This window comes from bacterium (genome assembly GCA_004299235.1).
In the GTDB taxonomy this organism is placed as follows: Bacteria; Chloroflexota; Dormibacteria; order Dormibacterales; family Dormibacteraceae; genus SCQL01.
Genome location: SCQL01000031.1, coordinates 1 through 57,671, shown reverse-complemented (window position 1 = coordinate 57,671; position 57,671 = coordinate 1). Strand labels below are relative to the sequence as shown.

Sequence of the window (57,671 nt, the reverse complement as noted above, 5' to 3'; positions counted from 1 at the left end):
TCGGACCACGGGACGAGAGCCCGGCCGCATCCACCATCTCGCTGGGCACCCGATCAGGTGACGGTCGCAGACCGACCACTCCGCAGCACGAGGCGGGGATGCGGATGGAGCCGCCCATGTCCTCACCGAGCGCGACGGTGGCGAGCCCCGCGGCCACCGCCGCGGCGCTGCCGCCGCTGGAGCCTCCCGGCGTCATGCCTTCACGCCACGGGTTGTTGGTCGCGGGGAAGAGGACGTTCACCGTCCCGACCGCGGCCGCGAGCTCGGGCAGGTTGGTCTTGCCGAGGATGGCGGCGCCCGCCGCACGCGCCCGGGCGACCGGGATGGCGTCCTCGAGCGCGACCCGGTCGCGCCACGCGGGCGTGCCGTAGGTCCAGGGCATACCCGCGACTGGCTGGCTGTCCTTGACCGCCAGGGTCACTCCGGCGAGAGGGCCCGCCGAGGCCCGGGCCTCGCGGTCGACGTACACGTACGCGTGGATGCGCGAATCGAGGCGCTCGATCGCCGCCAGATGAGCCTGGACGACGGCCTGGGGCTCGAGCTCGCCGGCGGCGGCGCGTCGGGCGATCTCGACCGCCGGCAGCCAGGAGAGGGAATCCACTTTCATCGGCGCCACCGTGCACAGGGTAAGTCCAGGCCGCGGTGATGGAGGAGGAGATGGCCGCGCGGTTGACCTGCGGGCCTCCGTGCGCGCACCCTTGGACGGTGGCGACTTCGCGTTCCAGGATTCCGCGGAGCGCGAGGGCGCAGGCGGGTCTGCACCTGATCGAAACCGTCCGGTCGGCGGTGATCGGCGAGGACGAGGCGGTGATGGGCCCGTTCGGGCCGCGCCGCGTCACCTACGCCGACTACACGGCCTCAGGTCGCGCCCTCTCCTTCATCGAGGATTTCATCCGCGAGGTGGTGCTTCCCCTCTACGCCAACACCCACACGGAGTCCTCCGGCACCGGGCTGCAGACCACCCGCTTCCGCGAGGAGGCGCGCGAGGTCATTCGCGACGCCCTGGGCGCGACCGAGGAGCACGCCGTCATCTTCTGTGGCTCCGGCTCCACCGCCGCCATCAACCGGATGATCGACGTCCTCAACCTCCGGCTGCCGGCCGACCTCGACGACCGCTACCAGCTCTCCGCCCTGATCCCGCCGGCGGACCGGCCGGTCGTCTTCATCGGGCCCTACGAGCACCACTCGAACGAGCTGCCCTGGCGGGAGTCGATCGCCGAGGTGGTCGTCATCCACGAGGACCACGACGGCCACGTCGACCAGGAACAGCTGGAGGCCGAGCTGATCCGCCATCGGGATCGCCGGCTCAAGATCGGCAGCTTCTCGGCCGCGTCCAACGTGACCGGGATCATCACGGACTGGCGAGCCCTTTCAAGCCTCCTGCACCGGCACGGCGCGCTCTCTTTCTGGGACTTCGCCGCGGCGGCGCCCTACGTGGAGATCCGGATGGGATCCGCCAGGACGGGGACGGATCAGGCTTACCTGGACGCGGTGTTCATCTCGCCGCACAAGTTCATCGGCGGCCCGGGCACCCCTGGCGTGCTGGCTGCCCGCCGGGACCTGTTTCGAAACCGCGTGCCGAGCGTCCCCGGCGGCGGGACCGTCGCCTACGTGAACCCCACCGAGCACGTTTACCTGAGCGACGTCGAGCATCGGGAAGAGGGCGGCACGCCGGCGATCGTGGATTCCATCCGTGCCGGCCTGGTCTTCCAGCTCAAAGAAGAGGTCGGAGCGGATGCGATCCGCCGTCACGAGCGATCGTTCATCCGCAGGGCGATCGATCGATGGCGCCGCCAACCCAACATCGAGATCCTGGGCAACCCCGACCTCGACCGCCTCTCGATCGTGTCGTTCGTGGTCAAGCACGCGGGCCGCTACCTCCACCACAACTACGTGGTGGCGCTGCTCAACGACCTGTTCGGGATCCAGTCGCGCGGTGGCTGCTCCTGCGCCGGACCCTATGGCCACCGCCTGCTCGGCATCGACCTGGACCGGTCGAACGAGTTCAAGCGCGAGATCAACCGCGGGTGTGAGGGGATCAAGCCCGGCTGGGTCCGGGTCAACTTCAACTACTTCATCTCCGAGGCGGTGTTCGAATTCATCCTCGATGCGGTGGACATGGTCGCGAAGGACGGCTGGAGGCTGCTTCCCGAGTACCGCTTCGACGCCGTCACCGGCCTGTGGAGGCATGCGGCGGGAGCGCCGGAGGCTCCGCTCAGCCTTCGCGACATCAGCTATGCCCGCCACGCCCAGACCTCGGCGCACCGGCACCTGGAACCCGAAGCGGCCCTGGCGCGCTACCTTACCCAGGCGCGCTCGATCCTTGCGGCTCCACGCCCCGCGGCCGACGCCATCGATCTGGGCGCGGACTTCGAGCAGCTGCGCTGGTTCTGGCTGCCGCACGACGTCCCGGAACTGGCGGCGGGCGGCGGGGCGACCCGGTGAAGGGCGCCATGTTCGAAGCCGGCCGGCCGGCTCTCCCGCAGACCTGATGCGCCCTCGCCCGGACTTTCGAACTAACATTCTCTCGATCCTGAAGGTGCGGCAAGGGATATATCTCATTCCAGACACCAAGCCGTTCCGGACTCGCGGCCTGGTTCGCAGGGTCACGCCTTTCATCGGCGCCGGGCTCGTCGCGCTGGTGGCCCTCTCCGATCCCGACTTTGCCCGATCGCCATGGACCGACGCGCTCGCCGTCGCGGTCGGCGCCGCGATCATCGGCGCGGTGCTGGCCCCGATCGATTGGGACCGGCTGCCCCGGCTCACGATGACCGTGCCCGTGCTGGCCGGACTGCTGCTCGGCCTGGGGTCGGATTTCAGCCGAGACCCAGCCGCGGCCTTCGTCGCCGCGGCCGCGGGTGGAGTGGTGGTGGTGGCGATCTACGGTCTGCCCTGGGATCGCCTCCCACGGCCGCTTCACAACCTTCCTGTTTTCGGAGGCCTCGTCGCCATCTTCATCCTCCAGGCCACCGTCGGCGCATCGAGTCCATCGACTCGCTCCGCCCTGTTCGTCTTCCCGCTCCTGCTCACCACCGTGCTGTTCGCCGCGCTGCACCACACGCGTCTGGAGCTGCGGGCGGCGGCTGGGCTGGCCGCGGTCGGGCTGCTCGTGCCTGCACTCGCCGCGGGCAGCCGGCCTGGGGACCTGGCCACCGCGATCCTGGTCGTCGCGGTGCTCTGGGTGCTGGTCGCGACGGTCCACGAGGTCGTCCAGAGGAGTCGAAGCGCCGCCGCCACGGCGGAGAGGATGGCGGCTGAGGTCAAAAACCTCATCAACCAGCTCCAGGCGACGAACGGTCTGTTGCAGGAGGCGAGCCGCAACAAGAGCGAGTTCGTGGCCAACATGAGCCACGAGCTCCGGACGCCGCTCAACGCCATCCTGGGCTTCTCCGAGCTCCTCATCGACGACACCGAGGGAAAGTTCGAGCTCGCGGCACGGCGCAAGTTCCTCGAGCAGATCAACTCGAGCGGCGGCCACCTGCTCAGCCTCATCAACGACATCCTCGACATCTCCAAGATCGAGTCCGGCCGGATGGCGCTGCACCTGGAGGCGGTGGCCGTGGCCGAGACCATCGACCAGGTGCGAGAGACCATCGAGCCCCTGGCCGCGAAAAAAGAGATCAGCATCGAGGCTGACGCCTCCGATGCAGGCGTGCTGCTGGCCGATGCCGGCAAGCTGCGGCAGATGCTGCTCAACCTGGCCTCCAACGCCATCAAGTTCACATCCCAAGGTGGGTCGGTGGCCCTTCGTGCCCGGCGGCGGGGGGATGCGGTCGAGATCTCCGTCTCGGACACGGGGATCGGTATCGCCGATTCAGAGCGAGGCCGTCTCTTCGAGGAGTTTCACCAGCGGGATTCCGGGATCGCGCGGCAGCAGCGGGGCACGGGCCTGGGGCTCGCGCTGACCAAGCGACTGGTCGAGCTCCACGGCGGGCAGATCCGCCTGGACAGCAAGTTGGGCGAGGGCAGCGTGTTCACGCTCACGTTGCCACTGCGGGCGCCGATGGCTGAGCCCGACTCCGTGCCGGTTGAGCCGTCGCCGCGGGTTGTGTCGACGGCCGCGACCGTGGCCCGGCCGACCTGAAGCGCGGTTCTGCCGCAGGGGCCGGTTGCGGGCGATGTCGCGGCCCCCAGGGCCTTAAGCTTGACCGTCATCGACGCTCAGTGGATGGCGGTCGCCCGAGGTGATGAGCCGGCCGACCTTGTGCTGGCGGGCGGCCGGGTGCTCTCCGTCTTCACCAAGGAGTGGCTGGAGGTCGATGTCGCCGTCAAGGACGGCCATGTGGTCGGCCTCGGAAGTTACGAGGGCCGCGAGCGGCTCGATGTCGGCGGCGCTTACCTCGTCCCGGGATTCATTGACGCACACATGCACATCGAGTCGTCCAAGCTCACCGTCGACGAGTTCGCTCGTGCGGTCCTGGCCCACGGCACCACGGCGGTCGTGGCCGATCCCCACGAAATCGCCAACGTCCTCGGCACTGACGGCATCCACTGGCTCCTCGACTGCTGCGCCGACCTGCCCCTCGACGTCTTCGTCATGGCTCCGTCGTGCGTTCCGGCCTCGAGCTTCGAGTCGCCACGGCGCGCCTTCACCACGGGTGACATTGAGAGCCTCCTCCGCCGCCACCGCACGATCGGCGTGGCGGAGATGATGAACTTCCCCGGTGTCATCGCCGGCCAGGCGTCGGAGATGGCGAAGCTGAACACCGGGCTCACGGACCACGTCGACGGGCACGCGCCGGGCGTGCGCGGGTCGGCACTCAACGCATACATCGCGGCCGGCATCCGCTCGGACCACGAGGCGACCACGTATGAGGAGGCGTTGGAGAAGCGCCGCCTGGGCATGTGGGTGATGCTGCGTGAGGCGTCGATCGCTCGCAACCTGCGCGATCTGCTCCCTCTCGTCAAGCGCCACGGCAGCGAGCGCTGCATGTTCTGCACCGACGACCGCGAGCCCAGCTTCATCGTCGAGGAAGGACACATCAACCAGATGGTTCGCGTGGCGGTCGCGGATGGCATCAGCCCAGAGGACGCGGTGATCATGGCCACGATCAACCCCGCGACGTACCACCGGCTGTGGCATCTGGGGGCGATCGCCCCGGGCTACCAGGCCGACATCCTGGTCCTCGACGACCTGCGTTCGTTCGTCCCGCGGCGGGTGCTGAAGCGCGGCGCGGCGCCGCGCTTCGTCGACCTCGAAGTCCCGGAGTGGGTGCGGCAGACGGTGCACCTGGCCCCGTTGGCCGCCGCCTCGTTCGGCATCCCCTCGGGCGCCAGGAAGATCCGCGTCATCCGGGTGATCCCGGGCCAGCTCCTCACCGGCGTCGATCTGGCCGAACCCACCACGCGCGGCGGCTGGATCGTCGCCGACCCGGCACGGGACCTGGTCAAGATCGCGGTCCTCGAGCGCCACCACGCGAGCGGCCGCGTCGGGCTCGGCTTTGCCACCAACGTCGGCCTCCAGCGAGGCGCGTTCGCATCGACCGTCGCGCATGACGCGCACAACGTGGTCGTGCTGGGCGTGGACGACGCCGACATGGCGGCCTGCGCGATGCGCCTGGCGGGGATCGGCGGCGGGATCGTGATCGCCGAAGCCGGCCGGGTCACGGAGGAGCTCCCCCTGCCGGTGGCGGGGTTGATGAGCGACCAGCCGCTGGCCGCGGTCCACGAGCGGCTGCGCTCGATGGAGCGCCGGCTGGCCACCATGGGAGTGACGATGACCGCGCCGTTCATGACCCTGAGCTTCCTGGCCCTGTCCGTCATCCCCGAACTGAAGATCACCGACCGCGGGCTGGTCGACGTGGCCAGGTTCGAGCTGGTGCCGTTGGGGATTGAGTGATGGCATCGCCCGGTTCAACGCGCTGCCTCCCGAGGAGGCGGAGCCCCGCCTGTTCGAATGTTTCGCCAATCGCGTGTGGGCTTCGCGGGTCGCGGCCGGCCGGCCTTACCAGGACCTGGCGGCCCTTTGGGCCGCCGCCGAGGCGGCATGGTCGGAGCTCGCTCCATCGGACTGGCTCGAGGCGTTCGCCGCGCACCCCCGGATCGGGGAGCGCGGCGGCCATTCGCCCGCCTCGTCTGAGCGCGAGCAGAGCGAGGTCATGCGGGCGTCGAGCCGGACGCTGGCCGAGCTGGCGACCGAGAATCGCCGCTACGAGGCCCGGTTCGGGCACGTGTTCCTCATCTCGGCCGGCGGGCGCGGTGCCGAAGAGATCCTGGCGGCGCTCCGGCAGCGCCTGGACAACGACCCGATGACGGAGATCGGCGTGGCGGCGCAGGAGCACCGCAAGATCACCCGCCTCCGCCTGGAGCGGCTCCTGAAAGGGTGAGCATCTCGACCCACGTCCTGGACACGATGCGCGGCTTGCCGGCAGCCGGCCTGGAGGTGAGTCTCAGCCGGCGCGAGGCGGATGGCGGCTGGACGGTCGTCGGCCGGGCGGTCACCGACGCCGAGGGCCGCATACGTGAGCTGGCGCATGACGAGATCGACGCGGGCGAGTACCGCCTGGAGTTCGCCACCCGGCCGTATTTCGAGCGGTCGGGCCTTGACGCCTTCTACCCGGAGGTGGCAGTGGTGTTCAACTTGGAGGACCCGGGCGCTCACCTCCACGTCCCGCTGCTGCTGAGCCCATACGGCTACACCACATATAAAGGAACGTAGAGGGAACTAGGTTGACGATCGTGCTCGGGGAAAACCAGTACGGCAAGGCCGAGACGCACCTGGTGCGGGTCACCAGGACCGGTCCCGACGGCGAGACCCATGAGATCAAGGACATCAGCGTCAGCATCGCTTTGGCGGGCGACTTCGCCGCCAGCCACGTGGCGGGCGACAACAGCAACATCGTGCCCACCGATACGCAGAAGAACACCGTCTTCGCCTTCGCCAAGGAGGCGCCGGTCGGCGAGATCGAGGATTTCGGCCTGCGTCTCGGGCGTCATTTTGTCGAACACGTCGACGCGGTTCGCCGGGCCCGAGTGTCGATCGAGGAATACGGGTGGGCGCGCATCAGCGTCGCCGGCCGCCCGCATCCGTACGCCTTTGTACATTCGGGATCGGAAAAGCGGCTGGCGACGGTGACCTGCACCAAAGACGCCGCCTGGGTGGTCGCGGGGCTGAGCGACATGGTCGTCCTCAAGTCCACCGGCTCCGAGTTCTGGGGCTATCCTCGGGATCGCTACACCACGCTGGCGGAAACGCAGGACCGCATCCTGGCGACGGCGGTGGTGGCGCGCTGGCGCTACGCCGGTCTGCAGGTGGAGTGGGCCGAGTCGTTCGAAAAGACGCGCCTCCTCCTCCTCGAAACCTTCGCCGTCAAGCACAGCCTCGCCCTGCAGCAGACGCTGTACGCAATGGGCGAGGCGGTCCTGACGGCGCGGCCGGAGGTCGCGGAGATCCGGTTTTCGCTGCCGAACAAGCACCATTTCGCCGTCGATCTCTCGCCCTTTGGGCTGGCGAATGACAACGAGGTTTTCCATGCCGCCGATCGTCCGTACGGGCTGATCGAGGGAACGGTCACCCGCGACGACGCCCCCGAGGCCGGCCTGGCCTGGTAGGACGGATGGAGTTCCTGCAACCGACGAGCTGGCCGGAGGCCCTCACGATGAAGGCGGCCCACCCGGAGGCGATGCCGATCGCGGGCGGGACCGACGTCATGGTGGAGGTCAACCTGGACCGTCACCGGCCGGCGGCGATCATCGACCTCACGCGGGTCGCCGAGCTGACGGAGTGGGGTGGCGAGGGCGATCTCCTGCGCATCGGATCAGGCGTCACCTACGCCCGGATCATCGATGAGCTGGGCGACCGGCTGCCTGGACTGGCGATGGCCTCGCGCACCGTGGGCTCGCCGCAGATCCGCAACCGCGGCACGGTGGGCGGCAATCTCGGTTCGGCCTCGCCGGCGGGCGATGCCCACCCGCCGCTCCTGGCGATGGACGCCCTGGTCGAGCTGGCGTCGGTGCACGGCAGCCGCCGGCTGCCGGTGAGTGAGTTCTTCATCGGGCCGAAGCGCAACGCAGCGAGGCCGGAGGAGCTCATCGCCGCGTTCCTGATCCACCCGGCGAGCGGACCGCAGCAGTTCTCCAAGGTCGGCACCCGCAACGCCATGGTGATCGCGGTCTGCTCGTTCGCCCTGGCTCTCGACCCGAAGCGAAGGCGCATCGGCACCGGCATCGGGTCCGCCGCCCCCACGCCAGTCACGGCCGCCGACGCCGAGCGATTCATGGCGGGGGTGCTCGAGGAGGCGGGCTTGTGGGAGCGGCCTTCCGAGGTCGATGCGTCTGCCATCGCCCGCTTCGGCGAACTGGTCGCCGCCGCCGCGCGCCCGATCGACGACGTGCGAGGCACGGCCGCCTACCGCCGGCACGCCCTTTCGGTGCTGGCTCGCCGCAGCTTCACCTGGGCGTGGCTGGAATACCAGAGGAGCGCATGAGGATCACCTGCACGGTCAACGGCCGGCCCCAGGTCGCCGACAGCGTGTGGGCAGGCGAAAGCCTGCTGTACGTCCTCCGGGAGCGGCTGGGCCTGCCCGGCTCGAAGAACGCGTGCGAGCAGGGTGAGTGCGGCTCCTGCTCGGTGTACCTGGACGGCACGCTGGTCTGCGCCTGCCTGGTGCTCGGCGGGCAGGCAGACGGACGCGAGATCGTCACCGTCGAGGGGCTCTCCAACGGTGACTCGCTCCACCCGGTGCAGCAAGCCTTCGTCGAGGCGGGCGCGGTGCAGTGCGGCTTCTGCACGCCCGGGCTGGTCGTCGCCACGCACGACCTCCTGCGCCGCGTGCCGCGGCCGAGCGACGCTCAGATCCGGGAGGCCTTGGCCGGCAACATCTGCCGCTGCACGGGGTACGCCAAGATCATCGACGCCGTTCACCTCGCCGCCGGCCGGATGGGCGCGGCATGACCGCGGGCGCCGTCCTCCCGACCCGGCAGCCGCAGGCGGCCGCCGCCAGCGTGACCGGCAGGGTCGGCGAGAGCGTCCGCCGGCCCGACGGCGTGCTCAAGGTCCGGGGCGACTTTCCATATTCGTCCGACCTGTGGGTCGAGGGCATGCTCTGGGGCGCCACCAGCAGGAGCCCGCACCCTTACGCGCGCATCGTCTCCATCGACACCAGCGAGGCACTGGCGTCACCCGGCGTCCGGGCCGTCCTGACGCACGAGGATGTGCCGGGTCGCAAGCTCTACGGCCTCGAGATCCCCGACCAGCCGGTGCTGGCATTCGACGTCGTGCGCTACTGGGGCGAGGCGGTGGCGCTGGTTGCGGCCGACCATCCCGAGCAGGCACGTCGCGCCGCGCGGAAGGTGCGAGTCGAGTACGAGGTTCGAAAGCCCTTGACGGACCCTGAGGAGGCGCTCACGCCGGAGGCTACCCGCCTGCATCCCGGCGGCAACGTGACCCGCCACGTCACGATCCGGCACGGCGACCAGGACGCTCGCGCCGATGTCGTGGTGCGCGGCGAGTACGAGATCGGCATGCAGGACCAGGCGCCGCTCGGGCCGGAGTCGGGCCTGGCGATCCCGGACGGCGAGGGCGGCGTCGACCTGTACGTCGCGACGCAGTGGCTGCACGTGGACCAGGACCAGCTGGCCGGCTGCCTGGGGTTGGCGCCTGACCAGGTGCGGCTCACTCTGGCCGGCGTGGGCGGGGCGTTTGGCTCGCGCGAGGACCTGTCGATGCAGGCGCACGCCTGCATGCTCGCCCTGCGCACCGGACGGCCGGTGAAGATCGTCTACTCGCGGCCGGAATCGTTCGTCGGCCACGTCCACCGGCATCCCGGCCGGTTGCGGTACGAGCATGGCGCCACGCGCGACGGCAAGCTGGTCTACGTCAAGGCCCGCATCCTGCTCGACGGCGGGGCGTACGCCTCCAGCTCCACCGCGGTCATCGCCAACGCGAGCTGCTTCGCCGTCGGACCGTACCAGTGCCCAAACGCGACCATCGACGGGTGGGTCGTCTACACCAACAACCCTCCATGCGGCGCGATGCGCGGCTTCGGCTCCGTCCAGAACTGCTACGCCCACGAGGCGCAGATGGACAAGCTGGCCGCGGCTCTCGGGATGGACCCGGTGGCGATTCGCATGCGCAACGCGATGGACGGCAGCAGCCGCCTGATCACCGGCCAGGCGATGGAGGGGCCGATACCGGTGGCCGAGCTGCTGCGCCGCGTCCAGGAGATGCCGCTGCCACCGGTCGCCGGCGCCGACCACCTGGACCTGACCGCGCTGCCCGGGGGCGTGTCCAACACCACCCACGGCGAGTCGGTGCGACGCGGTGTGGGCTACGCGGTGGGCTTCAAGAACGTCGGCTACTCCGAGGGCTTCGACGACTACTCGACCGCCCGGGTCACCCTGGCCGCGGCCGGCGGCCGGCCGCGAGCGGAGGTGCACACCGCCGGCGCGGAGGTGGGGCAGGGGTTGGTCACGGTGCAGGCCCAGATCGCGGGCACCGAGCTGGGCGTGCGCGACGTCACCGTCCTCAACGCCGACACCCGCGTCGGCTCGGCGGGGTCGTCGTCGGCGTCGCGGCAGACCTACATCACCGGTGGCGCGGTGAAGGCGGCCTGCGAAGCGGTGCGGGAGCGCATCTTCGCGCTGGCGCAGTCGGAGCTGGGGTCCAGGAGCGGGGCGGGCTGGCGGCTGGAGCGGGAGGCGATCGTCTCCGCGGACGGGGAGGTGATCGTCACGCTGGCCACCCTTTTGGGCGAGGAGGTGATCGAGGAGACCCGCGAGTTCCGACCGCGCCGGACCAACCGGCTGGACCCCAAGACCGGCCAGGCCGACGCGCACATGCAGTACGCCTTCGCGGCTCACCGCGCGGTCGTGGACGTCGACACCGAGCTGGGCCTGGTCAAGGTCGTCGAGCTCGCCACTGCGCAGGACGTGGGCAAGGCGATCAACCCGCTGGCGGTGGAGGGCCAGCTGGAAGGCGGCGCCGCCCAGGGACTGGGCCTGGCGGTGATGGAGGAGGTCCAGGTCAAGGACGGGGTGATTCGCAATCCCTCCTTTACCGACTACCTGCTGCCCACCATCCTGGACATGCCGCCCGTGCGGATGGACGTGCTGGAGCTGGGCGACCCTCGCTCGCCGTACGGCGTCAAGGGAGTCGGCGAGCCGCCCACCATCTCGTCCGGCCCCGCGATCGTCGCCGCCATCCGCGCCGCGACCGGCCGCCCGCTGGCACGCGTGCCGGTCCGGCCCCACGACATCGTCACCTAGCCATGGCCGGCTCGCTGTTGCTGCGCGCCGGGCTCATGGTCACCGGCACGGGACAGGAGCTGGAGAGCGGCTGGCTGCTGGCCCGCGACGGCGAGATCGCCGAAGTGGGTTCCGGCCCGCCGCCGGCGGCCGACACCACGGTTGACGAGCCCAACTGTGTCGCCGTGCCGGGCCTGGTCAACGCCCACGACCACATGTACCAGTGGGCGACTCGCGGCTACGCCCCGGACGGCACGCTGTTCGAGTGGCTGCGTGCCCTGTACCCGGTGTGGGCCCGCATCGACGCCGAGGTGGTTCGTGCCGCGGCCCGCGCCGCGATGGCACGGCTCCTGCTGTGCGGCTGCACCCTGTCGACCGATCACCACTACGTCTTCCCGCGAGGCCGGAGCGGCATTTTCGAGACCCTGGTGGATACCGCGCGGGAGCTCGGCCTGCGCTTTCACCCCTGTCGAGGCTCGATGTCCCTGGGTGAGTCGAAAGGCGGGCTTCCGCCCGACAGCGTGGTGGAGGACGAGGACGCCATCCTGGCCGACACCGAGGACAAGATCAGGCGGTTCCACGACCCCACGCCGGGTTCGATGTGCCGGGTTGTGGTCGCGCCCTGCTCGCCCTTCTCGGTGACGCCGCGGCTGATGCGCGATTCGGCGGCGCTGGCCCGCCGCCATGGCGTCCGCCTGCACACCCATCTCGCCGAGACGCTGGACGAGGAGCGATTCTGCCTCGAGCGATTCGGCCGGAGGCCGCTGGAGCTGATGGAGGACCTGGAGTGGACCGGGGACGATGTCTGGTACGCCCACGGCATCCATCTCAGCGACGCCGAGGTGGACCGCGTCGCCGGGGCCGGGACCGGCATCGCCCACTGCCCGTCGAGCAACATGCGCCTGGGCGCCGGCGCCTGCCGGGTCGAGGACCTGGTGCGAGCGGGAGCGCGAGTCGGGCTTGGCGTCGACGGCTCGGCGAGCAACGAGGACTCCAACCTGGCCGGGGAGATCCACCAGGCGTTGCTGCTGGCCCGCGCCCGGGCCGGCATTGCGGGCCGCATTGACGCCCCGGCGGCGCTGGGCGCCCGAACCGCCTGGCGGCTCGCCACCAAGGGCGGCGCCGAGTGCCTGGGGCGGGACGAATGCGGCACCCTCGAGGCCGGCAAGCGCGCCGACGTCGCCTGCTTTCGCATCGACGATCTGGCTCACCGCGGCATCGCCGACGTGCTCGCCGCCCTCGCCCTCGCCCCGCCGGCCCGGGCGGAGGCGGTGGTCGTGAACGGCAAGGTGGTGGTCCGGGAGGGTCGCCTCCTCACCGCCGACGAGGACGAGGTGGCGCGGGAAATCGCCGCCGCCGGCCGCCGCCTTCGCGATTAGGCTGAGGCTGGCGGGGCCGGCCGGATGAGACGGCCGGCCGGTCCTTTCGAAGGGCGTCCCGCCGCGAACACCGTCCGGCCGCGCACCATCGTCCGCACCGTCCGGCCGCGGATCGGCCGGCCCTCGTGCGCGCTGAACGCGTTGCGGTAGAGCAGGTCGCGCCCGCGTACGACGTCCTCGTGCGAGAGGTCGACCAGCCAGAGGTCGGCGTCGAATCCAGGCGCCACCTCGCCCTTGCTCGCCAGCCCGAAGCGCCGGGCCACATTGGTCGCGGTCACGGCGGCGATGGTGGGGAGGGCCAACGATCGCGATCCGTCGCCCGAAAGCAGCAGCTGCCTGGTCGACTGGCAGCCCGAGATGCCGCCCCAGAGCTTGAAGAAATCGCCGCCCCGCTTGAGGTCGGGCGAGCTTGGGGAATGGTCGGACACCACCATGGGCAGGGCACCGTCCGCGATCAGCCGCCAGAGCCCATCGCGGTCGGCGGCCGAGCGGAACGGCGGCGCGCATTTGCCCGCTCCGCCCAGGCGCTCCATGTCCTCCTCCACATATAGAAGGTAGTGAGGGCAGGTCTCACCACTCACGTCCACGCCGCTCCGCCGCGCCTCGCGGATCAACTCGACTCCGCCCGCCGTGCTCACGTGCACGACGTGGAGCCTGCAGCCGGTCTCGCCGGCCATGCCGATGGCCCGGGATATCGCCTCCAGCTCCGCCGCCGCCGGCCGGGAGCGGATGAAATCCAGCGCGCCATTCTGGCCCCCGGCCGTCGCCCGGTGGATAAGCGCATCGACGATGGCCGGGTCTTCCGCGTGCACCAGCAGGATCGAACCGAGCCGGGCGATGCGCCGCATGCCCTCCCGGAGCGTGCGGTCGTCGCACCCCGGGAAGGCATCGATGCCGCTGGGGCACATGAAGGCTTTGAATCCGATCACGCCGCGTTGAACCAGCTCCTCCAGGCGGTCGAGGTTGCCGGGCACGAGCCCGCCCCACAGCCCGAAATCGACCAGCGATGAGCCGGCCGCCGCCCCGAGCTTGAGGTCGAACGCGGCCCCGTCGATGGTCACGGGATCGCTGTTGAGCGGCATGTCGACGAACGCCGTGTAACCGCCGGCCGCCAGCGCCGCGGACCCGCACGCGATGGTTTCCCAGCCGGTCCGTCCGGGCTCGTTGAAGTGCACGTGCGAATCCACGCCACCGGGAAAGACGTGGAGGCCGGTGGCCTCCAGGTCCTCGCTCGCGGTCCAGCCGGAGAGATCCGGTTCGACGGCGACGATCCGGCCTTCCGCAATCGCGACATCGGCGACGGCGACGCCCGACGCCGTGACCACGCGGCCGCCGCGAAGGATCAGCTCGGCGGCGCTCACGCCGGGTGAGCCAGCAGCTCCAGGAACCGGCCCAGCGCGTCGATCGCGACGGCGACGTCAGCGGTCGTCACCGACTCCGCGGGGTTGTGGCTGACCCCGCCCCGGCACCGGACGAAGAGCATTCCGATGTCGGTCAGGGCCGCCATCGCCACCCCGTCGTGGCCCGCGCCGCTCGGCAGGCTGACGGCCGAGATGCCGATGTCCTCGACGGCTTGCGACAGCAGGGAGACCAAGCGCGACGAGCAGGGCACCGAGGGGTTTGCCTCCGTCGGCTCGGTGTCGACGGCGATCTGCCGCGTTTGCGCGATGTCGCGGGCGCGGCCCAGGATCCGCCGGGATGCCTCCACCCGGACGGTGTCGTCCGCGTGCCGCACGTCCAGGGTGAGGTTCACGCGGCCGGGCACCACGTTGGCGGCGCCCGGATGTGCGGCCAGTTGCCCGACCGTGGCGACCAGGCCTTCGTGGCCACGTGCGTCCGCTTCGACCGCCAGCACGAACTCCGCGGCGGCGGTCAGGGCGTCGCGCCGGCGGCCCATCGGCACGGTGCCGGCGTGGCCGGCCTCCCCGGTGAACGCGAGGGCGTAGCGCTCCTGCCCGGCGATGGCCGACACGACCCCGACCGGCAGGCCGCGCGCCTCGAGCACCGGGCCCTGCTCGATGTGGACTTCGCAGTAGCCGAGCAGCGCGCCGTCGCGCCACCGGTCCTCGTCGATGCGGGCCGGGTCGCCGCCAAAGGCGCGGATGGCCTCGGCCAGGCCGACGCCCTCCGCGTCACGGCGGTCGAGCTCCCCGGCATCGAAGGTGCCGGCCACGGCGCGGCTGCCGAGGTACGTCGAGCCGAAGCGCAGGCCTTCCTCGTCGGCAAAGCCGATGACCTCGATCGCAAACGGCAGCCGCGTCCGGCCGTCGTGCAGGCGCCGCACCGCCGCGATGGCGATCACGACGCCGAGCGGTCCGTCGTACCTACCCGCGTCGCGGACGGAATCCAGGTGTGACCCCAGCAGCAGCGTCGGCCTGCCCGGCACCGCGGCCTCGTACCGGCCGCGGAGGTTGCCGGTTTGGTCGCGCCGCACCTCCATCCCCGCTTCGCGCATCCATTCGGACACCCGCTCGTGGGCTCGATGCATCGCCTCCGACGCAAACGGTCGGGTCAGGCGGTCGGGCTCCTCGCTGCAGGCGCCCAGGATGTCGCAGCGCTCCATCGCCGTGGCGGCATCGGAGTGGCCCACGGCGCGATCAGCGACCGTCGAGCTCTTCGAAGGTGATCTCCTGCGCGCCCTCCCACAGGACGAGCCGGCCCAACTCGGCGAGGCGATCGGCGCCGTCGTAGACGGTGGCGAAATGATTGCCGGCAAGCTGCCCGACCTTGCTTGCGAACAACGCCGACCCGTAGGGAAATAGGATCTCGGTCTCGCTGATGCCGCCGGGATAGAGGAGCAGGTGTCCGGGCGCCGGATGGCTGGTGTGGTTCTCGTAGCCGAGGTCCAGGTTGAGCTCGCCGAAGGGTATCCAGCACGCTTCACCGCTCCAGCGCGCATGGATGATCCGGGTCTGCAGCGGCAGCATGGCTTGAAACCTGGCGCATGTCTTCGGCGCCGACTCGTTTTCGAGCCGAGCGAGAAACCGCATGCCGGCGACCTCGATTCGCATGGTCCTCACATTGACAGCTCCTCAGCCGCAGAATATAAGCACGTTGGATCCAGTGGTCCCGCCTCTGGTATGGAAGTGCGCCCCTGGGCGCTGTTGAACCGACAGGAGGGTCGACTCGTGATAAAACGTTTGACGGTGTTCGCGCTGGCGGCCGTGGGCCTGGCCGCCTGTGGCGGCGGCACCACGACCACGACGACGTCCAACCCCCCGTTCAAAGCCGCCTGGATCTACGTCGGGAGCGCGAGCGACGCGGGTTGGACCAAGGCCCACGACGACGCCCGCCTGTACGTCCAGCAGCAGCTCGGATCCCAGTTGGTCACCACCTTCAAAGAGAACGTCCCCGAAGGTCCTCAGGCCGCCCAGGTGATCGACAGCCTCGTCGCGGACGGGAACAAGATCATCTTCGGCACCTCGTTCGGTTTCCAGGACCAGATGGACGCCGCCGCCAAGAAGTATCCGAACGTGTACTTCGAGCAGGCGACCGGGTTCAAGACTGAGACCAACCTCGCTGAATTCTTCGGCGCCGCGGAGGACGCTGACTATCTGACCGGAATGGCGGCGGGCGCTGTCACCAAGTCGGGCAAGATCGGCTTCGTCGCCCCCTTCCCGATCCCTGAAGTGATCCGGGAGATCAACGCCTTCACCCTGGGCGCGCAGGCGACTCACCCAGGGGCCACCGTCCAGGTCATCTGGACGACCACGTGGTTCGACCCGGCCAAGGAGAAGAAGGCGGCCGAGAGCCTGATCTCCGCGGGCGTCGACGTCCTCGGTCAGGGCCAGGACAGCCCGGCCACCGGGGAGGCGGCCAAGGCGGCCGGTCTGAAGTGGTCGGGTTACGACTCGGACCAGCAGTCGTTCGCGCCCGACGCATGGCTCACGGGCACCGTCTACCACTGGGGCCCGTACGAGCTCACGCGCATCAGAGCGGCCATGAACGGGACGTGGAAGACCGGCAGCTACTACGGCAGCCTAGCGGACGGTTTCGTCGACATCGCGCCGTTTGGGAAGTCGGTCGACGCCGGGTCCCAGGCGGCGATCAACGCCAAGAAGCAGGCTCTGGTCGCCGGCACGTTCTACGAGTTCACCGGACCGCTGAACGACCAGTCGGGCGCGGTCAAGGTGCCGGCCGGCAGCAAGCTCACCCTCGACCAGATTCTGACCATGAACTGGTTCGTGCAGGGTGTGATCGGGAGCCCCACGGGCAGCTGACGAGCGCGATCGTGGATCAGGTCGCCGCCGGGGCAGTCCCGGCGGTGACCATGCGTTCCATCACCAAGCGTTTCCCCGGCGTTCTGGCCAACCACGCGGTCGATTTCGAAGCTCTCGAGGGCGAGGTTCACGCTCTGCTCGGGGAGAACGGCGCCGGCAAGTCGACTCTGGCCAGCATCCTGGCCGGCCTTTACCGTCCGGATTCAGGCGAGATCGCGATCCACGGCCGCACCGTCGAGTTCCGCTCGCCGCGTGATGCGATGCGGGCCGGGGTCTCGATGGTCCACCAGCACTTCCGGCTCGCCGCATCTCTGACCGTGGCCGACAACATCGTCCTCGGCCATCGCGGAGCCGCCTGGCTCCGGACCTCGCCGAAGACCATCGAGACCCAAGTCGGCGAGCTGGCCAAGCGGTATCGGATGCCGGTTCATCCCAGGGCGCGCATCTGGCAGCTCTCGGTGGGCGAGCAGCAGCGGGTCGAAATCCTGAAGGCGCTCTATCGGGGCGCGCGCATCCTGATCCTCGACGAACCCACCAGCCTGCTGACGCCGCAGGAGTCCGAGGACCTCTTCGAGACCCTGCGTCGCATGACTGATGAAGGCCGGACCGTGGTGTTCGTCTCGCACAAGCTCGAAGAGGTGATGGCCGTCACCGACCGGGTGACGGTGCTGCGCGCGGGTGGATTGGTCGGGACGGTGAAGACGAGCGGGACCAGCCCCGCCGAGCTGGCCAGGATGATGGTCGGCCGGGAGGTCGTCTTCGCCCAGGCCAAGGGCGAGCCGTATGCCGGGCATCGCGAGGTCGTCATGAAGCTGGACGACGTCTGCGCCGACAACGACCTGGGGATCGAGGCGCTGCACAACGTCCGGTTGAGCGTTCACAAGGGGGAGATCGTCGGGGTCGCCGGAGTCTCCGGCAATGGCCAGAGGCAGCTCGCCGAGGTCATCGCGGGCACCAGGCCCCGGACCGGCGGAGCGGTTTGGGTGGCGGGTCGCGGCCTGCGGAGCGGTGATCCGGGGGAGGCGATCGCCCGCGGGATCGCACACGTGCCCGAGGACCGGCTCGGCACCGGCGTCTCACCGAGCCTGTCGGTCGCCGACAACCTGATCTTGAAGTCCCACCGGCGCCCGCCCATCTCCACTCGTGGATGGCTGCGCCACGACCGCATCAGGGCGCACGCGAAGGAGCTGATGACTCGCTTTGCGATCGCCGCCCCGGGTCCTGACACCCAGACCCGGCTCCTGTCGGGCGGCAACGTGCAGAAGGTCGTCCTGGCTCGCGAGCTCTCGAGCCGGCCGAAGGTGATCGTGGCCGCCAACCCGACCCGAGGCCTGGACGTGGGCGCCACCGAGGGGGTGCGGGCCCTGCTGATTCGGGCGGCGCGCGATGGCGTCGGCATCCTGCTGATCAGCGAGGACCTCGACGAGATCCTGATGCTGGCGGACCAGATCGCGGTCATGTACGAGGGCCGGGTCGTGGGCGTGGTCCCCCGGGGCGAAGCGGACGTCCAGCAGCTCGGCCTGATGATGGCGGGCTCGCCGGCGTGAGGATCGAGAGGCGCCTGACCGCCCCGCGCTGGCTCGTGGTCGCCGTCCCGGTCGCGTCGCTCGTGGCGGCTTTCGCCGCCGCCGCCGTCGTGCTGCTCGTTGCGGGCAAGGATCCCGTCGCGACCTACGCCCGGCTCTTCGACCGCGGCTTCATCGCGCCGGGCGCGTTGACCAACACGCTGGTCACCGCCACGCCGCTGCTCCTGACCGGGCTGGCGGCCGCGGCGGCGTTCCGGATGAAGCTCTGGAACATCGGAGCCGAGGGCCAGCTGTATCTCGGCGCCGTCGGCGCGTCCGGCGCCGGCCTTGCCCTGCACGGCCGGCCGGGCCTGGTGATCATCGCCGGGATGATCGCGGGCGGCCTGGTCGCGGGAGCCGCCTGGGCCGTCGTCCCCGGTCTGCTGCGCGCCTACTTCAACACCAACGAGATCATCACCACGCTGATGCTCAACTACGTCGCCGGCCTCCTGCTCACGTACCTCATCTTCGACAGCAGGTCCTACTGGCGGGACCTGACGACCTTCAGCGCCAGGGCATTTCCCCAGGGCAAGATGCTGCCCGACGCCGCGATGTGGCCGAACTTCAACCTCGTCCTCGGTCCGATCGTCACCTTGAACGTGCCCTTCGGCTTCCTGCTGGGGATCCTCGCCGCCACGGTGCTCTGGCTCCTGTACCGTTCGACGAGCTTCGGCTTCGACGCCCGCGTGCAGGGCGACTCTCCGCCCGCGGCCCGCTATGCGGGCGTCAGGACCCGCCGCGTCGTGGTGGCGATGATGGGTCTTTCCGGAGCGCTTGCCGGCCTCGGCGGGGCGAGCGAGATCGGTGACTTCCGGCACGTGCTCGATCCGCGCGGCCTCCAGCAGGCAGGCTTCGGCTACGCCGGCATCGTCGTGGCGGCGCTGGCCCGCTACAACCCGTTCGCGGTTGGCGTGGTGGCGTTCCTTCTCGGCGGCCTGGCGAATGCGGGCTACAGCCTGCAGGGGCCGGACTTCCCGGCCGGACTCGTCGGGGTGCTGCAGGGGATGATCCTGTTCTTCGCTCTCGGAGGCGAGCTGCTGCTGCGCTATCGAGTCTCGTTTTCGGCCCGGCGCGCGGAACCGCCTCGCGCCGTGGCCGCCGCGCCGGTGGCGGAGTGAGCTGGACATGAACGTCAACGAAAGCATCGCCGTCGTGCTGGCCGCGTCGGCGATCTTCTACGGCACTCCTTTGGTCTTCGCCGCAGTGGGCGAGCTGCTGGCGGAGCGCTCAGGAGTTCTCAACCTGGGAGTCGAGGGCATGATGCTGATCGGGGCCGTCACCGCTTTCTGGTGCGTGCAGCATCTGCCGGGCCCCGACTGGTTCGTCCTCCTCCTGGCCACGCTGATCGGCGGCGTCGCGGCGCTGGCCACCGCGCTGATCCACGCCATCCTCGCCGTCGGGCTGCGTGCGAACCAGATCGTCTCAGGGCTGGCGCTCACGATCTTCGCGGGAGCCACCGGGCTCTCTTCGTACGTCGGCAACGCGACCAAACTCGGAGGTCAGCCCGCGCTGCGCGAATTCAGCGCGCTCAACGTGCTCGGCCTGTCGAACGCGCCGGTCGTCGGTCCGATCCTGTTTCACCAGAACGCGCTCGTCTACGGTTCCTGGGCGCTGGTGATCCTGGCCTGGCTCTATCTCTATCGAACCCGGACGGGCCTCCACCTGAGGGCGGTCGGGGAGTCGCCGGAGACCGCCGACGTGATGGGGGTGAACGTGGCCCGGTACCGCTACGCGCACACGCTGGCCGGCGGTCTTCTGGCCGGCGTCGCCGGCGCGTACTACAGCCTGGCGATCACGCCCAACTGGATCGACGGCATGACCTCAGGGGCCGGCTGGATCGCGATCGCGCTCGTGATCTTCGCCTTCTGGCGCCCGGAGGCGACCCTCGCCGGCGCCTACCTCTTCGGGCTCCTCTCGAGCCTTGGCTTCGTGCTCCAGGCGCGACAGGTGCACCTGCCGCCGGAGGTGTTCGGGGCGCTGCCCTACACGATGACCGTCGTCGTGCTCGTGGTCGTCTCCACGGGCTGGGCCAAGCAGCGGCTGGGCGCGCCGGCCGCGCTGGGCACGCCGTACGTGCGGGAGGAGCGCTAGCCCGGGGTGCTCAGCCGAGCGAATAGATGCCCGGCAGCTCGCGATACAGGCCGGCGTAGTCGAGGCCGTAGCCGATGACGAAACGATCGGGGATCACAAAACCGCAGAAATCGATCCTGACCGGGACCTCACGCCGCGCCGGGCGGTCGAGCAGAGCCGCCAGGCGAAGCGACGCGGGCTTGAGCCGGCGGAAGCGTCTCATGATGGTGCCGAGGGTCCGCCCGGAGTCGACGATGTCTTCGACCAGCAGCACGTGGCGGCCGACCAGCGGGCCGTCCACCATGTGGGCGATCTGAACCCGGCCGCTGCTCGAAACCCCGGACCCGTAGCTGGCGGCCCGCACGAACTCGAGCTCGGCGGGAATGCTGAGGCTGCGCAGGAGGTCGGCCGCGAAAACCGTGGCGCCCTTCAGGATCACGACCATGACCAGCGGGGTGTCGATGTCGGAGTAGACCTCGGAGATCTGCTGGCCGAGCTGGCACACGCGCCGGGCGATGCGGTCGGACGCGATCATCGCCTTGCCGGACCGGTGCATGGGAACCGGCGCCACGCGAGTCGCGACCTCAGCCATTCAATTCCAAGTCTAGTTGCTGCAGGCGCTGCCCGGGTGGCGTCTCGGTCTCGCCCTGCGGGTGGTCGGCCGAGTGGTGCCGGCGCGTTGACGCCACGGTCGATAGTGGCTACCCTTCGCCCCAACTGGGGTGCCGGCGGCGCAGCTTTCAGGAGGGAGTCAACCATGAGGAAAGCCGTCGTTGTTCTTCTCGTGCTCGGTGCGCTCGCGTTTACGCCCGCGCCGGTCTCCGCGGCCGGCGGGCCGCCGTGCTTTCCCGTCGCCAACGGGAATGGCGCGGCGACGTGCACGGTGACGGCCAAGGATGTCCCGTCGCCGATATTCGTCGGCCCGTGCCTGAACGCGGTCGGGGTGTCTGCTCTCTTGATCAGCGCCAACACCATCGCGCACGTGACGGGGCTCACCACCGGTCCCGAATTCTGGGCGACCATGACGGAGACGGGCCCCGTGGCTCTCAGCTCGCCCGATGGGATAACGGGCCGCGCCACCGAGTGGTTCGGGATCTCGTTCAACAACCTGAATCAGGTCGCCCACGCGACTTCAGACGGCCAGCTCACGCTGCCAGGTGGCACGGCCATCCGATACCACGAGGCGTTCCATTTCAGCACTGACGCCGGCGGGCAGGGGCCCGTCAGCTTCGACTCGTGCACGGTGAGCTGAGGATTCCGCGGTCTCCACGATGTGAGAGGCGGCCTTCGGGCCGCCTCTTCTCATTCGGGGGACGGCGCGGAGCTTGCGGAGCTGACAAGATTTCCGGACGTGAGGCTGACTGTCTACTGCGGGTCGTCGCTCGGCCGCCGGCCGGAGTACGCGACAGCGGTTCGGCGCCTGGGGCGGGAGATGGTCGCACGCGGCTTCAGCCTCGTCTACGGTGGGGCCGCCGTCGGCCTCATGGGCGTGCTGGCCGATACGGTGCTGGCAGCCGGCGGTGAGGCGGTCGGGGTGATCCCACGTCTTTTGGTCGCGCGTGAGATCGCCCATGCCGGCCTCTCCGAGCTTCGGGTCGTCGAAACCATGCACGAGCGAAAGGCCCTGATGGCCGAGCTCGGCGACGGCTTCGTGGCGCTGCCTGGTGGAGCGGGCACGTTCGAGGAGCTGTTCGAGGCCTTCACCTGGGCGCAGCTGGGCTTGCATACCAAGCCCTGCGCCGTGCTCAACGCCGGCGGCTACTTCGATTTGCTGCTCCAGCTCCTGCGCCACGCGGTCGATGAGGGGTTCATGAGAGACGAGTCCGCACGGATGCTGATCGCCGAGAGCGAGCCCGATCGTTTGCTGACCCGACTGGCCGCCCATCAGCCCGTCCCCGCGAAATGGGCGCCACGGCAGCGGGACTGAGCGTCGTAGGGCCGCGCCGGAGGCCGATCCCGAGGGTGCGATTGGCGGTGACATCCAAACCTGAGCGGAATCATTTGGCTGACGGCGACACGCCACCGCTCGAATTCATCCGCTAAGCTACCTGGACGGTGCGTAGCTTCCTCACTCGCGACGTCCTGCATGTCGGGCCCCGGTCAAGGCCGGCGCTCACACGCCGTCGAGCGATCGACTACGCCCTTTGCGCCAGCTGCTTCTGTAGCTAGCCGGCTCCCGCGGCCGCGCCGCAGGGACTCTCGAGGAAGCGGCGAACCTTCCTCAATCCCGCGCCTGACTTTCGGCGTGGCTTTGTCGGCATCAGCTTTTCAGCGGAGGCGCACCCAAATTGTCGGAACTCATAGTCGTTGTCTTCGGTTCAGGCGGGCGCGCGCGCCCGCGGGCCTAGTCCATGTGCAAGGCATGCGGCTGCACGCCCACGCTTGACGGCTTCTCCAAGAACGAGTCGATCAAGGCCAACAGCAATCACCTCCGAGGCCTGGTCAAGGAGGAGCTGCTCGAGGACACGCCCACGTTCACCGAGGAAGCGGTGCAGGTGCTCAAGTTTCACGGTGTCTACCAGCAGGACGACCGCGACCGCCGCAAGGAGGCCCGCGCCATGGGTCTCAACAAGTACCACCAGTTGATGATCCGGACGCGCGTCCCTGGAGGCGTTGTCTCGGCCGACGCATATCTTGCCCACGACGACATCGCCGGGCGCTGGGGGAGCGGCACGCTGCGCGCGACCACCCGGCAGGACTTCCAGCTGCACGGTGTGCTCAAGGCTGACATCAAGAAATCCATCGCCGCCATCAACGCGGCTCTGATGACCACCCTGAGCGGCTGTGGCGACGTGGAGCGCAACATCATGTGCTGCCCCGAACCGAGATCGGATCGGTTTCACGAGCAGCTGCATCGATCCATAGCCGGCCTGGTGGCGGCGCTCACGCCTCGCACCGGGGCCTACCACGAGATCTGGCTCGACGGCGAGGTCGTGCAGTCATCCGAGCCCGAGGTCGAACCGCTCTACGGCGAGCAGTACCTGCCGCGCAAGTTCAAGACCACGGTCGCCATCGAGGGCGACAACTGTGTGGACGCATACGCCAACGATCTCGCGTTCGTCGCGATGCATGGACCCGACGGCTCCCTGCGGGGCTTCAACGTCCTGGTCGGTGGCAGTCTCGGCAGGACCCACAACAAGCCCGAGACGTTCGTCGCGATAGCGCAGCCTCTGGCTTTCATCGGCCCGGACCAGATCGTCGACGTCGCCCGCGAGGTGGTGGCCGTGCAGCGCGACTACGGCGACCGCACCAACCGCCGTCACGCCCGGCTCAAGTACACGATCGCGGATCGCGGCCTCGATTGGTTTCGCGGCGAGGTCCAGCGACGCCTGCCGTTCGCTCTCCAACCGCCCGAACCGCTGCGCTGGAAGCCGGTCGACGATCACCTCGGCTGGCACGAGCAGGGCGACGGCGGGCTCTACGTCGGGATCTACATCGAGAACGGCCGCATCGCCGACGCCGGCGAGGTCCGGTTGCGAACCGGTCTGCGGAGGATCGTCGAGGAGATCCGGCCGCAGGTCCGGCTGACAGCGCAGCAGAACGTCATCCTCGCCGGCATCGAGCCGGCTCAGCGCCCGCGCGTGGAGCAGCTGATGGCGGAGCATGGGATCGCCGCCGTCGAGTCGATCCCCCGCGCCGTGCGCCACTCGATGGCCTGCCCGGCGCTCCCCACGTGCGGCCTGGCCGTCGCCGAGGCCGAGCGCGCTCTTCCGGACCTCATCCGGGAGATCGCCTCCGTGCTCGAAGGGCTCGGGCTGGGTGAGGAGCGCATCAGCTTCCGCATGGGCGGCTGCCCGAACGGGTGCCCGCGGCCCTACCTGGGCGACGTCGGCTTTGTCGGCACCACGCTGGGCAAGTACGACGTGATGCTGGGCGGAGATTTCGAGGGCACGCGCTTGAACCGCCTCTATGCGCCCAACGTGCCGCTCACGGAGATCACGTCGATGCTGCGACCGATGTTGGCCGAATTCGGGGCGCAGCGCCAGTCCGGTGAGGGTTTCGGCGACTGGGTCGATCGCGTCGGGTTCGACACGCTGCGTGAGCGATTCGTCCTCAGCGAGCAGACGGCGTGAGCGCATCGGCGCCGGCCGCCATCCTGTCCGGATCGAGCCCGGAAGCCGTTCTGCGCTGGGCGTTCGAGTCGTTCCCGCGAGTCGCGCTCGTCACGAGCTTTCAGGCCGAGTCGTCGGTGCTGATCGACATGTCGGCGCGGATCACGAAGAGGGTGAACGTGCTCACCCTGGATACCGGCCGACTGCCGCAGGCAACCCACGACATGATCGACCGGGTGCGGCAGCGGTACGGGATCGCGGTCGACGTCGTCGCCCCGGCCTCGAAGGAGGTCCGTGAAATGGTCAGCCGCCACGGCACGAACCTCTTCCACCAGTCACCGGACCTGCGCCGGCTGTGCTGCGACGTCCGAAAATCGAGACCGCTCGCTCTCGCGCTGGCGCGCTACGACGCCTGGGTGACCGGCCTGCGCCGCGCGCAGCTGGCCACTCGCGCCCAGACGCCGGTCGTGGACGACGATCCAGAGCACGGCGGGATCGCCAAGATCGCGCCGCTGGCCGGGTGGACCAGAGACCAGGTCTGGAGCTACATACGCGAGCACAAGGTTCCCTATCACTCGCTCTACGACCACGGCTACACCTCGATCGGTTGCGCGCCCTGCACCCGCGCCACCACGGCCGGTGAGTCAGAGCGTGCGGGCCGGTGGTGGTGGGAGCAGGACGAAGTCAAAGAGTGCGGCCTTCACTGGACGCTCGACCGGCCGCAACCGAGCACGCCCGGGAACCGCAACCGGTGACACCGACGAAGGGTCGAGCGCGGTTCGGGGGGTTGAAAACCCTGGCCTTCGCGCTGACGGCCCTGATGCCGCTCGCCTGCGGCCAGGCCGTCAGCTCCGCGGCCCCAACCGACGACGCGCCGCTCGTGGTCCGGCTCGGCTACTTTCCCAACCTCACTCACGCGCCCGCCCTGGTGGGCGTGAGGCAAGGATTCTTCGCCGGCGCCCTCGGCACCGGCGTCAAGCTCGAGACCCACACCTTCAACGCCGGCGGCGAAGCGGTCACGGCCATCCTCTCGAATTCGATCGACGTCAGCTTCGCCGGTCCGAATCCGACCACGATCGCGTACGCGCGGTCGCACGGCGAGGCCATCCGCGTCATCGCCGGTGCCACGTCCGGAGGCACCCTCCTCGTGGTCAAGCCCAGCATCACGTCGATCGCCGACCTAAAGGGCAAGAAGATCGCCGATCCTCAGCTGGGCGGCACCCAGGACATCGCCCTGCGCTGGTTCCTGAAGGACCACGGTTTCCATGCCGACACCACCGGCGGCGGCGACGTGAGCATCGTGCCGCAGGACAACTCGCAGACCCTGGTCGCGTTCAAGCAGGGCCAGATCGACGGCGCCTGGGTCCCCGAGCCGTGGGCGAGCCGGCTGGTCGTCGAGGGCGGCGGCAAGGCCCTCGTGGATGAGCGTGACTTGTGGCCGCGGGGCCAGTTCGTGACCACGAACCTCATCGTGAGAACCGACTTCCTGCGGGCGCATCCGAAGAGAACCAAGGCCCTGCTCGAGGGTCTCTACCAGGCGATCGGCTACCTGAACTCGAACACCGCCGGCGCGCAGCAGGCGACCAACGACGCCGTCGCCGAGATCACGTCCCAGAAACTGGGGGCGGGGGTGGTGGCCGCCGCCTGGTCGCATATGACCTTCACCCTCGACCCGCTTGGCGCCACGCTCAAGGCCGACGCCAACCGCGCCCACGGCGTCGGCTTGCTCGGCAGCGTCGACCTCAACGGCATTTACGACCTGACGCTCCTCAACCAGGTGCTCGCCGAGCACAGCCAACCGGCGGTCAGCGGCCTGTGAGCAGCAACGTCCTCCAGCTCTCCGACAAGCACGCGGTCAGCGTCGACCGCCTGACCATGGCGTTTCCGCAGGACGACCGGCTCCTGGTCGCGCTGCAGGGCGCGACCCTGGAGGTCAAGCGCGGGGAGCTGGTCTGCGTCGTGGGGGCGTCGGGCTCGGGCAAGAGCACGCTGCTCAACGTCCTCGCCGGCCTCGACCGCCCCACCGCCGGCCACGCCCACGTTCATGGGCGAGTCGCGCTCATGTTCCAAGAGGCGGCGCTGCTCCCGTGGCTGACCGCGGCGGGCAACGTCGAGCTGGCGCTCGAGCTGCGCGGCGTCGGGAGATCCCGGCGCCGTGAGGTGGCGCGGGAGCTGCTGAGTCGCGTGCATCTCGGCGGTTTCGAGAGCCGGCGCCCTCACGAGCTGTCCGGAGGCATGAAGCAGCGGGTGGCGCTGGCGCGCGCTCTGGCGCAGGACGCCGACGTCCTCCTAATGGACGAGCCCTTCGCCGCTCTCGACGCCATCACCCGCGACCTCCTGCACGAGGAGCTCGAGCGGATCTGGAGCGAAACCGGGCTCACCATCCTCTTCGTCACCCACAACGCCCGCGAGGCGGTGCGGCTCGGGGATCGGGTGCTGGTGTTCACGAGCCGGCCCGGTCGCGTGGGACACGAGGTGCAGGTCGACCTGCCCCGGCCGCGGAGCCTGGACTCGCCCGACCTCGCCGTCATCGCCGGCCGCATCACCGAACGCTTGAAGCAGGAGATGACGGTCGATGGCCGCTGATCTCGCGGGCAAGCTCCAGGCGCCGGATGCGGTGGAATTGGCACTGCTGCCGCGGCCGGCTTCCCTGGTGCGGTTGTGGTCGGGCCTGTGGCCGAAGTTGGCCGCCGTCGCGCTGGCGCTGGCGGCGTGGCAGCTGGTCGTCTGGTCCGGCTGGCAGCCGGACTACCTGCTGCCCGGACCGCGGCCGGTGTTCCAGCGCCTGTATCAGGACCTGAGTCACCTCGATTTCTACCTCGGCGTGGCGAGCACGCTGCGGCGCGCGCTCGTCGGCTACGCGATCGCGGCGGCCGCCGGCAGCGCGGTCGGCATCCTGGTGGCGCGGATCGCCGTCCTTCGCAAGGCGGTGGGCTCCGCCATCCTCGGCCTGCAGTCGATGCCGTCCATCGCGTGGTTGCCGCTCGCGTTCCTGCTCTTCCAGCTCAGCGAGACCGCGATCCTGTTCGTCGTCATCCTCGGCGCCGCTCCGGCCATCGCCGGTGGACTCCTTGGCGGCGTGGATCATGTGCAGCCGCTTTTGGTACGAGTCGGCCGGGTCATGGGCGCGCGCGGCCTCGGCCTGTACCGGCACGTGATCCTCCCCGCGGCTCTGCCGTCGTTCGTCGGCGGCCTGAAGCAGGGTTGGGCATTCGCCTGGCGGAGCCTGATGGCGGCGGAGATCATCGGGATCGTCGGCCATCAGCCGTCGCTCGGACAGGAAATCCAGTTCGCCCGGGAGTTCGCCGACGCCGAGCAGCTCCTGGCTTTGATGATCGTGATCTTCGTCATCGGCGTTGTCATCGACAGCCTGTTTGGGAGCCTGGACGTTGCCATCCGGCGGCGCTGGGGCCTGCTTGGAGGAGAAGCTTGAGCAAGGGATTCGTTGTCTGGTTCACGGGACTGTCGGGCGCCGGCAAGTCGACGATCGCGAACGCGCTGCAGGCGGAGCTTGCGCGCCGGGGCCGGCGGGCGGAGCTGCTCGACGGCGATGAGGTGCGGACCCATCTCTCCAAGGGCCTCGGCTTCTCCAAAGAAGACCGAGACACCAACATCCGGCGCATCGGCTACGTCGCCCGCCTGGTCGCGCGCCACGGCGGGGTCGCGATCACCGCCGCGATCTCGCCCTACCGGGAGGTTCGCGACGAGGTTCGCCAGGCGACTCCTGGTTTTGTCGAGGTCTTCGTCCGCTGCCCGCTCGACACGCTGGTCGAGCGCGACACCAAGGGCCTGTACCGCAAGGCGATCGCGGGCGAGATCGCCAACTTCACCGGCGTCAGCGATCCGTACGAGGAACCTCTGAAGGCCGAGGTCGTCTGCGAGACCTCCACCGAAACGCTGGCGGAATCCGTGGCCAAGGTCATCGACACGCTGGAACGTCTCGGCCACCTGCCGCGACAGGTGCCCGAGCGGCTGCCGGAAGGAGAGGAGCTCCAGTCGCTTCGGGCGGAAGCGCGCCTATTGCCCCGGCTCGAGGTCGGCCAGCGCGAGCTCTCCGACCTCTTCATGCTCGCCGCCGGCGCGCTCGCCCCGGTGGATTCGTTCATGGGCCGTGAGGACTACGAGGCGGTGATTTCGAGCGGACGGCTGGCGAGCGGCCTGCCGTTCACCATCCCGATCCTCTTGCGCGCCGCCTCGGTGCCGAAAGCCGATCGGGTGGCTCTGTTCATCGGTGACAGACCGGTGGGAATCCTGAACCTCGCCGATGCGTATCCAACCGACCACGCGCGCGAGGCGCTCGGGGTGTACGGCACCGAGGATGAAGCCCATCCCGGTGTGCGCGTGCTCAAGGACTCCGGCCGGTGGGCGCTGAGCGGCGAGGTGATCGCGCTCGCGCGACCGACCTCAGGCTTCCCGGAGTTCGACCTCACCCCCGCCCAGGTGCGCGCCGTCAAAGCGCAGCGGGCGTGGAGGACAATGGTCGGCTTCCAGACGCGCAACCCGGTCCACCGCGCCCACGAGTACCTGCAGAAGGTGGCGCTCGAGATCGTCGACGGGCTTCTCCTCCACCCGCTCGTGGGTGAGACCAAGAGCGACGACATCCCGGCGTCGGTCCGGATGCGCTGCTACCAGGAGCTGCTCGACGGCTACTACCCGGCGGACCGGGCCGTGCTTGCGACCAACCCCGCCTGGATGCGTTACGCGGGGCCGAAGGAGGCCGTGTTCCACGCCATCGTCCGGCGCAACTACGGTTGCACGCACTTCATCGTCGGGCGCGATCACGCGGGCGTCGGCAGCTACTACGACACCTATGCCGCGCACCGGATCTTCGACGAGTACGGACCGGGTGAGCTGGGGATCGAGATCCTGCGCTTCGAGCACACCTTTTACTGCTCGGTCTGCGGCGGCATGGCCTCGAACCGGACGTGCCCGCATCCCAAGGACCTGCACCGAACGTTGAGCGGGTCCGCGGTGCGCAAGCTCCTGGCGGAGGGCGAGGCTCTACCGCCGGAGTTCACACGACCCGAGGTGGCGCGGGTGCTGAGCGAAGCGACCAAGCGAGAGGCGACTGCTTGAGGTACTACCCCGTATTCCTGGACCTGGCCCGCCAGCGGTGCGTCGTCCTTGGCGGTGGCGGGTTCGCGGCGGAGAAGGCGGAGGCGCTGCTGGAGGCCGGCGCCCTCGTCACCGTCGTTGCTTCGCGGCTGAACCCGACGCTCGAGGCCCTCGCGGCCGGCGGCCGGGTGCGGGCCGTGCGGCGCGATTACCGGCATGGCGACCTCGCCGGCGCGCGGCTGGTGGTCGACGCCAGCGAAGACGCCGGGATCAACGCGAGCAGCTGGCGGGAGGCGGAGGACTCGGGCATCCTGATCAACGTCGTCGACCGTCCGGCGCAGTGCCGCTTCATCGCCCCGGCGATCGTTCGCCGCGATCCGCTGCTGATCGCCATCTCCACGTCGGGTGAGAGCCCGTTCCTGGCGTCGGCGCTGCGCGCTCGGCTCGAGCGCTGGCTCGGCCGCGAGTGGGGGCCGTTCACCGCGCTCGTCGGGCGAATCCGGCGCGAGCTGCGGGAGCGCGGCGTGCCGATCGCCGAACAGACGCGGGCGTATCGCCGCCTCATCAGGTCGGACGTTCGCGAGCTGCTCCGCGACGGCCGGACCGATGAGGCCGGAGATCGCGCCGCGGCCCTGGCTCGGCCTGGTGCGGGCCACCCGGGGCGCGTCGCGCTCGTCGGCGCCGGGCCTGGCGATCCGGAGCTCATCACCGTCAAGGCCCGGGAGCTGCTCGCCGACGCGGACTTCGTTCTGCACGACGCCCTCATCGCGCCCGAGACGCTGGCCCTGCGCGGGCCGCAGGCAGAGCTCGAAGACGTGGGCAAGCGTGGAGGGAGCAAGAGCCCGCGGCAGGAGGCGATCACCGCGCGCCTGATCGAACTCGCGCAGGCCGGCAACTTCGTCGTCAGGCTGAAGGGCGGCGACCCGTTCGTGTTCGGTCGAGGTGGCGAGGAGCTCACCGGCCTGGTGGATGCGGGCATCGAGGTCGTCGTCGTGCCCGGCGTCACCGCCGCCCTGGCGGCGCCCGCCGCCGCGGGCATCCCGGTCACCATGCGCGGCGTCGCCTCCTCGGTCGCGATCACGACCGCGCAGGGAGGCGGCTCGCTCGGGCGGCTGCACGACCTCGCGCTCGCCTGCGACACGCTCATCGTCCTGATGCCTCGCGCCAACCTCGCCGAGGTGGCCGAAACGCTGGCCCGAGCCGTCGGCGGATCGCGGCCCGCGGCGCTGGTCGGCAACGCGACGCTGGCGGATCAGCGCAGCGTCCGCGGCCCGCTGGCGGCGATCGCCCGCCTGGCGGATCAGCGGCGGATCGAGGCGCCCGCGACCCTCATCGTCGGCGACGTCGTCGCAGCCGTGCCGGCATTGAGGGCGCTCGGAGCCCCTGCTTTGCTGGAGCTCGCCGAGGGCTGAAGTCCCGCGCCCTGGCGACGGTTCAACGTGTCGCGGGAACGCTCCAGAAGATCTCTTCCGACTTCACGAACGATTCGAGGTAGGGGCCGTCGACCTCCCACTGCGACAGGTGCGCCGAGATCGCGCGCAGCTTCACCGCGTTCTCGCCGGCCGTGATCGGGACCCGGAGGGAAGGCGGCCAGGCGACGCCGGCCGGATGGCCGTCGCCGCGTGTTGTGTGCACCTCAAACGGCAAACCTGGCGTGGGGCCTTCAGGCCAGGGCCACTCCTGCCCCCCGTGCACGAGGTAGGTGAGCAGCTCCCCGGTGTAGCCGGTCGCGGCGACGGCGTCCCTGACGAGGTCGTACGTGGCCCGGTGGTCCGGGTGCTCATCGGCCCCATCGCTGACGTAGACCAGCGCCGGCTCCGACTCCCGCAGCACCTGTTCGACGTCGGCCAGGGCCGCCGCGGAGGTGTAGGGCGCGGGGCGTCCGTGGCTTAGCGTGTGGAAGTCGGTCAGCGCGGGTCCATACGTCGATGTGCGGCCAGTGGTCGGTGACTTGACAGGGGCGCCATCGGCGCCGGCGTAGACGTCCGCCAGCACACCGTCCGGATAGCCCAGAAAGACCAGGCTCCGCGGGCCTAGGCCGAGCGCGCCGTCTGCCGCCACCGCCTCGCGCTGGCGGGCGGCCCCCAGCCGGTCGTAATCGTCATGGCGGAGGGCCATCAGGTCCTTCCTGAACAGCGCGGAAGCCGCGCGCGGGTAGCCATCGCCGTTGGTGGCGAAGACGATCCGGACGCGCCGCCCGGCGGCGAGCGCCTGCTGGATCACGCCGCCGGCGCCGATGACCTCGTCGTCGGGGTGGGGGGCGAAGACCAGCACGTCGACGGGATCGAGCCGCGGCGCCACTAAGTCGCCGCTCCCGGCCCCCGGCCCGGGGCTGCCGGCGCACACCAGCACGGCGGCCGCGAGCGCCGCGGCCCACAACGCGCTGGCGAACCGGGCTCGCCGTCGTGGCCTGACGGCAGCGCCTGCCACTGCAACGGCAGATTACAGTCCGCGGCGGGCTTGCGGTCCATCGATTTGATGCGTAAAGACTAAGACCGGAGGCGCGGCGCCGGCCGCCGGCGGAGCTACAGTGGGTGCGTGCTCAGGGTGGGCGTCAAGCTACCCGCCACCATCGGCCGGCCTGGCGAATACCTGGCGGACGTCACCGCCCTCGAGGCTGGAGGGGCCGACACGATCTGGCTGCATGACACCGCGGTGCAGCCTGGCGCCGGCAGCCACGTCGAGCCCCAGCTCCAACCCTGGGTCTTGGCGGCGGCGATGGCCGCGGTGACCCGTCGCGTCAGGTTGGGGATTGCCTTCCCGTCGGTGGCGGCGTGGCCGCCGGCGCTCTTTGCGGCCACGGTGATCGCCTTCGACCAGCTCAGCGGCAACCGGCTGGTCCTGGGTTTTGGCCTGGAGGAGAGCGGCGGCCGGCTGGAGGAGTTCCTTCAGGTGTTGAAGCTGCTGTGCTCGGGCTCCGGCGAGCGGTTCGATGGACGGTTCTACCAGTTGCCCTCCGTCCGCCTGGCGCGCGGTGCCCGGCCCGAGGGGCCACCGATCCTCATCGCCTCACCACACGGACCGGCTCGCGATGGGCTGCGGAGCATCGCGAACGGAATCATCCAGCCCGGCTCGCCGCCCGAAGGCCTGAGGGCCGATCCGGGCGGCGGGGAGGTGTGGGTCGAGATCCCGATCCCGCCCGACCGGGAGGCATGGGGAAAGACCCTGGCCGCCTACGAGACCGCTGGGGCGACCGGCGTCATCGTGTCGTGGGAGCCGCGCATCGTCGACCTCCTGCGCAACACCGAACCTGACGACCGAACCGACCTCCTGGTCTCGACCGGCTGAAATCCACGGACGCGTCGGGGCCGCGGTGAGGCGAGCTTGACAGCGCCGTGGCGGTGAGCTAGGTTCAGATTCGCTTCCCGTTCGCGATTGGGAGGATTGGCTTCGTGCCGACCGTCACCCGTCGGGACGTCCTCAAGGTCGGGGTCGCCGGTGCCGGAGCCCTGGTGGCCTCCGGTCTCGGTTTCGACGTCGCGCTGGCGGAGTCGACCAAGGTCAAGCAGAGCCTGCGCATTGCCGGCGCTCGCGAGTCGCACTCCATCTGCCCTTACTGCGCGGTCGGCTGCTCGCTGGTCGCCTACACCCGGCAGCAGAGCGACGGCAGCGTGCAGCTGCTCCAGATCGAGGGCGATCCCGACAGCCCGGTCAACGAGGGACGCCTCTGCCCGAAGGGAGCGACCGCGATGCAACTGGCGATTTCACCTCGTCGCGTGGAGTCGCCTCAGTACCGCGCCGCCGGCGCGACCGGCTGGAAGAGCGTCTCGTGGGATTTCATGCTCGACCGGCTCGCGCAGAACATCAAGGCGTCGCGGGACGCCACGTTCGTCACCACCGACGGCAACGGCAACACCGTGAACCGGTGCGAGGGCATCGCCTTCGCCGGGGGAGCCGCGTTCAGCTCGGAGGAGGGCTATTTCGCCACCAAGCTGATGCGCGGCCTGGGACTGGTACACCTAGAACAACAGGCCAGGGTTTGACACGGCCCGACGGTGGTCAGTTTGGCCGCCACGTTCGGAAGGGGAGCGATGACCAACCACTGGCGCGACATCAAGAACACCGACCTCATCCTGATCAACGGCGCCAACCCCGCTGAAGCCCACCCGGTCGGGTTCCAGTGGTTCATGCGGGCCAAGCTCGATCGCGGCGCCCGGATCATCCACGCCGATCCGCGCTTCACGCGCACCTCGGCGGTGGCGGACATGTACCTCCGCATCCGCACCGGCTCGGACGTGGCGTACTTCGGAGGGCTGATCAACCACGTTCTGCAGAACAACCTCTTCCACGACGAGTACGTGCGCAACTACACGAACGCGTCATTCATCGTCAAAGACGGGTTCGGCTTCAAGGACGGCCTCTTCTCGGGCTACGACCCGGCCAAGCGCGCCTACAACATCGCGAGCTGGAGCTACGAGACGGACGGCAGCGGCTACGCGAAGCGGGACCTGACCCTGCAGGACCCGCGCTCCGTCTTCCAGCTGATGAAAGCGCACTACTCCCGCTACACGCCGGCGATGGTGTCGAGCATCACCGGCATCCCGGTCGACCAGTTCGAGAAGGTGGCCGGCCTGGTCGGCCAGATGGGCAAGCCCGACAAGGTGATGACGATCGTCTACGCGGTCGGGCTGACCCACCACACGACCGGCGGGCAGCTCATTCGCTCCGGCGCCGTGCTGCAGCTGCTGCTGGGCAACATGGGACGGCCGGGCGGCGGCATGAACGCCGAGCGCGGGCACGCCAACATCCAGGGCAACACCGACCACGCCATCTCGTGGGAAATCCTGCCCGGCTACCTGAAGATTCCCGCACCGGGCCAGAAAAACCTCGACGACTACGTCGCCCAGAGCGCACCCAAGAGATCCGACCCGCATTCATGGAACTTCTTCGGCATCAACTACCGCAAGTTCATGGTCAGCACGCTCAAAGCGTGGTACGGCGACGCGGCCACCAAGGCCAGCGAGTTTGCCTTCGACTACGTGCCCAAGCCGGCGCAGAACTCGTCGTGGATGTCGATCTACGACCAGGCTCTCAAGGGCAAGATGGAGGGCCTGATCCTGTCCGGGATGACGGCCGCGAGCATCGGGCCGGACTCCAACCTCGTGCGGCAGGCGCTGGCCAACCTCAAGTGGCTGGTGGTGATGGACGCGCTGCCCACGACCAGCTCGGAGTTCTGGCACGCGCCTGGCGTCGACCCGAGCCAGGTCAGGACCGAGGTGTTCCTGCTCCCGACCACCCACTGGATCGAAAAGGACGGGTCGTTCGTCAACAGCGGGCGCTGGTCGCAATGGAAGGACCAGGTCCTGCCACCGCAGGGCTCGTCCCGCCACGACCACTGGATCCTCAGCGATCTCTTCCATCGGGTCAAAAAGCTCTACCAAGACCAGGGGGGCAGGTTCGCGGCCCCGATCACCGCCCTGACCTTCGACTACAAGGACCCGCTCAAGCCGGAGCTGGACGAGATCGCCAAGGAGATCAACGGCAAGGATCTCACCACCGGAAAGCAGATGACCACGTTTGCCAACCTGAAAGCCGACGGCACGACCACGACCGGGGACTGGATCTACACCGGAAGCTATGTCGACTCGGGCAACCTGATGAAGCGCCGCGGCGGCATCCAGGAACCGAAGACCAACGACCCGACGGGCCTGGGTTTTTACCCCAACTGGGCGTGGAGCTGGCCGCTCAACCGGCGGGTCATGTACAACCGGGCGTCGGCCGACCTGGAGGGCAAGCCCTGGGACCCGGCGCGCCCGGGCATCACCTGGAACGGCAGCAAATGGGTCGGGGATGTGCCCGACTATCCGCCGACGATGAGCCCCACGGATCCCAAAGCCTGGCTGCCTTTCATCATGAATGGCGAGGGCGTCGGCCGCCTGTTCAGCAACGGCATGATCGACGGGCCGCTGCCGGAGCACTACGAGCCGGTCGAATCACCGGTCGCGAATCCGCTGCACGCGGCCAATTCGGCTTCGCCGGTGGCATTCCTCTACGACCAGGCGGCCGGCAGGCCGAACCGCTTCGGCACCCCGGCCGAGTTCCCTTACATCGCCACCAGCTACCGGCTGACCGAGCACGAGCACTACGTCACCCAGCACGTGCCTCACCTGGTGCAGCTGCAGCCGAAACCTTTCGTTGAGATCCCGTCGGAGCTGGCGGCGGAAAAGGGCATCAAGAGCGGAGATCACGTCCGCGTCTCCTCCAAGCGTGGCAAGGTCGAGGTGCTCGCGCTCGTCACCCGGCGGCTCGGCTCGATGACGGTCGCGGGGCAGAAGGTGTACCAGATCGGCATCCCGATTCACTGGGGTTACGTCGGCATCGCCGCCGACAGCGACCCCAGCCACGGGAGGTACTGGCTGGCCAATGCGCTGACGCCTTTCGTCGGTGACGCCAACGCTCGCACTCCGGAGTTCAAAGCGTTCCTGGTCAACCTGGAGAAGATCTGATGTCGCTCCTGGCCACCGCCGCCGAGCCGTGGACCGATCGGCGGCGCCGCACCGCCGAGCTCAGACGCCGACAACCGTTTGCGGGCGAGCTGCTGGACCTGTACGGGGCTCTGCTCCCGGTCCAGGAGCAGGCTTACGTCGAGGCGAGTGCGGCACCACCGGCGCCAGACGACCTGGCGGTCTACGCGGCCGAGCTCGTGGTGCCGGGCGTGCACGAGGTGAGCCTGGCCGCGGGCCCGGACCGGCTGCGGAGGGCGCTGGTGCGACGTCTGGAACAAGAGCACCCGGTCAACATTCTCGGCGCCTGGATCCGCGGCGAGGAGCAGTCGGTCGTCGATCGATACATCGCCCGGGCATCCCTGACACCCGTTTTCGAGGCGCTGGGACCGGAGGCCGGCGCGGCATGCGCGGGGTCGCGTGATCCGCGGCACTGCCCGCACTGCGGCGGCTCGCCGCAGCTCAGCTACTTCGCCGTCGCCGGGGAGGATCTCGCGACCGGGCCCCGCTATCTGCTCTGCGCCCGCTGCCACTCGAGTTGGGGTTGTGCCCGCATGACGTGCGCCGGCTGCGGCGAGGACTCGAGCGTTCGGCTGCCCATCCTCAGCGAGGAGGGCACGACTTCAGGCGAGCGCGGCAGCATCGTGCGCGGTCTGCCGGCCGGTCCCGCCAACGGCCGCTCCGCGGTAGAGACGGTGCTCTTCCCGCATATTCGTGTCGAAGCCTGCGAGACATGCCGGCAATACCTGCTCAGCATCGACCTGGCGAGCGACCCGAGCGCCGTGCCTCTGGTCGATGAGCTGGCCGCCATCCCGCTCGACCTCGTAGCCAGGGAGCGCGGGTTCTCGAAGATCTTGCCCAATCTCATGGGGTTTTGAGGTATGGCACTCGACATCAAGCCGGGCCAGTCTTACGGGTTCTTCACCGATACGAGCATCTGCATCGGGTGCAAGGCATGCGAGGTGGCATGCAAGGAATGGAACTCGCTGCAGGGCAACGAGCCGGCGTTCCTGGCTGACAGCTTCGACAACACGGGCCAGCTCGACGCCCAGAACTGGCGTCACGTCAAATTCCTCGATGACGTGCCCGACCAGTCGGTGAATGCCGGCAACGGCACGGCCTGGCTGATGATGTCCGACGTCTGCAAGCACTGCAAGCACGCGAGCTGCATGGAGGTCTGTCCGACCGGCGCCATCATCCGCACCGAGTTCGACACCGTCTTCATCCAGCAGGACGTCTGCAACGGCTGCCGCAACTGCGTCGCCGCCTGTCCCTACAGCGTCATCGGCATGAACCAGAAGACGGGCACCGCCCACAAATGCACGATGTGCTACGACCGCTTGCAGGGCGGGCTGGAGCCGGCGTGCGCCAAAGCCTGCCCGACACAGTCCATTCAGTTCGGGCCTCTGGCCGACCTGCAGAAAGCCGCCGACATCCGGCTGGTGGCGCTCCACACCCAGGGCGTGTCGCAGGCCCAGCTGTACGGCCGCGACGACAAGGTTTACGGCGGGCTGAACGCGTTCTTCCTGCTCATGGACAAGCCCGAGGCCTACGGCCTCCCGAATGCGGACAACGCGGTCCTGCCCAGCCGCAACAATGTCGGTGGCTACGCCGGCGCCCTGGTGACCGCGGTGCTCGCCGTGATCGCCGGATTGGTCGCGTTCCGGCGGCGAGGCGAGCAGTGATCCTGCTCGCGGCGGAGCATTTCGTCCGCGCGCCGCAATGGCAGTGGTACATCCTCCTCTACTTCTTCTTCGCCGGGCTCGCCGGCGGCTCCTACACCCTCGCGACCATATTTCGCGCTACCGGCGACGCCCGTGACGAAGCCGCGGCGCGGATCGGCTTTTACGTCGCCTTCGTCGCCACCCTGCCCTGTCCCATCTTCCTGACCGTCGACCTCGGCGCGAGCTGGTCGCGGTTCTGGCATATGTTGGTCAACGTCACTCCGGGTCAGGAGGGCCTCAACTTCAAGTACTGGTCGCCCATGTCGGTGGGGGCCTGGGCCCTGTTGGTCTTCGGCGCCTTGGTCACCGTCTCCGCGGTGGAGGCGTTCTTCCTGGACAGGCGAGCCCGCCAGTCCTCCGCGGCAAGGGTCGCTCCGCTGGGCGGCGTCCTGGGCCGGGCATTCAACATCGCCGGCGCCATCGCCGGCCTGTTCATCGCGTCTTACACGGGAGTCCTCCTGAGTGTCAGCAACCAGCCCGTCTGGAGCGACACCTGGGCTCTGGGCGGCCTGTTCCTGGCGTCAGGCCTGAGCGGATCGGCGGCGCTGATCGCGCTTCTGATGCGATACCGTGCCGAAGCGTCGTACAGCCATGCTCGCCTGCGGGTGGCTGACGGTTATTTCTCCGGGCTCGAGCTCATCCTGCTGGTCGTCTTCTTCGCCACGGTCGCCGTGGCCGGGAGTGCGGGCCAGACCCTGGCCTGGGCGCCTCTGTGGGTGCTGGCGCTGGTTGGGATCGCCGCGTCCCTTGCGGGCGCGCGGGGACGCTCCCACGTGCAACCCGCGGGCGGCGCGGCGGTGATCGCTCCCGCGTTGACCGACACGGGGGTCGTCTCGGCGCTGGTGCTGCTCGGCGTGCTGGCGTTGCGCGCGGCGGTCATCTTCAGTGCCCAGTAGCGCGCCGCCCACCTCAGACCAGGTGCTGGCCGCGTTGGCGGGGATTCAGGACCCCGACCTCCACCGTGACGTCGTCAGCCTGGGAATGATCAAAGACCTCGCCATCGGCGCCGACGGCAGGGTCAGCTTCACGTTCGAGCTGACGACGCCCGCGTGCCCCGTCAGAGACCGCTTTCAAGCCCTGGCCAAGGACCTCGTCAGCGGGCTGCCCGGTGTGACCGCGGTCGACCTCAGGATGACGGCCAACGTGCGCGCCGCCTTCGGCGGCCGGCCGCGCGATCAGGTGATCCCGGGGGTCAAGCATGCGATCGCGGTCGGCTCGGGCAAAGGCGGCGTCGGCAAATCCACCGTGGCCGTCAATCTGGCCGCCTCGCTCCAGCTGTCGGGGGCCCGCGTCGGCCTGCTCGACGCTGACATCTATGGGCCATCGGTGCCCGGGATGCTGGGAACTCACGGCCAGCCGAGGGTGCAGGACCAAAAGCTCGTCCCGCTCGAGGCCTTCGGGCTCGAGCTGATGTCGATCGGGTTTTTGGCGGGGGCGGACAAGGCGATGGTCTGGCGCGGACCGATGGTCTCGCGCGCGATCGAACAGATGCTGACCGACGTCCTCTGGGGCGACCTCGACTACCTGGTCATCGACCTACCGCCTGGAACGGGTGACGCATCGCTGACCCTGGCGCAGTCGGTGCCGTTGACCGGGGTCGCAGTCGTATGCACCCCTCAGGATGCCGCGCTGGGCATCGCCGTCAAGGCGCTGCAGATGTTCCGCGGTCTCAATGTGACCCCGCTCGGGCTGGTCGAGAACATGAGCTGGTTCATCTGCAGCCGCTGCGGTGAGGAGCACCACATCTTCGATCACGGACAGGCCGAGCTGGCGGCCCGGCGGCTTGGCGTCCCCTATCTCGGCGCGATCCCGCTCGAGAAGGCGATTCGCGAGGCGGCGGACGCCGGCGCCCCGGTGGTCACTTCGCGTCCCGAAACCCAGGGGGCCCAGGCTCTGCGTAAGGTCGCCTCCGCCCTTGCCGCTCGGGTAGCGATTCAGAGTTTCCGCCAGCTGCCCGTCATCAACGTTCGCTAGGCGCCGCCGGCGGCGCTTCGGCCTCCAGCTCCCGCCGCACCTCCTCGACGAATGCCGCGACGGCGGTGTCATCGAGCCCCGGCTCAGCCGCGCGCAGACGCTCCGCCGCGACCCCGGCCAGGAAGCATGAGAGCGGGGCGAACCGGCGCTCACGAGTGTGGGCGGCGACCCGCGCCAGCTCCAGCAGCTCCAGCGCCACCCGGGGCTCGAGCGACGGCGCGTCGATACGAACGTGACGGCGCCCGGCCGCCGCCACCCAGCGCCGGCCCAGATCTTCGAAGAATTCATTCATGGGGTCACCTATAGCACGTGCGACGAGCTTGGTGGCCTGCCGCGCGGGTCCTATCCCGTCGTGTTTGTGCTCGTGCGCGCGAATTCTGGGACGCGATCGTCAGGAGCCGACGGAGCGGTGGCGCAACAAGCCGAGGCGCACGTCGCGGCGGGCCATGGCGGCAAGCGACGGACGGCGCCGGCGCCACGCCCGCTGGCAGCTCTTGCAGCTGCAGCCAGGCCCATCCGGCTCAAGGTCCGCGGTCAGCGAACCGCCGAGCATGTTGACCAAGGTGGCGAAGATCGTTGCAGGACGTTGAGAAGACATTGGCTACCTCCGCGGGACGTTTGATCAAGTCTAACGTCGCCAGGGGCGTTTCCCTGCAACGCCTACCATTGGTCGCGCTCGATCGCCGAGTCTCGCGCGCGTCCATCTCGCACGGTAGCGAACGGCTTCCGCGCGGTCGTTCGGTCCGTGGAGGTCGATGGTGATGGTTTTCGGATTGGATCCCCTGGCGGTGGTCGCGGTGCTGGCCGCGGGCCTGGCCGCGGGCGCGGCGAACACCGTGGTCGGGTCAGGTTCGCTGCTGACCTTTCCCACCCTCCTGGCCGTGGGCTATTCGCCAGTGGTCGCCAACATCAGCAATACCGTGGGCCTGGTCTTCGGCTCCTTCAGCGGTGTGACCGGCCAGCGGCCGGAGCTCGCCGGCCAGCGCCACCGGGCGACCTCCCTGGCGGTGCCTGCCGTCGGTGGCGGCTTGCTCGGGGCGATCCTCCTGCTGGCCCTTCCGCAGACGGTCTTTCACCGCGTCGTCCCCGTCCTGATCCTGTTCGCCGTGGTGCTGGTGATCGTCCAGCCCAGGCTGGCGAAGTACCTGGCGCAGCACCAGGATCACGAAAGCCACTCCTGGTCGCTCCGCATCGGTGTTTTCCTGACCGCCGTCTACGGCGGCTATTTCGGCGCCGCCCAGGGCGTGATCTTCATCGCCGTCCTCGCCATCTTCATCAACGACGGCCTGCAGCGGCTCAATGCGGTGAAGAACGTTCTCGCCGTCCTCGTCAACGGCGTCGCCGCCATCGTGTTCGTGCTGGTCGCCCACGTCGCATGGATCGCCGCCGCCTTGATCGCGGTTTCGAGCGTGGTGGGCGGTCAGCTGGGGGCGGTGGCCGCGCGCCGCCTCGACCCGAAGGTCCTCCGGGCGATCATCGTCGTCGCCGGGCTTGCCGCCGTCGTCAAGCTGGTGATCTGAACCGCGCCGTTCTCGCGGCGGTCACTCGCCCTTCCACTCGGGTTTGCGCTTGGCGAGAAAGGACTCGACGCCTTCGCGAAAGTCACTCGAGGTGTAGCAGGCCACGATCAGGTCCGAATCGGCGCCCTGCGGGATGAGCCGGTCGCGCACCCGGCGCAGCGCTTCCTTGGTCGCCCACAAAGTCAGCGGAGCAAGCGAGGCGAGCTCTTCCGCCAGCGCCTGCGCCCGCGGCAGGAGCGACTCCTCGTCGCCGGTGACCTCGGCCAGCAGGCCGCAGCCGAGCATTTCCTGGGCGTTCATCAGGCGGGCGCGCATCATCAGGTCCTTCAGCCGGGCGATGCCGATCAACGCCGCGGCCCTGGCGTAGTTGGCCATCGAGAGGCAGTTGCCGAGCGTGCGTGCGATGGGGAACCCGTAGCGCGCGGAGGGCGAGCCGATGCGGATGTCGCAGCAGTTGGCGATCGCCGCGCCGGCGCCGGTGCAGGGCCCGGCGATGGCGGCGATCGTCGGTACGCGGACCGACTCCACCGCGCTCATGACCTCGTTGCCCCGAGCCTCGTAGTCGAGGGCGTCCCTCTCGGTCTTGAAAGCCCGGAACTGCGAGATGTCGGTACCCGCGACGAACGCATGCCCGCCGGCCCCGGTGAAGACCACGGCTCGCACCTCGCGGTCCCGGTTCACTTCTTCGCAGACCTCGACGAGCCTTGCGTACATGTTCCAGGTCAGGGCGTTGCGCGCCTGGGGCCGGTTGAAGATGACCCATTGGACCGCTCCGCGCCGCTCGACGATCAGCTCGTCCGGTGCCGACGGTGCCGCGCTCAAGCGGACCCCGCCGGCGCCGGCCCCGCCACGACGCCTTGTTCGAAGAGCCTTGAGACGACCGCCGGCTCGTAGCCCAGCTCCGAGAGCAGCGCGGCCGAGTCTTCTCCGAGGATCGGCGCCGCCCTGTCGCGACGCACCGGGGTTTGCGAAAAGCGCATTGGCGACCCCAGCTGTCGGACCGTGCCCAGCCGGGCGTGCGGCGCCTCCCAGAAATAATCGCGGGCGATGAGCTGTGGACTGTTGAACACCTCGCCGAAGTTCTGAATCGGCGCGCAGGGCACGCCGGCCGCCTCGAGTACGGCGAGCCAGTACCCCGCGGGTGCGGTCATCGTCACCTCTTCGATCGTGGGGACGAGCGTATCGCGGTTCGCGTGTCGCTGGCTGGTGCTGGAGTAGCGGCTGTCGTCGAGCAGGCGCCCAAGACCCAGCGCGCGGCACAGCGCTTCCCAGTTCGGCTTGGTCGTGGCTCCGAGGGTGAGCCAGCCGTCGGCGGCCCGGAACGCCTGGTATGGCGCATTGCTCTGATGAGCGGAGCCAAGCGGGCGCGGGATCTCCCCGGTCGCGAAGTAGGTGCCCGCCTCCCAGATCGCCAGCGAGACGCCGGCTTCGAGCAGCGAGACATCGATGTACTGGCCGGCTCCGGTGTCGCGACGCGAGTGCAGCGCCGACACCGCCGCGAGTGCGCCGTAAAGCGCGCACACCAGGTCACAAACCGGCACTCCGATCTTGACCGGATCGCCGTCGGGCATGCCGGTGATGCTCATCAGCCCCGAGCGCGCCTGCGCCATGATGTCCATACCCGGCTGATCTTTCAGGGGGCCGTCCTGGCCCCAGCCCGACGCCGCGACATAGATGAGGGCGGGGTTGATGCGGTGGAGCCGCTCGTAGTCGAGCCCGAGATCGCGCATGGTCCCGGGTCGCAGGTTTTCGACCAGCACATCCGCGGTGGCCACGAGCCGGCGAAAAACGTCCTTGCCGGCCGGGCTCTTGAGGTCGAGGGCAAGTGAGCGCTTGTTGCGGTTGAGGCGTACGAAGGCAGAGCCCTCGCCCTCGATCATCGGCGCGGCCGCGCGCACCTGGTCGCCGCCGTCGGGGTTCTCGATCTTGATCACCTCTGCGCCCAGGTCGGCCAGTTGCATGGTGCAGAAGGGCGCCGCCATGTAGTTGCCCACCTCGAGCACGCGAACGCCCGACAGCGGCGGAGACAAGGCGCCGACCCTAATGCTCATGCGTCCTCGACCGGTCGGAGTCGAGCAGCTCGCGCAGCACCTCTTCGGTGTGCTGGCCGAGCGTCGGGGGGGGGAGCCGGACCGGGCTCGAGGCGCCGTCGATCTTCCAGGGCGCGCCCACCTGGCTGATCCGGCCTGCCTTGGGATGTTCGATCTCCACGCGCATGCCGCGGGCCTGGGCCAGTGGGCTGGCGAAGGCCTCCGCCAGATCCAGGATCGGCCCGGCCGGTATGCCGTGGCTCTCCAGGCGCGCCAGCCACTCCATGCGCGTCCCGTCTCGAAGGCGGCTCTCGATCTCGTGCACCAGCTCGGACCGTGCCTCCTGGCGCAGCGGGTTGGTGGTGAATCGAGGATCCTCGGCGAGCTCGGGGGCTCCCAGGGCTTCGCATAAGCGGCGGAACTGCGCGTCGGTCGCGACGGCGACGTTGATGAACCCGTCGCCGACCGCGAAGGTCCCGTAGGGGGAGATGGTGGCGTGAAAGTTGCCCTCCCGGCTCGGGATGTGCCCGGTGGCGAAGAGCCTCCCCGCCTGATAGGTGTGTAGCGCCAGCAGGGCATCGTTGAGGGCGATGTCGATATAGCGGCCGCGGCCGGTGACCTGCCGCTCCACCAGCGCGGCCAGGATGGCGTGGGTCGCGAACATTCCCGCCGTGATGTCTCCGATCGGCACGCCGACCTTGGTCGGCGGCGCGTCCGGGACCGCGTTCACGCTCATCATTCCCGAAGTCCCCTGCGCGATCTGGTCGTAACCCGCCAGCGCCGGCTGGTTCTGACCGAAGCCGCTGATCGAGGCGTACACGAGCTCCGGCTTCTGCGCCTGCAGCTGCTCATGATCGAGGCCCAGCCGCGCGGCGGTGCCTGGCTTGAAGTTCTCCACCACCACGTCGCAGGCCAGGGCGAGCGCCACCGCCGCCGCTCGGCCGCTATCGCTCTTGAGGTCGAGGACCACGCTGCGCTTGTTGCGGTTGACGGATAGAAAATAGGAGGACTCGCCTTCGATGAACGGCGGGCCCCATTGGCGCGATTGGTCGCCGGTGCCTGGCGGCTCGACCTTGATCACGTCCGCGCCCAGGTCGCCCAGCAGCATCGTGCAGTACGGGCCGGCGAGAGCGTGGGTCAGGTCGAGGACGCGGATCCCGTTCAGCGGCAGCCTGGGTGCGTCGGGAACGTCAGGCATGGAGCGCCCGCGCATCACCGGGCGGGTCGGGCTGTTGCCGCATCAGGCCGCGCAGCCGCCCGTGCACCGAGTGCACCTGCCGGAACTTGGCCTCTCGCCGCTTGAGCAGGTTGCCGATCGACGTCCCGGAGAGCGTAGCGAGCTCATCGACCAGGACCTGGCGCAGCATCGCCGCCAGCATCTCGGGTGCTTCGTGCCCGGCCGGCTGCTCGGGCACGACCCGGTCCGCGATGCGCAGCGCGGCCAGGTCGCCGGCGGTCAGCTTGAGCCGGCCGGCGAGCTCGCGGGCGTGGTCGGCGTCGTGGTAGAGGATCGCCGACGCCGCCTCGGGCCCGATCACCGAGAAGATCGCGTTCTCCAGCATGAGCAGCCGGTCACCGACCGACAGCGCGAGCGCCCCGCCGCTGCCCCCTTCGCCGATGACCGTGCTGATCACCGGTGTTCGCAGGCGGCCCAGCCTGGCCAAAGACTCCGCGACGGCTCCGGTGATGCCATCGGCTTCGGCCTCGGCGTCGGTGGCGGCGCCGGGCGTGTCGACGAACGTGAAGAGCGGAAGCCCGAAGCGCTCGGCGAGGGTGAACGCTCGCAGCGCCTTGCGAAATCCGCTGGCCCTCGTGCTGCCGGCGCGGACGGAGCGGCGGTCCTGCGCCACGACCACCACCGCTCTGCCGCCGAGCAGGCCGATCCCGGCCATGACTGAGTCGTCGTCTTCACCGCGCCGATCGCCGTGCAGCTCGAAGACGTCGGTGAAGACTCGTTGCGCGAGCTCACGCCCGCTGGGGCGGGCCGGATGTCGCGCGAGCTCAACCGTCTCCCACACCGGACGTCGGATCTGGGGGCGGTAGAGGGGTGTCGGATGTTCCGGTTTCCTCGGCGCGCGGTCGTGTGATCGAAGGACGGCGGCGAGGTGGCCCAGGACCGGGCGCAGCTGCTCACGCTCGACGATCGCGTCGATGGTGCCGTGCTCCAGGGCGAATTCCGCCCGGCCGGGTGGCGCCTGGTCTCCGATCGCCTTGAGGTGCACGCGGGGTCCGACAAACGACACCCGGGCGTGCGGCTCGGCCAGGATCACGTCTCCCAGGCTCGCGAATGACGCGAGCACGCCGCCCATGGTGGGGTCGGACAGCACCGTCAGCAAAGGCACGCCCTGCTCCCGAAGGCGGGCTGCGCACAGGGCCGTCTTGGCCATCTGGAAGAGGGCCACCATGCCTTCCTGGATCCGCGCGCCGCCTGAGGAGGAGACGACTATCGCCGGGATCCTCTCGCGCCGCGCGATGTCGAACGCGCGCGCGACCTTCTCGCCGACCACGCTGCCCATGCTGCCGCCCAGGAAGCGGAAGTCGAACACCACCAGGACGACCCGCCCTCCCAGCAGCCGCGCCCGGCCGGTGATCACCGCGTCCAGGAGCGAAGTCGCGCGCTGGGCCTCGGCGACCTGATTCTCGTAGCTGCTGGCGCCGTCGGAGTAGTGGATCGGGTTGCCCGACCACAGATGACGCTCGGATTCCTGGAAGCTGCCTCGATCGACGAGCTGATCGATCCGCTGCCGCGCGGTCAGCGGCGCGTGGTGACCGCAGCCGGGGCAAACTCGAAGCCGGTCGAGCGGAGCTGAACACATCGGACACGAATCAGCCCGCTCCGCCGCCTGGTCAGCCGGCCCGCTAGGTTGCAGCGTCCCCATCGTCCGCACTCTCCGGTTGCCAGCGCAGCAGCGAAACGTCGGCCACGACCCTGAGGTGCTGCCGCATCGCCTCCGCCGAATGCGCGGCGTTGCCCTCGCCGATGGCGGCCAGGATGCGCCGGTGAGCCTCGAGCGAGCGTTGCGGGCGCCCCGGTTCGCTCAGCGACTCCACGCGGCTCTCCTGGATGACCTCTGCCATGGCGTCGATCAGGTGGAGGAGCACCTCATTGCGAGCGGCCAGGGCGATCGCGTGATGGAAGGCCGCGTCGCCTTCGGTGCCGAGCCCGCCGGCCTGGATCTCGCCATTCATCCTGCTCAACGCGAAGTCCATGGCGTCGAGGTCCTTCTGGCTCCGGCGCGTGGCCGCGAGCTCGGCCAGCTTGACCTCGAGCGCCTCGCGCGCCTCCAAGACGTCGGGCAGCCGGCGGCGGCGCTCCAGGAGCTTGGTCAGCGATTCGCCAAAGCCGCCGGTCCGGCGCAGGAAGATGCCCTCGCCGTGGCGGACGTCGACAAAGCCGAGAGCCTGGAGCACGACGATCGCCTGACGGACGGAGGTCCGGCTGACGCGCAGGTGACGCGAGAGGTCACGCTCCGGCGGGAACCTGTCCCCGGGGACCATGCCGGATTCCCGGACGAACTCCCCAAGCCGCTCGCCTAGGTCTTCGTAAAGACGGCTGCGCTCGAGCGGACGGAGGGAGCTGATCGGCGCGGCGCCCATGGGGACGAGTCTACCAGGCTCAGAGGCTAGGTGGTCCAACCATTGACAAACTGGTCCACCTCGACTAATCTCGCCGCGATCCCACGCTTGGGTGCAGCCGAACGCGTCATTGGCAGGAGGAGTTCGATGGACGCAGGAAGACTCGATCGGATCGGCGGCCGGCGCCTCGGGCGCGTGCTGGCGGCCTCGGTGGCGGCCGGCCTCCTGGCGACCGCATGCGGTTCCGGCACGTCCGGCGGCGGCGGCAAGCTGCCCACCGGCCCGGTCAGCATGGGCGTGCTCTCCTGTTTCACCGGTACCCTCGCCAGCCTTGGCTCGGCGATGCTCCAGGGATCCCAGATGGCCCAGAAGGCGATCAACGACGGAGGCGGCATCCTGGGCCAGAAGCTGGACCTCGCCCACGCCGACACGCAGTGCGACGAGGCTGACTCCGTCCCCGCGCTTCGAAAGCTGATGGCCGCCAACAACCTGGTCGGGATCATCGGGCCTGAGACGCAGGAGATCAATGCCGACGCACCGATCATCTCGGCGGCCAAGATCCCGGATCAATTCCAGGGCGGCAGCACCCTGTTCGACCACAACGCCAATCCCTACCTGTGGCGCGACAGCCCGTCCGACTCGCAGCTCAGCGTGGCCATGGCCCTGTACGGCTACAAGAAGGGCTACCGCAAGGCCGCTCTGCTCTTCTTCTCGGACATCGCAGCGCAGACGTTTGCGGATCCCATCGCGGCGACCTGGAAGAAGCTGGGCGGAACGGTGGTCTCCAGGATCACGGACCTGTCTCCAGACCAGACCTCGTACCACACGCAGGTGCAGGCGGTCATCTCCGCCAACCCGGACGTGATCTTCACTCAGACCGACGCCGCCACGGCCGCGGTTCTGTTCCAGAACTTCAAGGATGCCAACAACCTGGCGATCCCCTTCGTCGGCACGGATGTCACCGGCGGCGATGACTACCTGAAGGCAATCACCTACCCGGTGGCGCACGACCACCTCATCTCGGTCTACGGAACTTCGGTGAGCGGCGCCGCCGCCGACGAATTCAACAGGATCTTCGCCGACATGTTTGGCAGCAACAGCCAGCCCGAGGCGAATGCCAACTATGCCTACGACTCGGTGATCAGCCAGGCGCTGGCGGTCGACAAGGCCAAGAGCATCAACGGTCCCGATATCAACGCCGCGATGATGGACGTGACGAACCCACCCGGGACGCAGTGCTACACCTACAAGAGCTGCCTCGACCTGATCACCGCGGGCACCAAGATCAACTACGAGGGGGCCAGCGGCGACCTCAACTACAACCAGTACCACAATGTTTTCGGCCCCTACGGCGCCTTCCAGCAGAGCCTGGCGGGACAGCAGGTGCAGGTCCAGATCCTGTCCGCCGACGACCTGGCCGCCGCGACGCCCTGATCTGGCCGACCCAAGTCGAACCGACATCAACCGAAGCTGAGGGTTAGGTGCACGAGGTCTTCCTGACCCTCGGCTTCGGGATCGTCACGGCCGCGATCCTCGCCCTCTCCGCGGTGGCGTTCACGCTCGAGTACGCCGTCACCAACGTGGCCAACCTGTCCCACGGCGAGATCCTCACCGTCGGGGCGTATGCGGCCTATGTCACGCATCAGCGCACCGGGAGCGCGGTTGCCGCCGCCATCGCGGCCGCGCTCGCGGGCGGGCTGCTGGCCCTGGTGGTGCATGCGGGTGTGGTCGACCGGTTCATACGCCACGGCACCCCGACCCTGGTCATCTTCATCGCCACACTCGGCCTGTCCTTCGTGATCCAGAACGTGCTCGTCATCATTTTCGGCGCCGCCAACGTCGCGTACGCGATTCCGACCGGCGCGCCCATCCAGGCCGGCCCCTTCCGGTGGACGCCGACCGAGATGGAGATCATCCTCTCGGCGTTCGGCATCACCGGCGCCCTCTACGTGCTCATCTCGCACACCAAATTCGGCAAGGCGTTGCGCGCGGTCTCGCAAAACCGCGAACTCGCCCGAGTGAGCGGGATCAACGCCCACCTGGTGGCCTCGGCGACCTGGTTTCTCGCCGGGCTGATCGCCGGCTACGCCGGCTTCATCCTCGCCGAGAGCGTGGGCACGTTCAATCCGAGCTTCGGGTTCAGCTTCTTTCTCATCACCCTCACGGCGGCCGTCGCGGGCGGCCTCGGCCGGGCGTTTGGGACGATGGTCGGAGCCGTCATCGTGGGGATCGCGCTGGAATTCTTCGGCGGCTACGTGAGCGCGGGCTACAACCTCGCATTCGCGTTCGCGATCCTGGCGCTGGTCATCCTGGTCCGGCCGCGCGGTCTCTTCGTCAACGCCCGCAGGACCGTCTTCGAATGACCCAGTACCTGATCTCCATCCTCACCGAGGGAGCGATCTTCGGCATCATGGCGCTCGGCCTCAACGTCATCTGGGGGTGGTCGGGCGATTTCGATCTCGCCTACTACGGCTATGTCGCGCTCGGCGCCTACATGACGCTGGTCCTGAGCATCGGCCGTCAGCCCGCGCCGGCGCAATACATCCTGGGTCTCCAGCTGCCCTACCTCGCCGCGGTCGCATGCGCCGTGGTGTCGGCCATGGCGATGGCCCTGGTCGTGGGCCTGATCGCGCTGCGGCACCTTCGCGGCATCTACTTTTCGATCGTCACCCTCGGCGCGGTCTACGTGCTCTATGTGTTCGCCGGGCAGTACGTTCCCCTGTTCGACGGCTACAACGGCCTGTTCGGTCTCATCAATCCGATGGGCGACGTGCTCGGCCTCGACTTCCAGAGCTACCAGTACTTCTTTGCCGGCTTTGCGATCGCCGTCTTTCTTTTGGTGTACTTCTTCCTGTCACGCGTCTCCGGCAGCCGGTTCGGGCTCGCCCTGCGATCGCTACGTGAAGACGAAAGGGCGGCGGCGGCCTTCGGGCGCGACATCTACCGCCTGAAGCTCAAGGCCTACGTGCTGGGCGCGGGCATCGGCGGTCTTGGCGGCGGCCTCTTCGCCGCCTACCTCAGCGCCTTCAACCCGTCGGCATGGTCTCCGCTCGAGACGGTCATCCTCTACGCCGCGATCCTGGTCGGCGGACGCGGCAACATCAGAGGCGTCGTGCTGGGCGTGTTCATCGTGATCATGTTGATCGAGGAATCCACACGCTTCCTGCCCGAGATCCCCGGGCATCCGACGATCGTGCTCGCCGTTCGCCCAATCGTGATCGGCGCGGCCCTGGTCCTCTTCCTGCGATACCGGCCCGCGGGCCTGCTCCCAGAACGGCGAATGGTCGACCGCTCACCTGAAGGCGATCTCGCCGCGCGGCCCGCATAGTGTCGAGCTCGGCGGCCGCGGCTCTGGGGGTCAGGGGCCTGACCAAGCACTTCGGCGGTGTCTACGCGGTCGAAGCGTGCTCATTCGAGGCCCCGGCCGGCCAGGTGACAGGGTTGATCGGGCCCAACGGGGCAGGGAAGAGCACCGCGATCGATCTGATCTCGGGATTCAAGCTGCCCGACTCCGGCACGGTGCTCTTCAAAGGCGTGCCGATCCAGGGCGCCGCGCCTCATCGCATCTCGCGCATGGGGCTGATTCGCACCTTCCAGAGTCCGAGGGAGTGGCCAGGGCTCACGGTCCTGGAAAACGTGATCATGGCCCGATGGGATGCGCGTCGGGAGACGTTCTGGCGCGGCGTGTGGGGACTTGGGCGCGCCCGACGCGACGCCGACGTGCACGAGCTCGCCAGGGCGCGGGAGATCCTGAACGAGTTCGGCCTCCTCAAGCTGCGCAACGAGCGGGCCGGCAACCTGAGCGGCGGTCAGAAGCGGCTCGTCGAGTTTGCGCGGATCCGGATGGCCGAGCCCCAACTGGTCATCCTCGATGAGCCCATGGGCGGTGTGAACCCGGTACTCGGCGAGCGGATGGCTCTCGCCATCGAAGGCTTCGTCTCAGCGGGAACGTCCGTCATCGTCGTCGAGCACAACCTTCCATTCATCGAGCGCGTGACCGATCACGTCATCGTCATGGCGCAGGGCACCGTGATCGCCGAGGGGCCTTTCGAGTCGCTGCGCTCGAACCAGGGCGTGATCGACGCATACCTTGGGGAGCTCGCCAAGCAGTGATGAGCCCGACCAACGGCGAAGGGCCGATCCTGGCCGTGCGGGGGCTGACGGCGGGATACGGCGGGCCCCCGGTCATCAACGGGATCAGCATCGCGGTCAACCGCGCCGCCATCACCGCCATCGTCGGCCCGAACGGCGCCGGCAAGTCCACGCTGCTGAAGGCCATCGCGGGACTCATCCGTCCCACGGCCGGCACCGTTTCCGTTCAGGGGGTCGATGTCACCGGGCAGCCGGCCGAGAAGCTCGTGAGAAGGGGGCTCGCCTATGTTCCGCAGGTGGCGAACGTGTTCCCGGAGCTCACGGTGCGCGAAAACCTGGAGATGGGCGGCTACAGCCGGCGCTCAGGGGTGCGGGACCGGGTCGAGCAGCTTTTCGGCCTCTTCGGGGATCTCAAGGTGTCGTCGCACCGGCGCGCCAACACGCTGAGCGGCGGTCAGAGGACCATGCTCGCCCTCGCCCGCGGGCTGATGGTCGACCCCGTCGTGCTCATCCTGGACGAACCGAGCGCCGGCCTGGCGCCGAAGTTTCAGGGCTTGATCTGGGAGCGGATCGAAGAGATCAAGGCGACTGGGGTTGCCATCCTGGTCATCGAGCAGAATACGCGCGAGACCCTGCGCCACGCCCAATGGGCATATGTCCTCGTCCTCGGCCAGAACCGGCTCGAAGGCACAGGCGCGGACCTGTTGCAGGATGATGAGGTGATCAACCTTTACGTCGGCCGCCTCTCATGAAGTCGGCGGGCTAGCCCCAGCATCGAGACGCGACTGGCTTCCACTCCCAGAGCCAGTGCCGCGATCGGCGTAGTCGCCGGACTCGCGAGCGGACTGCTGGGCGTGGGCGGCGGCTTCCTCATGGTGCCGCTGCAGGTCATGTGGACCCATACCGACCCGCGCCGGGCGAGCGGCACCTCGCTCGCGGCCATTGTTCCCGTCGCGCTGGCGGGCGCGTGTGTCTACTACTTCGGCAACGGCGCGCCTCAGGTCGACCTGACGGTCGCACTCCTCCTCGTCCTGGGCGGCGGGGCAGGCGCGTTCGCGGGCGCCTACGTCGCGCGCCGGATCCCGGAGCGCGCCCTTCGGGTGCTGGTCGCCCTCCTGCTCGTGGTCGTCGGCCTGAAGCAGGTCTACGACGCGGCGCTCGGTGCGTCCGGTTCTCCGGGCGGCTTGGTCTCACGAAGCGTGAGCGTCGAGCAGTACGCGTTCATCATCCTGAGCGGGCTGGTCATCGGGATCCTGAGCGGCCTCGCCGGGGTTGGCGGCGGGATTCTGACCGTGCCGACACTGGTCCTCGGCTTTGGGCTCGCTCAGCGTATGGCCCAGGGCACTTCGCTGGTGGCGATCCTGCCGACCGCCGCGATCGGTGCCCTGACCCACTACCGCCATGGTGATGTCGACCTGCGCTCCGTCGGCTGGATCGCCGGTGCCGGTGTGCCCGCGACGCTCCTCGGCGCGGCGCTTGCCATCTGGATGCCGCAGCGAATGCTGGCGGGCGTGTTCGGCCTGTTTGTGCTCGTCGCCGCCACCCGCATGTGGCCGCGCCGATGAGCACGCGCCTGGCTCCCCGCTTCCATCCGGGACTCTGAGCTGGCCGCGGCCGGCTCAGCGTCGGGGGCGCCGCCGGCCCCGGGCCCGGAACTCGCGAACCTTGACCAGATTGCCGCAGATGGCCGGGTCGCACCAGCGACGGCTCTGCGCCGCGCTGGCGTCGAAGAACAGGAACGAGCAGCTCGGGTTGCCGCAGCGCTTGACCCGCTTGATGTCCCCGCTCACCGCCAGCTCCGCGAACGACGCGACCACGCCGGCCAGCACCGCGTCCCAGCCGGCGGTCACCGGCCGCAGCTCCATGACCAGCCTCGCTCCAGGTTTCGAGGCGGGATCGTGCCAGAGCCGCCAGGTGCACGGTCCCGCCGCGAGCAGCTGATTGAGACGCTCCAGCTGGCCGCGGTTTGGGTCGGCGTGATCCACGAGGAGCTCACGCAGGAGGGATCGCAGCCCTTTCAGACGCGCCAGCGTGCCGGCCGATACGCCGGTCGGAGGGTGAAAGCCCCAGCGCTCCAGAAACCAGCGACGCCACTCGACGGTCTGCAGGCGGTCAAATCGCCCTCCGCTTCCGGTGTGCTCGGTGAACTCGCTGTTGACGAAGTCCAGGCAGGGTTGCTCGAAGGCGGTGTAGGGGATGGGGTTGGGCCGCCATTTGCCTGCCTGGCTAATCTCGCTTGAACTCCGATACCGAGCCGTCGAGCCGAACGAGCCAGAGCTCGTTGCCGCCCGCGGCCACCGAGGTTGACGGCAGCGGGATCCTTTCCACGATCCTTCCCGTCGCGGGATCGACGCGGGCGGTGGTCGGGCCGCTCATCCAGATGCCGTTGGGAGCCGCGCCGAGCTGATCGATCCCCTGCCGGCCGATGAAACCGGGGCCCGGCTGGTTCCACTCCGAGATCCCTGTCGCGGTGTTGATTCGGGAGATGTCGCCGCCAAACGTGCCACGGACGTAGATGGAGTCGTGATCAGCCACGATGGCGGTGCTCCACCACTCACTCTCGTAACGGCCGACCACCCGGTTGGTGATCGGGTCGATGCGGTCGAGGTGGCCGGTGCCGGCTCGCGCGCAGACCACCCAGACGCCGTTGGGGCCCACCGCCAGTGACGCGGGTCCCAGGTCGAGGTCGCTCAGCGTGGTCGTCACGCGACGCGCCGCGAGATCGACCACGTAAAGCGACCGGTCGGCCACGAACCCGGAGACATAGGCCGTCGTGCCGCTGATCGCGACGCCCCACCCGGTGCCGGGCAGGCTGACCCGGTCCGCCGCCCGGTGGGTCGATGGGTCGACGCGAACGAGCTGCCGGCGGCCGTTGTCGAGCGCCCACAGCGACGAGCCGTCCCAGGCGGTGGCATACGGCGTGTCGCAGATGCGCCAGCCCCAGGAACCTGAGTAGTAGGCGTGGACGCTGTCCGGGGCGCAGCCCTGCTCACGCAGCACGTGAGGGTCGGCGACATCGATGGTGGCGACGACCTTGCCGTCAGCCCGATCGATCTGCGTCACCGTGCCGTCGCTCATGTTGGGGACGAAGGCCCAGCCGCCGGCGAGCGTCACCGGACCTGGGGTCTGGCCAACCCTGACGTGCGCGACCATCGTCCAGCCGTGGACCGGTGGCGGCGCCTGCGAACAGGCCGCGAGGCAGCCGATGGCGAGCAACCCCGCCGGCAGCCGGCCGCGCGTGCGATGCATGTGACGATTGTAATGGGCTGGGGGCTGTACACCCATTACATCTTGAGGGGCGGAAGCCATCGGCAGCTGTCCGGCTGGTAACTTGGCTGCCATGTCGCGTCAGAGCGCAAGCCAGGAGATGCCGGCGCCTTTGCGGAAGGAGGTCCGCCTGCTGGGAGAGGTGCTCGGCCAGGTCATCACCGAGAGTGGCGGGGCGGAGCTCTTCGAGATGGTGGAGCGGCTGCGCCGCACCGTGATCCTGGCGCGCCAGAGCGACGAGCAGGCGCGCGAGGCACAGCAGCTCGTGGCGTCGTGGTCGCTCGATCGGGCCGAGCAGGTGGCTCGCGCGTTCACCTGCTACTTCCAGCTCGTGAACCTCGCCGAGGAGCGGCACCGCGTCAGAGCCCTGCGCGAGCGCGATCGCGGACCCGAGCCATCCCCGGAGTCGATCGGGCAGGCCGTGGCGGAGATTCGATCTCGATATGGCGAGGGTCGTCTGCGGGAGCTGCTCGACGACCTGTCGATCCACCCGGTGTTGACCGCTCATCCGACCGAGGCGCGGAGGAGAGCGGTCGTCGCCGCGACCTCCCGTGTCGGCGCTCAGCTCGAGAGGCTCGACGATCCACGCGCTTCCGAGCACGAGCAGCGCGATGCCCGAAGGCGTTTGCTGGAAGAGGTCGACACGCTGTGGCGCACCGCCCAGCTGCGAAGCAGCCAGGTGCGGCCGCTGGATGAGGTGCGTACGGTGCTGGGCGTCTTCGACGACAGCCTGTTTCGAATCGTGCCCGAGATCTATCGCGACCTGGACACGGCGCTGCAACCGCGGGACGCCGGCCGCCGAGCCGCGTTGGTGCCTCCTTTCCTTCGCTTCGGCAGTTGGGTCGGGGCCGACCGGGACGGCAATCCCGTGGTGACCGCGGAGGTCACACGGGAAGCGCTCGAGGTGGCGTCCGAGCACGTCCTGATCGCGCTGGAGGCTGCGATCACGCGGATCGGCCGCGCCCTGACCGCGGATGCCGTCACGACTCCGCCGGACAGCGCACTGCAAGCTCGGTTGGCCGAGGCGCGCGATTCGGAACCGCTGCGTTGGGCGGACATCGAAGCCCGCTCGCCGGCCGAGCGGCACCGCCAGTATCTGGTGCACGTGGCGGACCGCGTCCGGGCGACGCGTCTTGCGACCTCGAGCGGGTACCGGACCCCGGGGGAGCTGGTCGACGACCTCCGGGTGGTGCAGCAGTCCCTGGCGTCGGCCGGTGCGCCACGCCTCGCCTTCGGCGAGTTGCAGCACGCCATCTGGCAGGTGGAGACCTTCGGTTTTCATTTCGCCCAAGTGGAGGTGCGGCAGCACAGCGCGATCCTCGATCTCGCGCGGGCCGAGCTGGAGAGCGGGGGACCGCGCTCCGCCGAGACCGACGAGGTGCTGGCGACCTTTCGCGCGATGGCCGCCATCCAGCAGCGCTTCGGCGCCGAGTCGTGCCGCCGCTACATCGTCAGCTTCACGAGGGATGCGACCGATATCGCCAACGTGTACTCCCTGGCCGAGATGGCGACGCGTGACTCACCGCCGGTGGTCCTCGACGTCGTCCCGCTGCTCGAAACCGCCGAAGACCTCGCTCGCGCGCCCTCCATCCTCGACTCCATGCTCGAGCTCGAGCAGGTTCAGAGCCGGGTGCGTGAGACCGGGCGGATCGAGGTCATGGTCGGATATTCCGATTCCACCAAAGAGGTGGGGCCGGTGTCGGCGAACCTGGCGTTGTACGGCGCGCAGGAGGCCCTGGTCCGGTGGGCGAAGCGCCGGCGGGTCCGCCTCACGATCTTTCACGGTCGTGGCGGCTCGCTCGGCCGTGGCGGCGGGCCGGCCAACCGGGCGATTCGCGCGCAAGCGCCGGGTTCGATCGACGGCCATTTCAAGGTCACCGAGCAGGGTGAGGTGATCTTCGCCCGCTACGCGCAGCCGGCGATCGCGCGCCGCCACCTCGAGCAGGTCACCTCGGCCGTCCTCTTGAGCTCGCAGCCAGAGGTGGAGGCGGTGGTGGAGCGAGCGGCCGGGCGCTTCCGCTCGCTGGCGGCGCGGGTGGACGGCCCGGCGCGAGCCGCTTACCGAGCCCTCGTCGAAGCGGACGGTTTCGACGAGTGGTTCAGCCGGGTGACGCCAGTCGATGAGCTCGGCCGCCTGCGCCTCGGATCCCGACCGGCGCGTCGAGCGGCCGGCCACAGGCTGGACGAGCTGCGCGCCATCCCGTGGGTCTTCTCGTGGTCTCAGGTCCGATTGAACCTCCCAGGCTGGTACGGCCTCGGCAGCGGCCTGGCCGCGGCGGAGATCGGAGAGCTGAAAGAGGCCTATGAGGCATGGCCGCTGTTCGGCAGCCTTCTCGACAACGCGGAGATGAGCCTCGCCAAGACCGACCGCAGGATCGCCTCCCGCTATCTCGACCTGGGTTCGCGGCCCGAGCTGAAGGCACGCCTCCTGGCCGAGTACGACCTGACGGTCGAGAAGGTGCTCGCCGTCACCGGCCACACCCGCCTGCTGGAAAACCGGCGCGTGCTTTCGTGGGCGGTCGAGCTGCGCAACCCGTACGTGGACGCGCTGTCCCACATCCAGCTGCACGCCCTGGAGGCCCTGCGCGGCACGGCCGCGGGCGCGGAGGAGCGGGAACGTCTCGAGCAGGTTCTCCTCCTGACCGTCAACGGCGTCGCGGCGGGACTTCAGAACACGGGCTAGGGCGATCCAGGCGGGGTCAGGCGCGGGGGCGAAGGATCATCTGCGTCTGGGTGACCTTGGCGACCAGCCGCCCGGTGCCGTCGCGCACCGAGGTCTCGACCGCCATCGTCGTCCCGCCGTGGTGCAGGGGCGTGGCGGTGGCGGTGATCGTGCCGGCCTTCACAGCGCCGAAGAAGTTGGTTTTCGACTCGATGGTGGCGGTACCCGAAGCGCCGGCCGGCAGGTTCAAGTCGGCGCAGGCGCCGCCCGCCGAATCGGCGAGCGCCATGATCACTCCCCCGTGCAGAATCCCGCCGCTGGTGCAGAGCGAGGGCGCCCAGTCGAGCGCAAGCGCCACCTCGTCAGCGGAGTAGGTCTCCGTGCGCACGCCGAGCGTGGCGCACAGCGGCATCACAGCGCGGATGACTGCGGTCGCCGCCTCGTCGGTCATCGCGGCCAGTATGGAGCACTCCCGGCACGCGATCGACGACGGGCTCAAGCTTCGTCTCCCGAGTCGGGAAGACACTCAGTCTGGTGGTACGGCAGCGCGCCCAGCCGGCCGGTGAGTCGCCAGAGACGAGACCAGGAAAGGGCGTCTGGGGTAGGTATGGCGGCCCGGGGCGCTCGGAGCCCACCAGCGATGTCGATGGGGAAAAATCGCCCCTCTCCCCCGAGGGGAGAGGGTCAGGGTGAGGGGCGCGAGCTCGCTACCGCCGCGGGCGAAAGATTTTCGTCATTTACAGCCTTCTTTTGCTTGACGCCCGAACGGATGTTTGGTAGCATGGTCGCATGTTGGGGGTTGGGGCACAAGGCTCTCCGATCTGGAAGCGGCGCTCAGGCAGTTCCAGCAGCGCGATC

General features: G+C 69.2%; 51 protein-coding genes and 1 pseudogene (1 of these 52 running past the window's edge). 38 read left to right on the top strand and 14 right to left on the bottom strand.

Translation table 11 applies throughout. The features are described 5' to 3' along the window. Positions 1-607, bottom strand: the beginning of a protein-coding gene (locus EPN29_10675; GenBank protein TAN31679.1) for an amidase. 692 nt of this gene lie to the left of the window's left edge; the window shows 607 of its 1,299 coding nt (coding positions 1-607); its start codon is at positions 605-607; the stop codon falls past the left edge of the window. A 50-nt stretch (positions 608-657) separates the two neighbouring features. Between EPN29_10675 and EPN29_10670 the strand changes: the two genes are divergently transcribed. The 10 genes from EPN29_10670 to EPN29_10625 all read left to right on the top strand — a co-directional run bounded on the left by EPN29_10670 (position 658) and on the right by EPN29_10625 (position 12,563). Then, positions 658-2,445, top strand: coding sequence for an aminotransferase class V-fold PLP-dependent enzyme (locus EPN29_10670; GenBank protein ID TAN31988.1), 1,788 nt, complete (start codon positions 658-660; stop codon positions 2,443-2,445). 94 nt (positions 2,446-2,539) lie between these two features. Next, a complete protein-coding gene (locus EPN29_10665) occupies positions 2,540-4,084 on the top strand; it encodes a HAMP domain-containing histidine kinase (protein ID TAN31678.1) in 1,545 nt (514 codons plus the stop codon). Positions 4,085-4,144: 60 nt separating this feature from the next. Next, positions 4,145-5,839, top strand: a complete 1,695-nt coding sequence (gene ade, locus EPN29_10660) for an adenine deaminase (GenBank protein TAN31677.1) — start codon at positions 4,145-4,147, stop codon at positions 5,837-5,839. Next, positions 5,832-6,326, top strand: coding sequence for a 2-oxo-4-hydroxy-4-carboxy-5-ureidoimidazoline decarboxylase (uraD, locus tag EPN29_10655; GenBank protein TAN31676.1), 495 nt, complete (start codon positions 5,832-5,834; stop codon positions 6,324-6,326). The genes ade and uraD overlap by 8 nt, the downstream gene beginning before the upstream one ends. After that, complete coding sequence (uraH, locus tag EPN29_10650; protein TAN31675.1) at positions 6,323-6,658, top strand: hydroxyisourate hydrolase; 336 nt, start codon at positions 6,323-6,325, stop codon at positions 6,656-6,658. The genes uraD and uraH overlap by 4 nt, the downstream gene beginning before the upstream one ends. A gap of 11 nt (positions 6,659-6,669) precedes the next feature. Then, entirely contained in the window at positions 6,670-7,551 is an 882-nt protein-coding gene (pucL, locus tag EPN29_10645; protein ID TAN31674.1) for a urate oxidase, read from the top strand. A 5-nt stretch (positions 7,552-7,556) separates the two neighbouring features. Then, a complete protein-coding gene (locus tag EPN29_10640) occupies positions 7,557-8,426 on the top strand; it encodes a xanthine dehydrogenase family protein subunit M (GenBank protein ID TAN31673.1) in 870 nt (289 codons plus the stop codon). Continuing rightward, the gene (locus EPN29_10635; GenBank protein ID TAN31672.1) at positions 8,423-8,893 is read left to right on the top strand and encodes a (2Fe-2S)-binding protein; all 471 of its coding nucleotides are present in this window, start codon (positions 8,423-8,425) and stop codon (positions 8,891-8,893) included. The genes EPN29_10640 and EPN29_10635 overlap by 4 nt, the downstream gene beginning before the upstream one ends. Then, the gene (pucD, locus tag EPN29_10630; GenBank protein TAN31671.1) at positions 8,890-11,205 is read left to right on the top strand and encodes a xanthine dehydrogenase subunit D; all 2,316 of its coding nucleotides are present in this window, start codon (positions 8,890-8,892) and stop codon (positions 11,203-11,205) included. The genes EPN29_10635 and pucD overlap by 4 nt, the downstream gene beginning before the upstream one ends. 2 nt (positions 11,206-11,207) lie before the next feature. Then, entirely contained in the window at positions 11,208-12,563 is a 1,356-nt protein-coding gene (locus EPN29_10625) for an 8-oxoguanine deaminase (GenBank protein ID TAN31670.1), read from the top strand. Here EPN29_10625 and allB read toward each other — a convergent pair. Together allB and EPN29_10615 are read right to left on the bottom strand one after the other, a co-directional pair. Further along, on the bottom strand, positions 12,560-13,924 hold the full coding sequence (allB, locus tag EPN29_10620; protein TAN31669.1) for an allantoinase AllB: 1,365 nt from the start codon (positions 13,922-13,924) through the stop codon (positions 12,560-12,562). The genes EPN29_10625 and allB overlap by 4 nt on opposite strands. Beyond that, positions 13,921-15,462 (bottom strand): allantoate amidohydrolase, encoded by a 1,542-nt coding sequence (locus tag EPN29_10615; GenBank protein ID TAN31668.1) that lies wholly within the window; start codon positions 15,460-15,462, stop codon positions 13,921-13,923. Before EPN29_10615 ends, allB begins: the two co-directional genes overlap by 4 nt. Before the next feature lie 181 nt (positions 15,463-15,643). Here EPN29_10615 and EPN29_10610 point away from each other — a divergent pair, with 181 nt between their 5' ends. The 4 genes from EPN29_10610 to EPN29_10595 are packed head-to-tail and all read left to right on the top strand — an operon-like array spanning position 15,644 to position 20,439. Further along, positions 15,644-16,783 carry a BMP family ABC transporter substrate-binding protein gene (locus EPN29_10610; protein ID TAN31667.1) on the top strand — a complete coding sequence of 380 codons (1,140 nt, stop codon included), beginning with the start codon at positions 15,644-15,646 and terminating at the stop codon, positions 16,781-16,783. 50 nt (positions 16,784-16,833) lie between these two features. Beyond that, positions 16,834-18,330 (top strand): ABC transporter ATP-binding protein, encoded by a 1,497-nt coding sequence (locus tag EPN29_10605; GenBank protein TAN31987.1) that lies wholly within the window; start codon positions 16,834-16,836, stop codon positions 18,328-18,330. Then, positions 18,327-19,466, top strand: coding sequence for an ABC transporter permease (locus EPN29_10600; protein ID TAN31666.1), 1,140 nt, complete (start codon positions 18,327-18,329; stop codon positions 19,464-19,466). Before EPN29_10605 ends, EPN29_10600 begins: the two co-directional genes overlap by 4 nt. 7 nt (positions 19,467-19,473) lie before the next feature. Beyond that, positions 19,474-20,439, top strand: coding sequence for an ABC transporter permease (locus EPN29_10595; GenBank protein TAN31665.1), 966 nt, complete (start codon positions 19,474-19,476; stop codon positions 20,437-20,439). Between the two features lie 10 nt (positions 20,440-20,449). On the opposite strand, the gene hpt is transcribed toward EPN29_10595, so the two are convergent. Continuing rightward, positions 20,450-20,974 (bottom strand): hypoxanthine phosphoribosyltransferase, encoded by a 525-nt coding sequence (gene hpt / locus EPN29_10590; GenBank protein TAN31986.1) that lies wholly within the window; start codon positions 20,972-20,974, stop codon positions 20,450-20,452. A gap of 201 nt (positions 20,975-21,175) precedes the next feature. Here hpt and EPN29_10585 point away from each other — a divergent pair, with 201 nt between their 5' ends. The 9 genes from EPN29_10585 to cobA all read left to right on the top strand — a co-directional run bounded on the left by EPN29_10585 (position 21,176) and on the right by cobA (position 30,937). Next, entirely contained in the window at positions 21,176-21,670 is a 495-nt protein-coding gene (locus tag EPN29_10585; GenBank protein ID TAN31664.1) for a hypothetical protein, read from the top strand. Positions 21,671-21,769: 99 nt separating this feature from the next. Further along, positions 21,770-22,345 (top strand): TIGR00730 family Rossman fold protein, encoded by a 576-nt coding sequence (locus EPN29_10580; protein TAN31663.1) that lies wholly within the window; start codon positions 21,770-21,772, stop codon positions 22,343-22,345. Between the two features lie 424 nt (positions 22,346-22,769). Further along, a complete protein-coding gene (locus EPN29_10575; GenBank protein TAN31662.1) occupies positions 22,770-24,491 on the top strand; it encodes an NADPH-dependent assimilatory sulfite reductase hemoprotein subunit in 1,722 nt (573 codons plus the stop codon). Next, a complete protein-coding gene (locus tag EPN29_10570) occupies positions 24,488-25,225 on the top strand; it encodes a phosphoadenylyl-sulfate reductase (protein TAN31661.1) in 738 nt (245 codons plus the stop codon). Before EPN29_10575 ends, EPN29_10570 begins: the two co-directional genes overlap by 4 nt. A 65-nt stretch (positions 25,226-25,290) precedes the next feature. Continuing rightward, the gene (locus EPN29_10565; protein TAN31985.1) at positions 25,291-26,289 is read left to right on the top strand and encodes an ABC transporter substrate-binding protein; all 999 of its coding nucleotides are present in this window, start codon (positions 25,291-25,293) and stop codon (positions 26,287-26,289) included. Positions 26,290-26,345: 56 nt separating this feature from the next. Beyond that, positions 26,346-27,056 (top strand): ABC transporter ATP-binding protein, encoded by a 711-nt coding sequence (locus EPN29_10560; protein ID TAN31984.1) that lies wholly within the window; start codon positions 26,346-26,348, stop codon positions 27,054-27,056. Further along, entirely contained in the window at positions 27,046-27,903 is an 858-nt protein-coding gene (locus tag EPN29_10555; protein TAN31660.1) for an ABC transporter permease subunit, read from the top strand. Before EPN29_10560 ends, EPN29_10555 begins: the two co-directional genes overlap by 11 nt. Continuing rightward, complete coding sequence (gene sat / locus EPN29_10550) at positions 27,900-29,546, top strand: sulfate adenylyltransferase (protein ID TAN31659.1); 1,647 nt, start codon at positions 27,900-27,902, stop codon at positions 29,544-29,546. The genes EPN29_10555 and sat overlap by 4 nt, the downstream gene beginning before the upstream one ends. Then, complete coding sequence (gene cobA / locus EPN29_10545; protein ID TAN31658.1) at positions 29,543-30,937, top strand: uroporphyrinogen-III C-methyltransferase; 1,395 nt, start codon at positions 29,543-29,545, stop codon at positions 30,935-30,937. The genes sat and cobA overlap by 4 nt, the downstream gene beginning before the upstream one ends. 22 nt (positions 30,938-30,959) lie before the next feature. Here the strand turns inward: cobA and EPN29_10540 are convergent, their stop codons facing one another. After that, entirely contained in the window at positions 30,960-31,955 is a 996-nt protein-coding gene (locus EPN29_10540) for a PIG-L family deacetylase (protein ID TAN31657.1), read from the bottom strand. A 108-nt stretch (positions 31,956-32,063) separates the two neighbouring features. Between EPN29_10540 and EPN29_10535 the strand changes: the two genes are divergently transcribed. The 7 genes and pseudogenes from EPN29_10535 (at position 32,064) to EPN29_10505 (ending at position 39,666) form a co-directional block, all read left to right on the top strand. Beyond that, positions 32,064-32,813 (top strand): LLM class flavin-dependent oxidoreductase, encoded by a 750-nt coding sequence (locus EPN29_10535; GenBank protein TAN31656.1) that lies wholly within the window; start codon positions 32,064-32,066, stop codon positions 32,811-32,813. A gap of 68 nt (positions 32,814-32,881) precedes the next feature. Then, the gene (locus EPN29_10530) at positions 32,882-33,508 is read left to right on the top strand and encodes a molybdopterin oxidoreductase (protein ID TAN31655.1); all 627 of its coding nucleotides are present in this window, start codon (positions 32,882-32,884) and stop codon (positions 33,506-33,508) included. 48 nt (positions 33,509-33,556) lie between these two features. Next, positions 33,557-35,971, top strand: a complete 2,415-nt coding sequence (gene fdnG / locus EPN29_10525; protein ID TAN31654.1) for a formate dehydrogenase-N subunit alpha — start codon at positions 33,557-33,559, stop codon at positions 35,969-35,971. Continuing rightward, the gene (gene fdhE, locus EPN29_10520; GenBank protein ID TAN31653.1) at positions 35,971-36,846 is read left to right on the top strand and encodes a formate dehydrogenase accessory protein FdhE; all 876 of its coding nucleotides are present in this window, start codon (positions 35,971-35,973) and stop codon (positions 36,844-36,846) included. Before fdnG ends, fdhE begins: the two co-directional genes overlap by 1 nt. A gap of 3 nt (positions 36,847-36,849) precedes the next feature. After that, positions 36,850-37,653 carry a 4Fe-4S dicluster domain-containing protein gene (locus EPN29_10515; protein TAN31652.1) on the top strand — a complete coding sequence of 268 codons (804 nt, stop codon included), beginning with the start codon at positions 36,850-36,852 and terminating at the stop codon, positions 37,651-37,653. Then, positions 37,332-38,588: a hypothetical protein gene (locus EPN29_10510; protein TAN31651.1), complete on the top strand. Its 1,257-nt coding sequence runs from the start codon at positions 37,332-37,334 to the stop codon at positions 38,586-38,588. Before EPN29_10515 ends, EPN29_10510 begins: the two co-directional genes overlap by 322 nt. A 10-nt stretch (positions 38,589-38,598) precedes the next feature. Continuing rightward, positions 38,599-39,666 (top strand): annotated as a pseudogene (locus tag EPN29_10505) (iron-sulfur cluster carrier protein ApbC). On the opposite strand, the gene EPN29_10500 reads toward EPN29_10505, so the two are convergent. Then, a complete protein-coding gene (locus EPN29_10500) occupies positions 39,653-39,958 on the bottom strand; it encodes a hypothetical protein (protein TAN31650.1) in 306 nt (101 codons plus the stop codon). The pseudogene EPN29_10505 and the gene EPN29_10500 sit on opposite strands and share 14 nt — an antisense overlap. 469 nt (positions 39,959-40,427) lie before the next feature. Between EPN29_10500 and EPN29_10495 the strand changes: the two genes are divergently transcribed. After that, on the top strand, positions 40,428-41,186 hold the full coding sequence (locus tag EPN29_10495; GenBank protein TAN31649.1) for a sulfite exporter TauE/SafE family protein: 759 nt from the start codon (positions 40,428-40,430) through the stop codon (positions 41,184-41,186). Between the two features lie 21 nt (positions 41,187-41,207). On the opposite strand, the gene EPN29_10490 is transcribed toward EPN29_10495, so the two are convergent. The 5 genes from EPN29_10490 to EPN29_10470 are packed head-to-tail and all read right to left on the bottom strand — an operon-like array spanning position 41,208 to position 46,813. Further along, positions 41,208-42,008, bottom strand: coding sequence for an enoyl-CoA hydratase (locus EPN29_10490; protein ID TAN31648.1), 801 nt, complete (start codon positions 42,006-42,008; stop codon positions 41,208-41,210). After that, positions 42,005-43,237 carry a CoA transferase gene (locus tag EPN29_10485; GenBank protein TAN31647.1) on the bottom strand — a complete coding sequence of 411 codons (1,233 nt, stop codon included), beginning with the start codon at positions 43,235-43,237 and terminating at the stop codon, positions 42,005-42,007. Before EPN29_10485 ends, EPN29_10490 begins: the two co-directional genes overlap by 4 nt. After that, entirely contained in the window at positions 43,227-44,414 is a 1,188-nt protein-coding gene (locus EPN29_10480; GenBank protein ID TAN31646.1) for a CoA transferase, read from the bottom strand. The genes EPN29_10485 and EPN29_10480 overlap by 11 nt, the downstream gene beginning before the upstream one ends. Then, positions 44,407-46,095, bottom strand: a complete 1,689-nt coding sequence (locus EPN29_10475; protein ID TAN31645.1) for an acetyl-CoA carboxylase carboxyl transferase subunit beta — start codon at positions 46,093-46,095, stop codon at positions 44,407-44,409. Before EPN29_10475 ends, EPN29_10480 begins: the two co-directional genes overlap by 8 nt. Further along, positions 46,076-46,813, bottom strand: coding sequence for a FadR family transcriptional regulator (locus EPN29_10470; GenBank protein TAN31644.1), 738 nt, complete (start codon positions 46,811-46,813; stop codon positions 46,076-46,078). The genes EPN29_10475 and EPN29_10470 overlap by 20 nt, the downstream gene beginning before the upstream one ends. 126 nt (positions 46,814-46,939) lie before the next feature. Here EPN29_10470 and EPN29_10465 point away from each other — a divergent pair, with 126 nt between their 5' ends. The 6 genes from EPN29_10465 to EPN29_10440 all read left to right on the top strand — a co-directional run bounded on the left by EPN29_10465 (position 46,940) and on the right by EPN29_10440 (position 52,449). Then, entirely contained in the window at positions 46,940-48,226 is a 1,287-nt protein-coding gene (locus tag EPN29_10465; GenBank protein ID TAN31643.1) for an amino acid ABC transporter substrate-binding protein, read from the top strand. A 47-nt stretch (positions 48,227-48,273) separates the two neighbouring features. Further along, positions 48,274-49,155 carry a branched-chain amino acid ABC transporter permease gene (locus EPN29_10460; GenBank protein TAN31642.1) on the top strand — a complete coding sequence of 294 codons (882 nt, stop codon included), beginning with the start codon at positions 48,274-48,276 and terminating at the stop codon, positions 49,153-49,155. Further along, the gene (locus EPN29_10455; protein TAN31641.1) at positions 49,152-50,120 is read left to right on the top strand and encodes a branched-chain amino acid ABC transporter permease; all 969 of its coding nucleotides are present in this window, start codon (positions 49,152-49,154) and stop codon (positions 50,118-50,120) included. Before EPN29_10460 ends, EPN29_10455 begins: the two co-directional genes overlap by 4 nt. Continuing rightward, positions 50,120-50,905 (top strand): ABC transporter ATP-binding protein, encoded by a 786-nt coding sequence (locus EPN29_10450; GenBank protein ID TAN31640.1) that lies wholly within the window; start codon positions 50,120-50,122, stop codon positions 50,903-50,905. The genes EPN29_10455 and EPN29_10450 overlap by 1 nt, the downstream gene beginning before the upstream one ends. Then, on the top strand, positions 50,905-51,636 hold the full coding sequence (locus tag EPN29_10445) for an ABC transporter ATP-binding protein (GenBank protein ID TAN31983.1): 732 nt from the start codon (positions 50,905-50,907) through the stop codon (positions 51,634-51,636). The genes EPN29_10450 and EPN29_10445 overlap by 1 nt, the downstream gene beginning before the upstream one ends. A gap of 102 nt (positions 51,637-51,738) precedes the next feature. Next, complete coding sequence (locus tag EPN29_10440; protein ID TAN31639.1) at positions 51,739-52,449, top strand: sulfite exporter TauE/SafE family protein; 711 nt, start codon at positions 51,739-51,741, stop codon at positions 52,447-52,449. Between the two features lie 54 nt (positions 52,450-52,503). On the opposite strand, the gene EPN29_10435 is transcribed toward EPN29_10440, so the two are convergent. Together EPN29_10435 and EPN29_10430 are read right to left on the bottom strand one after the other, a co-directional pair. Beyond that, a complete protein-coding gene (locus EPN29_10435; GenBank protein ID TAN31638.1) occupies positions 52,504-52,869 on the bottom strand; it encodes a hypothetical protein in 366 nt (121 codons plus the stop codon). Between the two features lie 241 nt (positions 52,870-53,110). Continuing rightward, complete coding sequence (locus EPN29_10430) at positions 53,111-54,133, bottom strand: hypothetical protein (protein TAN31637.1); 1,023 nt, start codon at positions 54,131-54,133, stop codon at positions 53,111-53,113. Between the two features lie 91 nt (positions 54,134-54,224). On the opposite strand from EPN29_10430, the gene EPN29_10425 reads away from it, so the two are divergent. Next, positions 54,225-56,834, top strand: a complete 2,610-nt coding sequence (locus EPN29_10425) for a phosphoenolpyruvate carboxylase (GenBank protein ID TAN31636.1) — start codon at positions 54,225-54,227, stop codon at positions 56,832-56,834. Positions 56,835-56,850: 16 nt separating this feature from the next. Here EPN29_10425 and EPN29_10420 read toward each other — a convergent pair whose 3' ends face one another. Beyond that, positions 56,851-57,264 carry a PaaI family thioesterase gene (locus tag EPN29_10420; GenBank protein ID TAN31982.1) on the bottom strand — a complete coding sequence of 138 codons (414 nt, stop codon included), beginning with the start codon at positions 57,262-57,264 and terminating at the stop codon, positions 56,851-56,853. Positions 57,265-57,671: the final 407 nt, after the last annotated feature.

Excerpts from the sequence above, each read along its gene's own strand:
- EPN29_10670 (TAN31988.1), top strand. The coding sequence starts at position 658 with ATGGCCGCGCGGTTGACCTGCGGGCCTCCGTGCGCGCACCCTTGGACG.
- EPN29_10640 (TAN31673.1), top strand. The coding sequence starts at position 7,557 with ATGGAGTTCCTGCAACCGACGAGCTGGCCGGAGGCCCTCACGATGAAG.
- EPN29_10635 (TAN31672.1), top strand. The coding sequence starts at position 8,423 with ATGAGGATCACCTGCACGGTCAACGGCCGGCCCCAGGTCGCCGACAGC.
- pucD (TAN31671.1), top strand. The coding sequence starts at position 8,890 with ATGACCGCGGGCGCCGTCCTCCCGACCCGGCAGCCGCAGGCGGCCGCC.
- EPN29_10625 (TAN31670.1), top strand. The coding sequence starts at position 11,208 with ATGGCCGGCTCGCTGTTGCTGCGCGCCGGGCTCATGGTCACCGGCACG.
- EPN29_10615 (TAN31668.1), bottom strand. The coding sequence starts at position 15,462 with ATGCGCGCTGGAGCGGTGAAGCGTGCTGGATACCCTTCGGCGAGCTCA.
- EPN29_10610 (TAN31667.1), top strand. The coding sequence starts at position 15,644 with ATGGAAGTGCGCCCCTGGGCGCTGTTGAACCGACAGGAGGGTCGACTC.
- EPN29_10605 (TAN31987.1), top strand. The coding sequence starts at position 16,834 with ATGCGTTCCATCACCAAGCGTTTCCCCGGCGTTCTGGCCAACCACGCG.
- EPN29_10595 (TAN31665.1), top strand. The coding sequence starts at position 19,474 with ATGAACGTCAACGAAAGCATCGCCGTCGTGCTGGCCGCGTCGGCGATC.
- hpt (TAN31986.1), bottom strand. The coding sequence starts at position 20,974 with ATGCACCGGTCCGGCAAGGCGATGATCGCGTCCGACCGCATCGCCCGG.
- EPN29_10585 (TAN31664.1), top strand. The coding sequence starts at position 21,176 with ATGAGGAAAGCCGTCGTTGTTCTTCTCGTGCTCGGTGCGCTCGCGTTT.
- EPN29_10575 (TAN31662.1), top strand. The coding sequence starts at position 22,770 with ATGTGCAAGGCATGCGGCTGCACGCCCACGCTTGACGGCTTCTCCAAG.
- EPN29_10565 (TAN31985.1), top strand. The coding sequence starts at position 25,291 with ATGCCGCTCGCCTGCGGCCAGGCCGTCAGCTCCGCGGCCCCAACCGAC.
- EPN29_10560 (TAN31984.1), top strand. The coding sequence starts at position 26,346 with ATGGCGTTTCCGCAGGACGACCGGCTCCTGGTCGCGCTGCAGGGCGCG.
- EPN29_10555 (TAN31660.1), top strand. The coding sequence starts at position 27,046 with ATGGCCGCTGATCTCGCGGGCAAGCTCCAGGCGCCGGATGCGGTGGAA.
- fdnG (TAN31654.1), top strand. The coding sequence starts at position 33,557 with ATGACCAACCACTGGCGCGACATCAAGAACACCGACCTCATCCTGATC.
- fdhE (TAN31653.1), top strand. The coding sequence starts at position 35,971 with ATGTCGCTCCTGGCCACCGCCGCCGAGCCGTGGACCGATCGGCGGCGC.
- EPN29_10515 (TAN31652.1), top strand. The coding sequence starts at position 36,850 with ATGGCACTCGACATCAAGCCGGGCCAGTCTTACGGGTTCTTCACCGAT.
- EPN29_10500 (TAN31650.1), bottom strand. The coding sequence starts at position 39,958 with ATGAATGAATTCTTCGAAGATCTGGGCCGGCGCTGGGTGGCGGCGGCC.
- EPN29_10495 (TAN31649.1), top strand. The coding sequence starts at position 40,428 with ATGGTTTTCGGATTGGATCCCCTGGCGGTGGTCGCGGTGCTGGCCGCG.
- EPN29_10485 (TAN31647.1), bottom strand. The coding sequence starts at position 43,237 with ATGAGCATTAGGGTCGGCGCCTTGTCTCCGCCGCTGTCGGGCGTTCGC.
- EPN29_10480 (TAN31646.1), bottom strand. The coding sequence starts at position 44,414 with ATGCCTGACGTTCCCGACGCACCCAGGCTGCCGCTGAACGGGATCCGC.
- EPN29_10475 (TAN31645.1), bottom strand. The coding sequence starts at position 46,095 with ATGGGGACGCTGCAACCTAGCGGGCCGGCTGACCAGGCGGCGGAGCGG.
- EPN29_10470 (TAN31644.1), bottom strand. The coding sequence starts at position 46,813 with ATGGGCGCCGCGCCGATCAGCTCCCTCCGTCCGCTCGAGCGCAGCCGT.
- EPN29_10465 (TAN31643.1), top strand. The coding sequence starts at position 46,940 with ATGGACGCAGGAAGACTCGATCGGATCGGCGGCCGGCGCCTCGGGCGC.
- EPN29_10455 (TAN31641.1), top strand. The coding sequence starts at position 49,152 with ATGACCCAGTACCTGATCTCCATCCTCACCGAGGGAGCGATCTTCGGC.
- EPN29_10445 (TAN31983.1), top strand. The coding sequence starts at position 50,905 with ATGAGCCCGACCAACGGCGAAGGGCCGATCCTGGCCGTGCGGGGGCTG.
- EPN29_10430 (TAN31637.1), bottom strand. The coding sequence starts at position 54,133 with ATGCATCGCACGCGCGGCCGGCTGCCGGCGGGGTTGCTCGCCATCGGC.
- EPN29_10425 (TAN31636.1), top strand. The coding sequence starts at position 54,225 with ATGTCGCGTCAGAGCGCAAGCCAGGAGATGCCGGCGCCTTTGCGGAAG.
- EPN29_10420 (TAN31982.1), bottom strand. The coding sequence starts at position 57,264 with ATGACCGACGAGGCGGCGACCGCAGTCATCCGCGCTGTGATGCCGCTG.